Source organism: Mycolicibacterium monacense (assembly GCF_010731575.1).
Taxonomy (GTDB): domain Bacteria; phylum Actinomycetota; class Actinomycetes; order Mycobacteriales; family Mycobacteriaceae; genus Mycobacterium; species Mycobacterium monacense.
In genome coordinates this window covers 2,863,064-2,918,675 of sequence record NZ_AP022617.1, presented here as the reverse complement: position 1 = coordinate 2,918,675, position 55,612 = coordinate 2,863,064, and the positions used below count along the sequence as shown (strand labels likewise).

At 69.7% G+C, this 55,612-nt stretch carries 56 protein-coding genes and 2 tRNA genes (2 of these 58 cut by a window edge); 32 read left to right on the top strand and 26 right to left on the bottom strand.

Annotation, left to right across the window (positions count from 1 at the left end):
* From G6N49_RS14020 to mnmA, 7 genes are all read left to right on the top strand, one after another.
* Window positions 1–595, top strand: the 3' portion of a protein-coding gene (locus G6N49_RS14020) for an electron transfer flavoprotein subunit beta/FixA family protein (protein ID WP_011559270.1). Its footprint begins 206 nt before the window's first position; the window shows 595 of its 801 coding nt (coding positions 207–801); the start codon falls outside the window, past its left edge; its stop codon occupies window positions 593–595.
* 40 nt (window positions 596–635) lie between these two features.
* A complete protein-coding gene (locus G6N49_RS14015) occupies window positions 636–1,592 on the top strand; it encodes an electron transfer flavoprotein subunit alpha/FixB family protein (RefSeq protein WP_011559271.1) in 957 nt (318 codons plus the stop codon).
* Between the two features lie 156 nt (window positions 1,593–1,748).
* The gene (locus tag G6N49_RS14010) at window positions 1,749–2,570 is read left to right on the top strand and encodes a mycofactocin-coupled SDR family oxidoreductase (RefSeq protein WP_011855274.1); all 822 of its coding nucleotides are present in this window, start codon (window positions 1,749–1,751) and stop codon (window positions 2,568–2,570) included.
* A gap of 98 nt (window positions 2,571–2,668) precedes the next feature.
* Window positions 2,669–3,502 (top strand): GNAT family N-acetyltransferase, encoded by an 834-nt coding sequence (locus G6N49_RS14005; protein ID WP_011559273.1) that lies wholly within the window; start codon window positions 2,669–2,671, stop codon window positions 3,500–3,502.
* On the top strand, window positions 3,499–4,335 hold the full coding sequence (locus G6N49_RS14000) for a lysophospholipid acyltransferase family protein (RefSeq protein ID WP_083045367.1): 837 nt from the start codon (window positions 3,499–3,501) through the stop codon (window positions 4,333–4,335). Before G6N49_RS14005 ends, G6N49_RS14000 begins: the two co-directional genes overlap by 4 nt.
* Window positions 4,336–4,382: 47 nt before the next feature.
* On the top strand, window positions 4,383–5,576 hold the full coding sequence (locus tag G6N49_RS13995; protein WP_011855276.1) for a cysteine desulfurase family protein: 1,194 nt from the start codon (window positions 4,383–4,385) through the stop codon (window positions 5,574–5,576).
* Window positions 5,576–6,655, top strand: coding sequence for a tRNA 2-thiouridine(34) synthase MnmA (gene mnmA / locus G6N49_RS13990; protein WP_011855277.1), 1,080 nt, complete (start codon window positions 5,576–5,578; stop codon window positions 6,653–6,655). Before G6N49_RS13995 ends, mnmA begins: the two co-directional genes overlap by 1 nt.
* A gap of 80 nt (window positions 6,656–6,735) precedes the next feature.
* On the opposite strand, the gene G6N49_RS13985 is transcribed toward mnmA, so the two are convergent.
* The gene (locus tag G6N49_RS13985) at window positions 6,736–7,374 is read right to left on the bottom strand and encodes a sensor domain-containing protein (protein ID WP_011559277.1); all 639 of its coding nucleotides are present in this window, start codon (window positions 7,372–7,374) and stop codon (window positions 6,736–6,738) included.
* A 52-nt stretch (window positions 7,375–7,426) separates the two neighbouring features.
* Here G6N49_RS13985 and G6N49_RS13980 point away from each other — a divergent pair, with 52 nt between their 5' ends.
* Complete coding sequence (locus tag G6N49_RS13980) at window positions 7,427–8,437, top strand: uroporphyrinogen decarboxylase/cobalamine-independent methonine synthase family protein (RefSeq protein WP_011768177.1); 1,011 nt, start codon at window positions 7,427–7,429, stop codon at window positions 8,435–8,437.
* 78 nt (window positions 8,438–8,515) lie between these two features.
* On the opposite strand, the gene G6N49_RS13975 is transcribed toward G6N49_RS13980, so the two are convergent.
* A complete protein-coding gene (locus tag G6N49_RS13975) occupies window positions 8,516–10,123 on the bottom strand; it encodes a 4-coumarate--CoA ligase family protein (RefSeq protein ID WP_083045366.1) in 1,608 nt (535 codons plus the stop codon).
* Between the two features lie 37 nt (window positions 10,124–10,160).
* A complete protein-coding gene (locus G6N49_RS13970; protein ID WP_011559280.1) occupies window positions 10,161–10,541 on the bottom strand; it encodes an MmcQ/YjbR family DNA-binding protein in 381 nt (126 codons plus the stop codon).
* Between the two features lie 61 nt (window positions 10,542–10,602).
* Between G6N49_RS13970 and ligA the strand changes: the two genes are divergently transcribed.
* On the top strand, window positions 10,603–12,708 hold the full coding sequence (ligA, locus tag G6N49_RS13965; RefSeq protein WP_083045365.1) for an NAD-dependent DNA ligase LigA: 2,106 nt from the start codon (window positions 10,603–10,605) through the stop codon (window positions 12,706–12,708).
* On the opposite strand, the gene G6N49_RS13960 is transcribed toward ligA, so the two are convergent.
* From G6N49_RS13960 to G6N49_RS13935, 6 genes are all read right to left on the bottom strand, one after another.
* On the bottom strand, window positions 12,705–14,267 hold the full coding sequence (locus G6N49_RS13960) for a polyamine aminopropyltransferase (protein ID WP_083045364.1): 1,563 nt from the start codon (window positions 14,265–14,267) through the stop codon (window positions 12,705–12,707). The two genes, ligA and G6N49_RS13960, sit on opposite strands and share 4 nt — an antisense overlap.
* Before the next feature lie 13 nt (window positions 14,268–14,280).
* Window positions 14,281–14,736 carry a DUF350 domain-containing protein gene (locus tag G6N49_RS13955; protein ID WP_083045368.1) on the bottom strand — a complete coding sequence of 152 codons (456 nt, stop codon included), beginning with the start codon at window positions 14,734–14,736 and terminating at the stop codon, window positions 14,281–14,283.
* Window positions 14,737–14,758: 22 nt separating this feature from the next.
* Window positions 14,759–15,190 carry a DUF4247 domain-containing protein gene (locus G6N49_RS13950; RefSeq protein ID WP_011559284.1) on the bottom strand — a complete coding sequence of 144 codons (432 nt, stop codon included), beginning with the start codon at window positions 15,188–15,190 and terminating at the stop codon, window positions 14,759–14,761.
* A complete protein-coding gene (locus G6N49_RS13945; RefSeq protein ID WP_011559285.1) occupies window positions 15,187–15,699 on the bottom strand; it encodes a DUF2617 family protein in 513 nt (170 codons plus the stop codon). The genes G6N49_RS13950 and G6N49_RS13945 overlap by 4 nt, the downstream gene beginning before the upstream one ends.
* 8 nt (window positions 15,700–15,707) lie before the next feature.
* A complete protein-coding gene (locus G6N49_RS13940; RefSeq protein ID WP_041309565.1) occupies window positions 15,708–16,316 on the bottom strand; it encodes a DUF4178 domain-containing protein in 609 nt (202 codons plus the stop codon).
* A gap of 92 nt (window positions 16,317–16,408) precedes the next feature.
* Window positions 16,409–16,990 carry a hemerythrin domain-containing protein gene (locus G6N49_RS13935; RefSeq protein WP_011559287.1) on the bottom strand — a complete coding sequence of 194 codons (582 nt, stop codon included), beginning with the start codon at window positions 16,988–16,990 and terminating at the stop codon, window positions 16,409–16,411.
* Window positions 16,991–17,131: 141 nt separating this feature from the next.
* Between G6N49_RS13935 and G6N49_RS13930 the strand changes: the two genes are divergently transcribed.
* Entirely contained in the window at window positions 17,132–17,386 is a 255-nt protein-coding gene (locus G6N49_RS13930) for a metallothionein (RefSeq protein ID WP_011559288.1), read from the top strand.
* A 4-nt stretch (window positions 17,387–17,390) separates the two neighbouring features.
* Here the strand turns inward: G6N49_RS13930 and G6N49_RS13925 are convergent, their stop codons facing one another.
* A complete protein-coding gene (locus G6N49_RS13925; protein WP_064875914.1) occupies window positions 17,391–18,059 on the bottom strand; it encodes an ACT domain-containing protein in 669 nt (222 codons plus the stop codon).
* Between the two features lie 94 nt (window positions 18,060–18,153).
* Here G6N49_RS13925 and gatC point away from each other — a divergent pair, with 94 nt between their 5' ends.
* The 3 genes from gatC (at window position 18,154) to G6N49_RS13910 (ending at window position 21,057) form a co-directional block, all read left to right on the top strand.
* On the top strand, window positions 18,154–18,453 hold the full coding sequence (gene gatC / locus G6N49_RS13920) for an Asp-tRNA(Asn)/Glu-tRNA(Gln) amidotransferase subunit GatC (protein WP_041310100.1): 300 nt from the start codon (window positions 18,154–18,156) through the stop codon (window positions 18,451–18,453).
* A complete protein-coding gene (gene gatA, locus G6N49_RS13915; protein WP_011559291.1) occupies window positions 18,450–19,937 on the top strand; it encodes an Asp-tRNA(Asn)/Glu-tRNA(Gln) amidotransferase subunit GatA in 1,488 nt (495 codons plus the stop codon). Before gatC ends, gatA begins: the two co-directional genes overlap by 4 nt.
* Before the next feature lie 88 nt (window positions 19,938–20,025).
* Window positions 20,026–21,057 carry an ATP-dependent 6-phosphofructokinase gene (locus tag G6N49_RS13910; protein ID WP_011559292.1) on the top strand — a complete coding sequence of 344 codons (1,032 nt, stop codon included), beginning with the start codon at window positions 20,026–20,028 and terminating at the stop codon, window positions 21,055–21,057.
* On the opposite strand, the gene G6N49_RS13905 is transcribed toward G6N49_RS13910, so the two are convergent.
* Window positions 21,027–21,752, bottom strand: a complete 726-nt coding sequence (locus tag G6N49_RS13905) for a cutinase family protein (protein ID WP_011559293.1) — start codon at window positions 21,750–21,752, stop codon at window positions 21,027–21,029. The two genes, G6N49_RS13910 and G6N49_RS13905, sit on opposite strands and share 31 nt — an antisense overlap.
* A 174-nt stretch (window positions 21,753–21,926) precedes the next feature.
* Here G6N49_RS13905 and gatB point away from each other — a divergent pair, with 174 nt between their 5' ends.
* Window positions 21,927–23,432: an Asp-tRNA(Asn)/Glu-tRNA(Gln) amidotransferase subunit GatB gene (gene gatB, locus G6N49_RS13900; protein WP_011559294.1), complete on the top strand. Its 1,506-nt coding sequence runs from the start codon at window positions 21,927–21,929 to the stop codon at window positions 23,430–23,432.
* A gap of 4 nt (window positions 23,433–23,436) precedes the next feature.
* Here the strand turns inward: gatB and G6N49_RS13895 are convergent, their stop codons facing one another.
* Genes G6N49_RS13895 through G6N49_RS13880 form a run of 4 tightly spaced genes read right to left on the bottom strand, consistent with a single transcriptional unit; the run spans window position 23,437 to window position 27,784 of the window.
* Window positions 23,437–24,645 carry a DUF1214 domain-containing protein gene (locus G6N49_RS13895; RefSeq protein ID WP_083045363.1) on the bottom strand — a complete coding sequence of 403 codons (1,209 nt, stop codon included), beginning with the start codon at window positions 24,643–24,645 and terminating at the stop codon, window positions 23,437–23,439.
* The gene (locus tag G6N49_RS13890; protein ID WP_083045362.1) at window positions 24,645–25,439 is read right to left on the bottom strand and encodes a sugar phosphate isomerase/epimerase family protein; all 795 of its coding nucleotides are present in this window, start codon (window positions 25,437–25,439) and stop codon (window positions 24,645–24,647) included. Before G6N49_RS13890 ends, G6N49_RS13895 begins: the two co-directional genes overlap by 1 nt.
* 3 nt (window positions 25,440–25,442) lie before the next feature.
* Window positions 25,443–26,612: a sulfotransferase family protein gene (locus tag G6N49_RS13885; RefSeq protein WP_011855290.1), complete on the bottom strand. Its 1,170-nt coding sequence runs from the start codon at window positions 26,610–26,612 to the stop codon at window positions 25,443–25,445.
* Window positions 26,609–27,784 (bottom strand): LLM class flavin-dependent oxidoreductase, encoded by a 1,176-nt coding sequence (locus G6N49_RS13880; protein ID WP_064875909.1) that lies wholly within the window; start codon window positions 27,782–27,784, stop codon window positions 26,609–26,611. Before G6N49_RS13880 ends, G6N49_RS13885 begins: the two co-directional genes overlap by 4 nt.
* An 88-nt stretch (window positions 27,785–27,872) precedes the next feature.
* Here G6N49_RS13880 and G6N49_RS13875 point away from each other — a divergent pair, with 88 nt between their 5' ends.
* Window positions 27,873–28,652: an enoyl-CoA hydratase/isomerase family protein gene (locus G6N49_RS13875; protein ID WP_083045361.1), complete on the top strand. Its 780-nt coding sequence runs from the start codon at window positions 27,873–27,875 to the stop codon at window positions 28,650–28,652.
* 12 nt (window positions 28,653–28,664) lie between these two features.
* Complete coding sequence (locus tag G6N49_RS13870) at window positions 28,665–29,966, top strand: acyl-CoA dehydrogenase family protein (protein WP_064875905.1); 1,302 nt, start codon at window positions 28,665–28,667, stop codon at window positions 29,964–29,966.
* A 2-nt stretch (window positions 29,967–29,968) separates the two neighbouring features.
* On the opposite strand, the gene G6N49_RS13865 is transcribed toward G6N49_RS13870, so the two are convergent.
* The 3 genes from G6N49_RS13865 to G6N49_RS13855 all read right to left on the bottom strand — a co-directional run bounded on the left by G6N49_RS13865 (window position 29,969) and on the right by G6N49_RS13855 (window position 32,954).
* A complete protein-coding gene (locus G6N49_RS13865; protein WP_083045360.1) occupies window positions 29,969–30,952 on the bottom strand; it encodes a phosphotransferase family protein in 984 nt (327 codons plus the stop codon).
* Complete coding sequence (locus G6N49_RS13860) at window positions 30,945–31,733, bottom strand: SDR family NAD(P)-dependent oxidoreductase (protein ID WP_064875899.1); 789 nt, start codon at window positions 31,731–31,733, stop codon at window positions 30,945–30,947. The genes G6N49_RS13865 and G6N49_RS13860 overlap by 8 nt, the downstream gene beginning before the upstream one ends.
* 99 nt (window positions 31,734–31,832) lie before the next feature.
* Window positions 31,833–32,954: a PQQ-dependent sugar dehydrogenase gene (locus tag G6N49_RS13855; protein ID WP_167535179.1), complete on the bottom strand. Its 1,122-nt coding sequence runs from the start codon at window positions 32,952–32,954 to the stop codon at window positions 31,833–31,835.
* Window positions 32,955–33,092: 138 nt separating this feature from the next.
* On the opposite strand from G6N49_RS13855, the gene G6N49_RS13850 reads away from it, so the two are divergent.
* Entirely contained in the window at window positions 33,093–33,926 is an 834-nt protein-coding gene (locus G6N49_RS13850) for a DoxX family protein (protein WP_011855295.1), read from the top strand.
* Between the two features lie 83 nt (window positions 33,927–34,009).
* Here the strand turns inward: G6N49_RS13850 and G6N49_RS13845 are convergent, their stop codons facing one another.
* A complete protein-coding gene (locus G6N49_RS13845) occupies window positions 34,010–34,408 on the bottom strand; it encodes a PH domain-containing protein (protein ID WP_011855296.1) in 399 nt (132 codons plus the stop codon).
* A 297-nt stretch (window positions 34,409–34,705) separates the two neighbouring features.
* Here G6N49_RS13845 and G6N49_RS13840 point away from each other — a divergent pair, with 297 nt between their 5' ends.
* The 3 genes from G6N49_RS13840 to ilvC are packed head-to-tail and all read left to right on the top strand — an operon-like array spanning window position 34,706 to window position 38,164.
* A complete protein-coding gene (locus G6N49_RS13840) occupies window positions 34,706–36,565 on the top strand; it encodes an acetolactate synthase large subunit (RefSeq protein WP_011559306.1) in 1,860 nt (619 codons plus the stop codon).
* Between the two features lie 31 nt (window positions 36,566–36,596).
* On the top strand, window positions 36,597–37,115 hold the full coding sequence (gene ilvN, locus G6N49_RS13835; protein ID WP_011559307.1) for an acetolactate synthase small subunit: 519 nt from the start codon (window positions 36,597–36,599) through the stop codon (window positions 37,113–37,115).
* A gap of 47 nt (window positions 37,116–37,162) precedes the next feature.
* Window positions 37,163–38,164 (top strand): ketol-acid reductoisomerase, encoded by a 1,002-nt coding sequence (ilvC, locus tag G6N49_RS13830; RefSeq protein WP_179967841.1) that lies wholly within the window; start codon window positions 37,163–37,165, stop codon window positions 38,162–38,164.
* 60 nt (window positions 38,165–38,224) lie between these two features.
* Here the strand turns inward: ilvC and G6N49_RS13825 are convergent, their stop codons facing one another.
* The gene (locus tag G6N49_RS13825; RefSeq protein ID WP_011855297.1) at window positions 38,225–39,655 is read right to left on the bottom strand and encodes a phytoene desaturase family protein; all 1,431 of its coding nucleotides are present in this window, start codon (window positions 39,653–39,655) and stop codon (window positions 38,225–38,227) included.
* A gap of 149 nt (window positions 39,656–39,804) precedes the next feature.
* Between G6N49_RS13825 and serA the strand changes: the two genes are divergently transcribed.
* Genes serA through G6N49_RS13810 form a run of 3 tightly spaced genes read left to right on the top strand, consistent with a single transcriptional unit; the run spans window position 39,805 to window position 43,019 of the window.
* Window positions 39,805–41,391, top strand: coding sequence for a phosphoglycerate dehydrogenase (gene serA / locus G6N49_RS13820; protein WP_011855298.1), 1,587 nt, complete (start codon window positions 39,805–39,807; stop codon window positions 41,389–41,391).
* Between the two features lie 5 nt (window positions 41,392–41,396).
* On the top strand, window positions 41,397–42,407 hold the full coding sequence (locus G6N49_RS13815; protein WP_011559311.1) for a 3-isopropylmalate dehydrogenase: 1,011 nt from the start codon (window positions 41,397–41,399) through the stop codon (window positions 42,405–42,407).
* On the top strand, window positions 42,408–43,019 hold the full coding sequence (locus tag G6N49_RS13810; RefSeq protein ID WP_011559312.1) for a hypothetical protein: 612 nt from the start codon (window positions 42,408–42,410) through the stop codon (window positions 43,017–43,019).
* Here G6N49_RS13810 and G6N49_RS13805 read toward each other — a convergent pair.
* Both G6N49_RS13805 and G6N49_RS13800 read right to left on the bottom strand, forming a co-directional pair.
* Window positions 42,970–44,199, bottom strand: coding sequence for an amidohydrolase family protein (locus G6N49_RS13805; protein WP_011855299.1), 1,230 nt, complete (start codon window positions 44,197–44,199; stop codon window positions 42,970–42,972). The genes G6N49_RS13810 and G6N49_RS13805 overlap by 50 nt on opposite strands.
* 29 nt (window positions 44,200–44,228) lie before the next feature.
* Window positions 44,229–44,558 carry an antibiotic biosynthesis monooxygenase gene (locus tag G6N49_RS13800; RefSeq protein WP_011855300.1) on the bottom strand — a complete coding sequence of 110 codons (330 nt, stop codon included), beginning with the start codon at window positions 44,556–44,558 and terminating at the stop codon, window positions 44,229–44,231.
* Between the two features lie 62 nt (window positions 44,559–44,620).
* Here G6N49_RS13800 and G6N49_RS13795 point away from each other — a divergent pair, with 62 nt between their 5' ends.
* Window positions 44,621–45,052 (top strand): MarR family winged helix-turn-helix transcriptional regulator, encoded by a 432-nt coding sequence (locus G6N49_RS13795; protein WP_011855301.1) that lies wholly within the window; start codon window positions 44,621–44,623, stop codon window positions 45,050–45,052.
* A 1-nt stretch (window position 45,053) separates the two neighbouring features.
* Here the strand turns inward: G6N49_RS13795 and G6N49_RS13790 are convergent, their stop codons facing one another.
* Window positions 45,054–46,244: an MFS transporter gene (locus G6N49_RS13790; RefSeq protein WP_179967757.1), complete on the bottom strand. Its 1,191-nt coding sequence runs from the start codon at window positions 46,242–46,244 to the stop codon at window positions 45,054–45,056.
* Between the two features lie 137 nt (window positions 46,245–46,381).
* On the opposite strand from G6N49_RS13790, the gene G6N49_RS13785 reads away from it, so the two are divergent.
* The 5 genes from G6N49_RS13785 (at window position 46,382) to G6N49_RS13765 (ending at window position 50,157) form a co-directional block, all read left to right on the top strand.
* Entirely contained in the window at window positions 46,382–47,530 is a 1,149-nt protein-coding gene (locus G6N49_RS13785; protein ID WP_011855303.1) for an alpha/beta hydrolase family protein, read from the top strand.
* A 16-nt stretch (window positions 47,531–47,546) separates the two neighbouring features.
* Window positions 47,547–48,329 (top strand): fumarylacetoacetate hydrolase family protein, encoded by a 783-nt coding sequence (locus tag G6N49_RS13780; RefSeq protein ID WP_011855304.1) that lies wholly within the window; start codon window positions 47,547–47,549, stop codon window positions 48,327–48,329.
* A gap of 8 nt (window positions 48,330–48,337) precedes the next feature.
* On the top strand, window positions 48,338–49,801 hold the full coding sequence (gene gltX, locus G6N49_RS13775) for a glutamate--tRNA ligase (RefSeq protein ID WP_041925274.1): 1,464 nt from the start codon (window positions 48,338–48,340) through the stop codon (window positions 49,799–49,801).
* Window positions 49,802–49,950: 149 nt separating this feature from the next.
* Window positions 49,951–50,022 (top strand) — tRNA-Gln (locus G6N49_RS13770).
* Between the two features lie 62 nt (window positions 50,023–50,084).
* Window positions 50,085–50,157: transfer RNA gene (locus G6N49_RS13765), tRNA-Glu, on the top strand.
* 65 nt (window positions 50,158–50,222) lie between these two features.
* Here the strand turns inward: G6N49_RS13765 and G6N49_RS13760 are convergent.
* Entirely contained in the window at window positions 50,223–50,924 is a 702-nt protein-coding gene (locus G6N49_RS13760) for an IclR family transcriptional regulator (RefSeq protein WP_011559320.1), read from the bottom strand.
* Window positions 50,925–51,000: 76 nt separating this feature from the next.
* Between G6N49_RS13760 and leuC the strand changes: the two genes are divergently transcribed.
* The 3 genes from leuC (at window position 51,001) to G6N49_RS13745 (ending at window position 53,934) form a co-directional block, all read left to right on the top strand.
* Complete coding sequence (gene leuC / locus G6N49_RS13755) at window positions 51,001–52,446, top strand: 3-isopropylmalate dehydratase large subunit (protein ID WP_011855306.1); 1,446 nt, start codon at window positions 51,001–51,003, stop codon at window positions 52,444–52,446.
* 13 nt (window positions 52,447–52,459) lie between these two features.
* Complete coding sequence (gene leuD, locus G6N49_RS13750) at window positions 52,460–53,053, top strand: 3-isopropylmalate dehydratase small subunit (protein ID WP_011855307.1); 594 nt, start codon at window positions 52,460–52,462, stop codon at window positions 53,051–53,053.
* A 203-nt stretch (window positions 53,054–53,256) separates the two neighbouring features.
* Complete coding sequence (locus tag G6N49_RS13745) at window positions 53,257–53,934, top strand: HU family DNA-binding protein (protein WP_011559323.1); 678 nt, start codon at window positions 53,257–53,259, stop codon at window positions 53,932–53,934.
* A 57-nt stretch (window positions 53,935–53,991) separates the two neighbouring features.
* Here the strand turns inward: G6N49_RS13745 and mutT1 are convergent, their stop codons facing one another.
* Window positions 53,992–54,927, bottom strand: coding sequence for an 8-oxo-(d)GTP phosphatase MutT1 (gene mutT1 / locus G6N49_RS13740; protein WP_011855308.1), 936 nt, complete (start codon window positions 54,925–54,927; stop codon window positions 53,992–53,994).
* A 56-nt stretch (window positions 54,928–54,983) separates the two neighbouring features.
* Window positions 54,984–55,612, bottom strand: partial view of an RNA degradosome polyphosphate kinase gene (locus G6N49_RS13735; RefSeq protein ID WP_179967756.1) — the final stretch only. Its footprint extends 1,543 nt past the window's final position; only the last 629 of its 2,172 coding nucleotides appear in the window; its start codon lies off the right edge, out of view; the stop codon is at window positions 54,984–54,986.

Below are 55,612 nucleotides of genomic sequence, written 5' to 3'. Positions count from 1 at the left end.
CCCGGAGCGGGCGACCGAGGCGATCCGCAAGGCGCTGTCCATGGGCGCCGACAAGGCCGTGCACCTGGTCGACGAGGGTATGCACGGTTCGGACATGGTGCAGACCGGGTGGGCACTGGCCCGCGCGCTGGGCGCCATCGAGGGCACCGAGCTGGTCATCGCCGGCAACGAGGCGACCGACGGTGCGGGCGGTGCGGTCCCGGCGATCATCGCCGAGTACCTGGGTCTGCCGCAGCTGACCCACATGCGCAAGGTCACCGTCGCCGACGGCAAGGTCACCGGTGAGCGCGAGACCGACGACGGTGTGTTCACCCTCGAGGCGTCGCTGCCCGCGGTGGTCAGCGTGAACGAGAAGATCAACGAGCCGCGCTTCCCGTCCTTCAAGGGCATCATGGCCGCCAAGAAGAAGGAAGTCACGACCCTGACTCTGGCCGAGATCGGTGTCGAGTCCGACGAGGTCGGCGTGGCGAACGCCGGTTCGAAGGTGCTGTCGTCGACGCCGAAGCCGCCGAAGACCGCGGGCGAGAAGGTCACCGACGAAGGCGAAGGCGGCAGCAAGGTCGCCGAGTACCTGGTCGCTCAAAAAATCATCTAGCAGATCATTCTTCAGGACTTGAGAAACGAGAGACAAAGCAATGGCTGAAGTACTCGTGCTCGTGGAGCACGCCGAAGGTGCACTCAAGAAGGTCACCAGCGAGTTGATCACCGCCGCTCGCGCCCTGGGCGAACCCTCCGCCGTCGTGGTGGGCAAGCCGGGCACCGCCGAGCCGCTGGTCGACGGCCTCAAGGCCGCCGGTGCGGCGAAGATCTACGTCGCCGAGTCCGAGGACGCGGAGAACTACCTCGTCACCCCGCAGGTCGACGTGCTCGCCGCGCTGGCCGAGGAGAACAGCCCCGCCGGTGTCCTGCTGGCCGCCTCCGCGGACGGCAAGGAGATCGCCGGTCGGCTCGCGGCCCGCATCGGGTCGGGTGTGCTGACCGACGTCATCGCGGTCGCAGAGGGTGGTAAGGCCACCCACTCGATCTTCGGTGGCGCCTACACCGTCGAGGCCGAGGTCACCGGTGACACCCCGGTGATCACCGTGCGCGCAGGTGCGATCGACGCCGAGCCCGCCGACGGTGCCGGCGAGGTCGTCAACGTCGAGGTGCCGGCACAGGCCGAGACCGCGACGAAGATCACCAAGCGCGAACCCGCCGTCGCCGGCGACCGCCCGGAGCTCACCGAGGCGACCGTCGTCGTGTCCGGTGGCCGCGGTGTCGGCAGTGCCGAGAACTTCGGCATCGTCGAGGAACTCGCCGACGCGCTCGGCGGTGCGGTCGGCGCCTCGCGTGCGGCGGTCGACTCGGGCTACTACCCGGGTCAGTTCCAGGTCGGCCAGACCGGGAAGACCGTTTCGCCGCAGCTGTACATCGCGCTGGGCATCTCCGGTGCGATCCAGCACCGCGCCGGTATGCAGACCAGCAAGACGATCATCGCGGTGAACAAGGACGAGGAAGCGCCGATCTTCGAGATCAGCGACCTCGGCATCGTCGGGGACCTGTTCAAGGTCACCCCGCAGCTCACCGAGAAGGTCAAGGCGCGCAAGGGCTGATCCACTCGGCCTGATCGACTCCGAGAACCCCGGCATCTCACGGTGCCGGGGTTTTCGCATTGCCGGCCAAGGAGTACCGACCTTTCCGGATACGACGGGACTTTGTACGTTTGTATAGTCGAGGGTCCGACAACCCACCGGCAACGAAGGCAGGTCATGGGAGAACTCGACAACACCGTCGCGCTGGTGACCGGCGCCGCCCGCGGTCAGGGCCGTTGCCACGCGGTGGCACTGGCCGCCGAGGGCGCCGACATCATCGCGATCGACCGCTGCGCCGACATCGAGTCCATCCCGTATCCCCTGGCGACCAAGGAAGATCTCGACGAGACCGCCGATCTGGTCCGGGCCGCAGGACGTCAGGTGGTGACCGCGATCGCCGACGTGCGCAGCCTGTCCGACCTGCAGGCCGCGGTGCGCACCGGGACCGCCGAGCTGGGTGAACTGGACATCGTGGTGGCCAACGCCGGCGTCGTGGCGATCGGGCTGACCGACCCCACCGACGAACAGCTCTACCGCGACATCGTCGACACCAACCTCAACGGCGTCTGGCACACCATCGCGGCCACCGCTCCCTCCATCATCAGCAAGGGACGCGGCGGGTCGATGATCCTCACCAGCTCCATGCAGGGTCTGGTCGGCCGCGGCGGCGACGGCAGCGCCGCGATGTTCGCCTACGCGGCGTCCAAACACGGCGTCGTCGGGCTGATGCGCTCGGCGGCCAACGCGTATGCGGCGCACAATATCCGGGTCAACTCGGTGCACCCGACCGGTGTCGGCACCCCGATGATCCTCAACGAACACATGGCCACCGTGTTCGCGGCGAACCCGACCTCCGACGCCATGGCGGGCAACCTGCTGCCCGTCCCGTTCGTCGAACCCGAGGACGTCGCCAACGCCGTCGTGTGGCTGGCCGGCCCGAAGGCGCGCTACATCACCGGAACGGCGCTACCGGTCGACGCGGGCCACGCGGTGATGTAGCCCCCGGGCAGGGGAACGACAAACTCGTCACCGAGCGTGCACGAACACGTCACGCGGTGCTTGCCGCCGCGCTGACCGGCTCGGCGACGGTGCTGGATATGAGCGCTGCATCTGTCCTCATCGCCGCTGATATCGCCGCCGATCACCCGAAGGCCGCGGACACTCCGCGGTATTCGCTGCTGCTGTCCACCGATTCCGACCTGATCGCCGCCGCGCAGCGGCTGCGCCACGACGTGTTCACCTCCGAACCCGGATTCGCCCTCACCGGGGCGCTCGACGGTCGGGACGCCGACCGCTTCGACGAGTACTGCGACCACCTGTTGGTGCGCGAGGAGACCTCCGGTGAGCTGGTCGGCTGCTACCGGATGCTGCCGCCGCCGGGGGCGATCGCCGCGGGTGGCCTCTACACCGCCACCGAGTTCGACGTGCGCGCGCTCGACCCGCTGCGGCCGTCGCTGGTCGAGATGGGCCGAGCCGTCGTCCGCCACGACCACCGCAACGGCGGCGTGGTGCTGCTCATGTGGGCCGGCATCCTGGCCTACCTCGACCGCTGCGGCTACGACTACGTCACCGGCTGCGTATCGGTGCCGATCGCCGGTGCGGACGGCGAACCCGCCGGCACCCAGGTGCGCGGTGTGCGCGACTTCGTGCGGCGCAGGCACGCCGCTCCCGAGCACTACACCGTGTACCCGTACCGTCCGGTGGTCGTGGACGGCCGCGGCCTCGACGACATCCCGCCGCCGGTACGGGCGGGCGTGCCGCCGCTGATGCGCGGGTATCTCCGGCTGGGAGCGCAGGTCTGCGGGGAGCCCGCCCACGATCCGGACTTCGGGGTCGGCGACTTCCCGGCGCTGCTGGACAAGCGTCACGCCGACACCCGTTACCTGCGCCGGCTGCGGTCGGTGTCGGCGGCGACCGGGTCGGCGTCATGACGCTGACGACCGAACACGCCTGGCTGCAGCGCGCCACCTGCGATGCGAGCTGCGTAGCCGCCGGCGCCGACCGGCCCGGGCGACGGTGGTGGGTGGCGGTGCGCACGGGCGTGCGGGTCTGCGCCGCCGTGGCGCTGTTCTCGTCCGTCTGGCTGCTGGCGCTGCCCCTGCCAGGCCGGTGGCACGTGCAGCGGGCGTACTGCCGTCTGATGCTGCGCAGCTTCGGTGTGCGGATCGCCGTGTCGGGTGGTCCCATCCGCAACCTGCGGGGTGTGCTCGTCGTCAGCGGGCACGTGTCCTGGCTGGACATCTTCGCCATCGGCGCGGTGCTGCCCGGATCGTTCGTCGCACGCGCCGACCTCGTCGACTGGCCGGCACTGGGACCCGTGGTCCGGCTGATGAAGGTCATCCCGATCGACCGCGGAAGCCTGCGCCGGCTGCCCGCGGTCGTGGCCGCGGTCACCGACCGGCTGCGGGCGGGCCACACCGTCGTCGCGTTCCCGGAGGGCACCACCTGGTGCGGGCTGGGCTACGGACGTTTCCGCCCCGCGATGTTCCAGGCCGCCGTAGACGCGGGCCGCCCGGTGCAGCCGCTGAGCATGACCTACCGCCACCACGACGGACGGTTGTCCACCGTGCCCGCGTTCGTCGGCGACGACTCGCTGCTGGGTTCGGTGCGGCGTGTGATCACCGCCCGTCGCACGGTCTGCCACGTCGGCGTCGAATCGCTGCAGTTGCCCGGCGACGACCGCCGCGAACTGGCCAGCCGCTGCGAAACGGCCGTGCGGCGCAGCGCGGCGGCGCCCGCGACCGCCCACGCCCTGGCCGCCTGACCCGGCGATCCGGGCGGTGCCCGGTCGGCGGCTATCCTGGACGGGCCATGACCTCGCCGAAGTCGGTCTACCTCGACCACGCCGCGACCACCCCGATGCACCCCGCTGCCATCGAGGCGATGACGGCTGTGCTGACCACTGTCGGCAACGCCTCCTCACTGCACGGCGCGGGTCGGTTGGCCCGCCGCCGGATGGAGGAGGCCCGCGAGACGCTGGCCGGGCTGCTGGGGGCGCGCCCGTCGGAGATCATCTTCTGCGCCGGTGGCACCGAGAGTGACAACCTCGCGGTCAAGGGGATCTTCTGGGCGCGCCGCGACGCCGAACGGAGGCGCAACCGCATCGTCACCACGCCGATCGAGCACCACGCCGTGCTCGATGCGGTGCAGTGGCTGGTCGAGCACGAGGGCGCCGAGGTGACCTGGCTGCCGGTGCAGGCCGACGGATCCGTGACCGCCGCCGCCCTACGCGAGGTGTTGCAGTCGTGCGACGACGTGGCGCTGGTGTCGGTGATGTGGGCGAACAACGAGGTCGGCACCGTCCAGCCGATCGCGGAACTGGCCGCGGTCGCAGCGGAGTTCGGCGTGCCGATGCACAGCGACGCGGTGCAGGCCGTCGGTCAGTTGCCGGTGGACTTCGCGACGAGCGGACTCTCGGCGATGAGCGTGACGGCGCACAAATTCGGTGGCCCCACCGGGATCGGGGCGCTGCTGCTGCGGCGCGACACCGCGTGCGTGCCGCTGCTGCACGGCGGCGGCCAGGAGCGCGACGTGCGTTCCGGCACAGCCGATGTCGCCGGAGCGGTCGCCATGGCGGCGGCGGCGCGGGTCGCAATCGACGGGCTCGACGCACATCGCGCCCGGGTGTCCGCGCTGCGCGACCGCCTGATCGAGGGTGTGCTGGCCACCATCGACGACGTCTCCTTCAACGGCTCGCGGGTGGACCGGTTGCCGGGTAACGCCCACTTCACGTTCCGGGGTTGTGAAGGTGATTCGCTGCTGATGCTGTTGGACGCCAAGGGAATCGAGTGTTCGACCGGCTCGGCGTGTACCGCCGGGGTGGCGCAGCCGTCGCATGTGCTGATCGCGATGGGGGCCGACCCGGCCAGCGCCCGCGGTTCGCTGCGGCTGTCGCTGGGGCATACGAGCACCGACGCCGACGTCGACGCGGCCCTCGAGGTGCTGCCCGCCGCTGTGGACCGGGCCCGGCAGGCGGCGCTGGCCGCATCGGGGGTGACCGACTGATGCGGGTTCTGGTCGCGATGAGCGGCGGCGTCGACTCCTCGGTCGCCGCGGCGCGCATGGTCGACGCCGGCCACGACGTCGTCGGGGTGCACCTGGCGCTGTCGGCGACCCCGGGCACGCTGCGCACCGGGTCGCGGGGGTGCTGTTCGAAGGAGGACGCCGGCGATGCCCGCCGCGTCGCCGACGTGCTCGACATCCCGTTCTACGTCTGGGATTTCGCGGACCGCTTCAAAGAGGACGTGATCGACGACTTCGTCGCCTCCTACGAGCGCGGCGAGACGCCGAATCCGTGTGTGCGGTGCAACGAGAAGATCAAGTTCTCCGCGCTGGCGGGGCGTGCGCTGGCGCTGGGGTTCGACGCGCTGGCCACCGGCCACTACGCGCGGTTGTCCGACGGCCGCCTGCGCCGGGCGGTGGATGCGGACAAGGATCAGTCCTATGTGCTGGCGGTGCTGACCGCACAGCAGTTGCGGCACGCGGTCTTCCCGATCGGTGACACCCCGAAGGCGCAGATCCGCGCCGAAGCCGCGGAGCGCGGACTGGCCGTCGCCGACAAGCCAGACAGCCATGACATCTGTTTCATCCCGTCCGGGGACACCCGGGCGTTCCTCGGTGCGCGCATTGGGGTGCGGCGCGGCGCGGTGGTCGACGCCGGCGGGACGAAACTCGCCGAACACGAAGGCGTACACGGGTTCACGATCGGGCAGCGTAAGGGTCTCGGTATCGCCGGGCCGGGTCCCGACGGGCAGCCGCGGTATGTGACGGGGATCGACGCGGCCACCGGGACGGTGCGCGTCGGCGGCGCCGAGGATCTCGACGTGTCGCGGCTGACCGGTGAGCGGCCGGTGTTCACCTCAGGTGCGGCGTTCGGCGGTCCGGTGGAATGTCAGGTTCAGGTGCGCGCGCACGGCGGGCTGGCGGATGCGGTCGCGTCTCACGACGCCGGCGTCCTGTCGGTCGAGTTGCGGGCGCCGCTGCGTGGCGTCGCGGCAGGGCAGACGATGGTGATCTACCGGCCCGATCCCGAGGGTGACGAGGTGCTGGCCAGCGCGACGATCAGCGGGGCTGCCGGGCGGTAGTCATTCGCGAAACAGCATTCCCTGCTGTCAAAGAGTCGCCTTGACGACAGGGAATGCTATTTCACGCGAGAGCGGCACAACTAACCCGGCACCTTCGCGAGAATGTTCGTCATCACGATGTCGGGCACCGCCTCGGTGAACGCGCAGAACGTCACCTCGACCAGCACCGTCGACTTCAGCCTGTAGTCCCGCCCGCAGTCGCCCGGCCGGGTCTGCACCGCATCCGCCGTGGCGGTCCACTCGCCGATGTACGCGGGACCGTAATTCGTTGTGCCACAGCCGTCGACGAGGGCCACCACACCGTCGAACGCCCGCCGTGCCGTCTCGGGATCGCGGTAGCCGGCCGCGCCTTGGGAGATCAGGCCGCCGTCGGGCGGGTTCTGGAACGTCGTCTTGTGGAACTCCTCGACCTCGTCACCGAACGTCTGCGATTCGGCGAACAGCCACTGGCAGGGCGTCGGCATCTGTTCCATCAGGGGTTCGATGTCGACCGGGATCTTGCCGTCCATGGTCGGGATGATCGTGAGATCCTCGCCCGCCCCGGTGATCGCCTGCATCTGCGCCGTCTCGAGCAGCACGGTGTCGACATCGACGGGGGAGCGGGAGTCGTCGTCGAGGCCCGGCGTCGAGCGGACCGCGGTGCCGCCGACCACCGACACACATCCGGCGGTGAGCACGGCCGCGACCGACACCATCAGCGCAGTGGCCTGTGCGGTCATCGCCGTCCCCTTCCCGAGGACGAGCCTAACCGCGTCGAATACTGTGCACCGGGTGACTGTCTACGCCGCCGCGACCGGCATCGGATCCTGGCCCGGAGCCAACCCGCGGCAGGCCGCCGAGATCGTGGTCGGCGAACTGCACACCCTGCCCCACCTGGTCGAACTCCCGTCGCGCGGGGTGGGCGCCGACATGATCGGCCGGGCCGGAGCGCTGCTGGTCGACATCGGCATCGACATCGTGCCCCGCGGCTACCGCATCGCCCATGGCCGCAGCTCGGCGGTCCGCCGCGCCAGAAGCCTGCTGGAGGAGGACGTCGACGCGCTCGAGGAGGCGTGGGAGAAGTCCGGCCTGCGCGGCTCCGGGCGCACCGTCAAGGTTCAGGCGCCGGGTCCGATCACGCTGGCCGCCGAACTCGAACTGCCCGGCGGGCACCGCGCCCTCACCGACCGCGGCGCCGTGCGCGACCTGGCGGCCTCGCTGGCGGAGGGTATGGCGGTGCACCGCGCCGAGGTCTCCCGCCGGCTCGACACCCCGGTGGTCGTGCAGTTCGACGAACCGCTGCTGCCGGCCGCCCTGGCCGGCCGGCTCACCGGGGTGACGGCCTTCACCCCGGTGCACCCCGTCGACGAGGCGGTCGCCACCCAACTGCTCGACGAGTGCATCGCCCGCGTCGGCGGCGAGGTGGCGCTGCACAGCTGCGCCGTCGGTCTGCCCTGGAAACTGCTGCTGCGCAGCCGATTACAGGCCGTCGCGGTGGATGCCGTGACGCTCACCGCCGAAGACCTCGACGGGATCGGCGAGTTCGTCGAATCCGGGCGTACGGTGCTGCTCGGCGTGGTGCCGGGTGCCGCGCCGGCGGCGAGGCCGTCGGTCGAACAAGTGGCCGCCGCCGCGGTGTCGCTGACCGACCGACTCGGCTTCCCCCGCGCTGTGCTGCGCGAACGCATCGGCGTCACGCCCGCGTGCGGGCTGGCCACCGCCACGCCGGAGTGGGCGCGCCGCGCGGTCGAACTCACCCAGAAGACCGCGGACGCGTTCGCCGACGACCCCGACGCCCTCTGAGCGCCGAAACTGCTCAGAGGTCACGGATTTCGTCGAAACGGTGATCTGGCAGCAGTTTCGGCGGGGCAGGCGGGGGGACTAGTGCCGGAGATCCTTTCGCAGGATCTTGCCCGACGCCGACTTCGGGATCGCGTCGATGAACTCCACCTTGCGCACCTTCTTGTACGGCGCGACCTGACCGGCGACGAACTCCATCACCTCGGCCTCGGTCAGCGACGCGTCGGGCCGGCGCACCACGAACGCCTTGGGCACCTCCTCGCCGGATTCGGTGTCGACGACGCCGACGACCGCGACGTCGGCGATCGCGTCATGGCTCAGCAGCACCGCCTCCAGTTCCGCCGGCGGCACCTGGTAGCCCTTGTACTTGATCAGCTCCTTGAGCCGGTCGACGATGTAGACGCAACCCTGCGCGTCGACCTGGGCGAGATCGCCGGTGTGCAGCCACCCTTCGTCGTCGATGGTCTCGCGGGTGGCCTCGTCGTTGTTGAGGTATCCCGCCATCACGTTGGGGCCGCGGAACCACAGCTCCCCGGTGGCGCTCATCCCGCTGGGCGGGATGTCGATCTCGGCGCCCGTCTCGGGGTCGGTGATCCTGCTCTCGGAGTTGGGCACCGTCCATCCGCTCGACGCCAGCGGCGCCGCGGATCCCACGAGGCCGACGCCGCCGTCGAACGGCGTGACGTGGCTGACCGGGCTGAGCTCGCTCATCCCGTAGCCCTGCACCACCGCGCAGCCCAGGCGCTCGGCGACGGCGTGGCCCAGATCCGCGTCGAGCGGGGCCGCGCCGGACATGATGCCCTGCAGCGACGAGAGGTCGTACTCGTCGATCAGCGGGTGTTTGGCCAGCGCCACGGCCACCGGCGGTGCGATGAACGCATACGTGCACTTGTGGTCGGCGATGTTGGCGAGGAATTCGGTGAGGTCGAACATCGGCATGATCACCAGCGCCGCGCGGGCGTGCAGTGCGGCGTTGAGCAGCACGGTCATCCCGTAGATGTGGAAGAACGGCAGTACGGCCAGGATCCGGTCGTCGGCCGTCATACCCTGCACCGGCCGGATCTGCGCGACGTTGGCCGTCAGGTTGCGGTGGGTGAGCATGACGCCCTTGGGGTTGCCGGTCGTGCCCGAGCTGTAGGGCAGCACCGCCAGATGCGTGGCCGGGTCGAAGCTCACCTCCGGCGGCGCGAAGCCCGGGCCGAGCAGGTCGGCGGCGTTGGGGTGCCCGTCGGCGGCCGCGCCCGGACCGTCGAGCACGATCACGCGGTCGTCGGCGAGTCCGACGGCGGCGGCACCCTCGGCGGCGTGGGCCAGCAGCGGCGTGACGGTGACGAGCATCGTGGCCCGCGAGTCGGCCAGCTGGTTGGCGATGTCCTTTGCGGTGAACAGGGCGTTGACGGTGGTGGCGGTCGCACCGGCGCGCAGGATGCCGTGGAAGGCGATCGCGAACGCCGAACTGTTGGGCGCGAGCAACCCGACCACGTCACCCACCCCGATGCCGCGGTCGGCGAGCGCACCGGCGAAGGCGTCGATGCGGGCGAGCATCTCGCCGTAGGTCATCCGGTTGCCGGACGGCGTGTCGATCAGCGCGACCCGTTGGGCGTCGGTGTCGCTGAGGTCGCTGAACAGGTAGTCGTAGACGCTGGTCGTCGGGATCTGGACGGCGGGGTACGGGCTGGCGAAACTCATGGTGTCCCGATCGAACCACGAGCGGCGCGCCGCGCGGTCAGGGTCCCTCGAGTTGTCTGACCAACCGGCGCGGCGCGACCAACCGGAACGAGGCGTCGACGAGTTCGCCCACCTCGTCCCAGTCCACGTCGGCCCGGTCGAAGTCGAGTCCGAGCCAGCCCGACGGGCCGAGGTAGGCCGGCACGAAGAACCGGTCGTCGGCCCGCAGCGCCTCCCGGTCGGACTCGTCGACCTTGACCAGCACGCAGTGGGGCACGGTGGACATCTGCCCGGTCTCCTTGGTGCTGCCGCCATACATCGCGAACATCTTCGACACGAAGAAGCACGGCCGCCCGTGGGAGATCTTCTCGTGGGCCTCGGGATAGCCCAGCGCGATGGTGCGCACCTGGGCCAGCCCGAAGTCGTCGTCGCGGAACATGATCGGATGCGGCACATCCGCCAGGCTAGGGGTTGTCACAGGGCTTCGATAGCCTTCGGGGGTGAGCGCGAAGTCGACCCCGGATGCCGGGCCGCAGGAGCAGGCCACCGAAGCCGAGGCCGAACTGCGCCACCGTTGGCAGGCGCTCGCCGACGAGGTCCGCGACCACCAGTTCCGGTACTACGTGCGCGACGCCCCGGTCATCTCCGACGCCGACTTCGACAAGCTCTTCCAGCAACTCGAAGCGCTGGAGGCCGAACATCCCGAGCTGCGCGCCCCGGATTCGCCGACCCAACTGGTGGGCGGCGCCGGGTTCGCCACCGACTTCACCCCGGCCGAACATCTGGAGCGGATGCTGAGCCTCGACGACGTCTTCAACGTCGACGAGCTGACCGCCTGGTCGAGCCGGGTGCGCGCCGAGGTCGGCGACGATGCGGCGTATCTGTGTGAGCTCAAGGTCGACGGCCTGGCGCTGGCGCTGGTGTATCGGGACGGACGGCTGGAACGCGCCGCGACGCGCGGTGACGGCCGGGTCGGCGAGGACGTCACGCTCAACGCCCGCACCCTCGACGACGTGCCCGAACGGCTGACCCCGTCCGACGAGTTCCCCCACCCGGCGGTGCTTGAGGTCCGCGGTGAGGTGTTCTTCCGGGTCGCCGACTTCGAGGCGCTCAACGCGGGGCTGGTCGCCGAGGGGAAACCGCCGTTCGCCAACCCGCGGAACAGCGCCGCCGGCTCGTTGCGGCAGAAGAATCCGGCGGTCACGGCGCGCCGCCCGCTGCGGATGGTGTGTCACGGGATCGGCTACACGGAGGGGTTCAGTCCGACCAGCCTGCACGAGGCGTACGGAGCGCTGCGGGCCTGGGGGCTGCCGGTGTCCGACCACACCACCCGGGTGCAGGGTATGGACGCGGTGCGGGAGCGCATCGCGTACTGGGGCGAGCACCGTCATGACATCGAACACGAGATCGACGGTGTGGTCGTCAAACTCGACCAGATCGCTTTGCAGCGCCGGCTCGGGGCGACCTCGCGCGCGCCACGGTGGGCGGTGGCCTACAAGTATCCGCCCGAGGAGGCGCAGACCAAGCTGCTCGACATCCGGGTCAACGTCGGCCGCACCGGCCGCGTGACGCCGTTCGCCTACATGGAACCGGTGAAGGTGGCCGGCTCCACCGTGGGCCTGGCGACGCTGCACAACGCCTCGGAGGTCAAACGCAAGGGTGTGCTCATCGGCGACACCGTGGTGATCCGCAAGGCCGGTGACGTCATCCCCGAGGTGCTGGGGCCCGTCGTCGATCTGCGCGACGGCACCGAACGCGAGTTCGTGATGCCGACGCACTGCCCCGAATGCGGCACCGAACTCGCCCCGGCCAAGGAGGGCGACGCCGACATCCGCTGCCCGAACTCGCGCACGTGTCCGGCGCAGTTGCGGGAGCGGGTGTTCCACGTCGCCGGGCGCGGCGCCTTCGACATCGAGGGTCTCGGGTACGAGGCGGCCATCGCGCTGCTGCAGGCCGGTGTCATCACCGACGAGGGCGACCTGTTCACGCTGACCGAGGACGACCTGCTGCGCACCGAGCTGTTCACCACGAAGGGTGGCGCCGTATCCGCCAACGGCCGCCGGCTGCTGGCCAACCTCGGCAAGGCCAAGGCGCAGCCGCTGTGGCGGGTGCTGGTCGCGTTGTCCATCCGCCATGTCGGGCCGACGGCGGCGCGGGCGCTGGCCACCGAGTTCGGCAGTCTCGACGCGATCATCGAGGCCTCCGAGGACCAGCTCGCCGCGGTGGAGGGTGTGGGGCCGACGATCGCCGCCGCGGTCAAGGAGTGGTTCACGGTCGACTGGCACTGCGCGATCGTCGAGAAGTGGCGCGCCGCGGGGGTGCGGATGGCCGACGAACGCGACGCCAGCATCGCCCGCACGCTGGAGGGGTTGTCGATCGTCGTCACAGGGTCGCTGGCCGGGTTCTCCCGCGACGAGGCGAAGGAGGCGATCATCGCCCGCGGGGGCAAGGCGGCCGGTTCGGTGTCGAAGAAGACCGCGTACGTGGTCGCGGGCGACTCACCGGGTTCCAAGTACGACAAGGCGATCGAACTGGGTGTGCCGGTGCTCGACGAGGACGGATTCCGGAACCTGCTGGAGAACGGGCCGCAGCCGCCGGAGGGCTAGCGGTAGCCCTTGCGGATGTCGTCGACGATGCGGGGATGGTCCAGCGTCGACGGTTCCAAACGCTGCCGGGCCACGTCCGCGGAGAACACCGTCGCGGCGTCGAGCACCTCCTGATTGAGGAACCGCAGCGGCCCAACGCCTTCGGGGACCGTGGGCGCCGGCGGTGTCGGACCGCGACGGGCCAGCGCGAAACCCCAGTCGCCGAAGGTCGGCACGTGGACGTGATACGGGGTGACCGCGAAACTCGCGGACTCGATCGTCGACACCGTGCGCCAGAACGCAGTCGGCGTCGAGTAGGGGCTGCCGGCCTGCACCACCATCAGCCCGTCCGGCGCCAGCGCGCGGGTGACCAGCGCGTAGAACTCCGTGGAGTACAGGCGGCCCAGCACCGGGGTGTCGGGGTCGGGCAGGTCGACGATCACCGCGTCGAAGGTCCGGTCGACGCTGCGCAGCCACGTCATCGCATCGTCGACCACGACGGTGACGCGCGGGTCGTCGAGGGCGCCGCGGTTGGCCTCCCGCAGCGTCGTGCGGGCCAGGTCGATCACCGCCGGGTCCAGCTCCACCTGGGTGATGTCGCGAATCTGGTTCTGGCGTAACAACTCCCGAGCGGCCAGCCCGTCGCCGCCGCCGAGAACGAGGACCGATCGCGCACCCTGCCCGAGTGCGGGGTACACCAGGCTCTCGGTGTACCGGAACTCGTCTCGGGTCGAGAACTGCAGCCCGCCGTCGAGGTAGAGGCGCAGATCGTCACCCCGTCTGGTGACGACGATCTCCTGGTACGGCGAGCGGGCGAACGCCACGATCGGGTCGTTGTAAAGCCGTTGGCGCGTGGTGGTCTCGATCCCGTCGGCGCGGATCAGCAGCGTCACCAACAGCACCAGCGCGGCGCTCAACGCACCCAGCGCGACGGCCAGTTGCCGGCCCGAGACGATGTGGCGCAGCAGAAACACCGCGACCACCGCGGCCGCGACCAGGTTGATCACCCCGGTGGCGGCGGCGCCGCGGATCATCCCGAGGTGCGGCAGGAGCAGGAACGGCCAGAGCAGCCCGCCGACGAGTGCACCGAAATAGTCGGCGGCGTTGAGGTTGGCCAGCACCCGCCCGCTGTCGGCGGCCCCGGCGGTGCGACCGCGCTGCAGCAGCGTCATCAGCAGCGGCACCTCGGCGCCGACGAGGCCGCCGATCAGCGCCGTGCCGACCACCAGCACCCAGGTCGAACCGCCGATGAACGCGAACGTGACGTACAGCGCGGCGGCGGAGAGGCCGCCGATGACCCCGAGCAGCGTCTCCACGGCGACGAACGTGATCGCGGCGTGCCCCAGCAGGGGTTTGACCGCGAGCGCACCCGCCCCGAGTGCCGCCACGTAGCCTGCGACGATCAGCGACGTCGCGACGATGCCGCCGCCGTGGATGCTCGACGACAGGGTCAGCAGCGCCAGTTCGTACACCAGACCGCAGGCGGCGCAGGCGGCGACGGCGGCCAGCAGCAGCGCCCGCCAGCGGGGCGAGGGACGGCCGGTGGCCGACTCCGGCGGCGCGGGTTCGGTCGTCGTCATGAGTCTGTCGTCGTCATGAGAGTGCGGCGGCGTTCAGCCCTCCCACCGCCAGCAGCACGACCGCGGTCGCGATCGCCGACGGGTGCAGCCGGTCGGCCTCGATCAGATCGCGGAAGCGCCCCGGCACGGCCACTTCGAGCACCACCAGCGCCACCCCCTGCAGCAACACCCCGACGATGCCGTAGACGGCGGCGTCGAGGAGACCCTGACCGAGTTCGGCCGAGCTGGCGATGATCGCGGACACCACCACGATGGCCAGCGCCGAGTACATACCGCACGCGACCGCCACGGCGTTGGGCCGGTACTCGACGAACACCAGGTGGCGCAGGCTGCCGGGCGTCAGCAGGTCCATCAGCCCGAACCCGGCCGCCAGCACCAGCGCGCCGATCACGAAGTAGAGGATCGCCGCCACCACGTTCTGGGCCAGGCTCTCACCGCTGATGGTGCCGAATTCGACCGCCAGGTACATCGGATGCTCCTTCATGGGGGTGTCACTTCGAACCGTCCGGACCGCCCGGGCTGCCACCCGACCCACCGGACGGTGAACCGGGGAAGAATCCGGGCCCGAGGAAGATGAATCCGCCCGAGCTGTAGCGGGCGCCGAGCTCTTCGACGCGGATGGTGCAGGGGCGGGTCCCGTCCGGGCCGACGATGACGATCTCGTCGTCGTAGCGCAGGTACGTCGTTCCCCGGTCGGTCGTACGTGCTTCGGGCCGAACCTGGGCGGCCAGGTCGTCGGCCACCGCGCTCGGCGATCCACTGCACGTGTAGTCGGTGCCGTCGGTGTCGCCGGCGTACCGGGAGTAGTTCGCGGCGACATGATCGCGGATGTTGCCGCCCATCAACGACATCCCCAGCAGCAGGCAGACCACACCGCCGACGGCGAGCGCGCCGGACAGGGTGAACAAGCCGGTGCGGGTCACGGGTGCCACCGGCTGGTCGTGTGGACGGCGGTACCGCCAGGGACGCGGGGGCCGCCGGGGTAGAGATGCCAGGTCTGCCACCACCACCCGGGGCCGTCGGGGCGTGCCTGCAGGACGGTCAGCGCGGCGTCGTCGCCGGGGAAGCGGCCGCCGAGGCTGTTGCGGTCGGTCAGGCAGCGCTCGTGCAACCGCTGCGCCAGGGTCTCGAATTCCGTTGCGGCACAGACGGTTGTCTCCGACTCGAAGCGGTAGCCCGGGCCCTCGAACCGGCCGGGCAGCGTGCGGCCGTACGCATGGGCCGAACACGACACCTCTTCGCTGAACCCCCCGGCGGGGTGCTCGATGGTGACGACGTGCGAGGCGCCGAGCACGCCGAGGACGAGCGCGCCGCCGCGGCGGTGCGACAGCCGGATGCCGGCCAGCGGGACCGGGGCGGGTGCGTTGAGGGCCAGGCCGAGCGCGGCCCCGTCGACGTCGGCGGGTGCCACGGCGAGTTGGTGAAACGGCAAGGCGCGCCCTAGGAACCGGCCGGGGGAGCCGGATAGACGGTGAGCTCGACGGGACGCACCGTCCGCCCGATCGAGATCTCCCACGGCATCTCGGGCGCCCAGCGTTCGAAGCCCAGGAAGGTGTCGCCGGTGTTGTCGGCGTAGTCGACGAACTCCATGTCGCCGCCCGCCGGCAGCCCGGTGGTGCCTTCGGTGGTGTAGGACGCGCGGCCGCGTTCGGTCTCGACGAATCCGATGCCGTCGACGACGTGCGAGCCGCCCGGCTCCAGTCGCAGATCAGGGCGACGGGTCCACATGGCCAGTTCGAGGCGGCCCTCGTCCTCCTCGACGCTGAACCAGACCGGCTCGTCGCCGCCCTCGAGCAGGTGCTCCCACCACACGAACGGACCCTGGCGCAGGGTGACCGACCCCCGCACGATGAGGTCGACCCCGCCGTAGCTGACGATCGCTCCGGGCCCCAGCTGGCGTGGCCCGAACTCCTGCGGCGTCGAGAACCGCAGCGGATCAGTGCGCTGCGGTTCCGTTTTCGGCTTCTTCGACCGCTTGAAGCCCAGCACCAGGGCGATGACGGCACCGGCGAACAGCGCGATCGCCAGCACGATCAGGAACGTTCCCACGCGGCAGCCTTCCAGACGGCGGAGTCGTCGGTCTCAGTCGACCGTAACAGCCGCCGGCCGCAACGCTGGGCGCGTTTGTCGGGTGGGGTGGGTCAGGCGGCGCCGCGCAGCGCGTCGCGCGCCCGGTCGATCAGCGAGGCGAACGGGCCGAGCGCGAAGTTCGCCGTTGCCGATTCGACGCCGGCGTGCGGGTGGGTCGGCGCGATGCGCTCGGCGACCTGGACCGCGACCGCGAGGCGTTCGAGCTCCTCGGCCTCGAGATGCTCTGTGAGAAGCGGGAACTCCTCGGCCTCCTCCTTCTCGGCGTGCTCGAGGACGGCCGCCTGGAGGTGGATGAGCCCCTTGGTGAAGTCCGCGGTGTCGATGTCGAGCTTCTCGAGTTCGCTCAAAGCGATCTTCGAGTCGTGTTCTTCGGCGAGGCGTGCGTCGACGACCGCGCCCGCCCCCTCGATCTTGCGGCGCACTCTCGGGTGCACCATCATCTCCTCGGCCGTCTCGTGGACCGCCAGCATGGTGCGCAACCGGGTGAACTTCTCGCGCTTGGTTTCGGCGTCGGCCGCGTCGAGGGTTTCGACGAACAACTGCCGGATGGCTTCGTGTTGCGCCTCGAGGTAGTCGACGACGTCCTGACCGGTGGTGATGGGCTTCTGAGCCACGCGAGGAAACCTCCGCATGTCGGTGGAAAAGGGTCGGCGCAGTGGGCTGGGCGCCGACCGGTCCAGTACCCGTCGCGGGCAGGGGCGAAACGGCACAGCGGGTTTGGCGGTCGACGGCACGGGAACCCAAGGGGTCACGAAGACAACCGGGAGGACTACATGGCGACCTGCGACACCTGCGGCAACCACTACGACAAGGCGTTCACCGTGACGTGGGCCGACGGACGCAGCGCGACGTTCGACAGCATCGAATGCGCAGCGGTCCAGCTGGCACCGGAATGCGCGCACTGCGGATGCCGGATCCTCGGGCACGGCGTCGAGACCGACGAGGCGATCTTCTGTTGCGCCCACTGCGCGCGCAAGGACACCAACGCCGACGTCAACGACCGCTACCCCGTCCCCGCCGGCGGCTAGGGCATCACCGCAGGATCGTATTGACGATGCCGGCGAGGTAGCCCAGGCGCGCGACTTCCGACGGCCGGAAGGCCGGCCCACCCGGGCGACCGAGCACCACGGCGGTGCCGGCGTCGCCGAGCGGGGCCGCGGCGAGCGTGGTGTCCATATCGCGCCACAGCTGCGGCACCCAATCCGCGGAGGCGTCGAGCGCCTCGGCGTGGGCCAGCGGCAGCCACGGCGCGCTCTGGGCCTGCGTCTCCGGGGCGCCGTGACTGCCGACGACGCGTTGCAGCCCGGATCCGTCGTCGCGCACCACGGTGCACCAACCCACCCGCAGCACGCGCGGCGCCTCGTCGACGAGGGTCTGCAGCTTCGCCGCCTTACCCTTCGCCGCGGCGATGTGGTCGATCAACTCCAGTTCGCGGTGCGCCTCCAGCAACCCGGTGTGCGGGCGGATGGTGTCGACGTAGACGCCGGTGAGGCTTTCGGCGGCGGTGATCAACCGGTCGGGCATCGTCCCGGCGGGCAGGTCGACCACCAGATCGTCGATCGCGTAACCGGCGACGCGTTCGACGACGTCGAGCGACAGGATGTCGGCGCCCACCGAACCGAGAGCCACGGCGAGCGCGCCGAGCCGGCCGGGCCGGTCCTCGACTTGAACCCGCAGCAGATACGAAGGCACGGCGACCACTTTCGCACGGACGGCCCCGCGAAGCGACTCGCGAAACCGCGGTGCTCAGCGCCGCCGACCACCCGCCGCGGGCTCCCGACTAGGCTTCGTGGTCGTGTCACAGATCTCCCGAGACGAGGTGGCCCACCTGGCCCGACTGGCCCGCCTGGCGCTGAGCGATGATGAACTCGACAGCTTCGCCGGCCAGTTGGACGCCATCCTGGGCCATGTCAGCACGATCCAGTCCGTCGACGTCACCGGTGTGCGGCCGACCGGCAACCCCCTGACCGACGTCAACGTCATGCGCCCCGATGCCGTGGTGCCCGGCCTCAGTCAGGACCAGGCGCTCGACGCCGCACCCAAGGCCGTCGACGGCCGGTTCGCCGTCCCGCGGATTCTGGGGGAGCCCGAATGAGCAGCACCGAGCTGATCCGCGAAGACGCCGCCACCCTGGCCGGCCGGATCGCCGCCAAGGAGATCTCGTCCACCGAACTCACCCAGGCGTGCCTGGACCAGATCGCCGCCACCGACGATCGCTATCACGCGTTCCTGCACGTGGCGGGCAACCGGGCACTGGCCGCCGCCGCCCGTGTCGACGCCGCGGTGGCCGAGGGCGAGCGCCTGCCGTCACCGTTGGCGGGTGTCCCGGTGGCCCTCAAGGACGTGTTCACCACCACCGACATGCCGACCACCTGCGGATCGAAGATCCTCGAGGGCTGGCGTTCGCCGTACGACGCGACGGTCACCTTCCGGCTCCGCGCGGCGGGACTGCCGATCCTCGGCAAGACCAACATGGACGAATTCGCCATGGGCAGTTCCACCGAGAACTCCGCCTACGGACCGACCCGGAATCCGTGGGACGTCGATCGGGTGCCCGGCGGGTCCGGCGGCGGCAGCGCCGCGGCGCTCGCGGCGTTCCAGGCGCCGTTGGCCATCGGCACCGACACCGGCGGCTCGATCCGCCAGCCGGCGGCGCTGACCGCGACCGTCGGGGTGAAACCCACCTACGGCACGGTGTCGCGGTACGGGCTGATCGCCTGTGCGTCGTCGCTGGATCAGGGCGGGCCGTGTGCGCGCACGGTGCTCGACACCGCGCTGCTGCACCAGGTGATCGCCGGCCACGACCCCAGGGACTCCACGTCGGTGCCCGCCGAGGTGCCCGACGTGGTCGCCGCGGCCCGTGCGGGTGCGTCCGGTGATCTGAACGGGGTGCGGGTCGGGGTGGTCAAGCAGCTGCGCGGCGAGGGCTACCAACCCGGTGTGCTGGCGTCGTTCACAGCCGCGGTCGAACAACTCACCGCGCTCGGCGCCGACGTCGTCGAGGTGGACTGCCCGAACTTCGACCATTCGCTGGCCGCCTACTACCTGATCCTGCCCTCGGAGGTGTCGTCGAACCTCGCCCGCTTCGATGCCATGCGGTTCGGCATGCGCGTCGGCGACGACGGCACCCACAGCGCCGAAGAGGTGATGGCGATGACCCGGGCGGCCGGCTTCGGGCCAGAAGTCAAGCGCCGCATCATGATCGGCACCTATGCGCTGTCGGCCGGCTATTACGACGCGTACTACAACCAGGCGCAGAAAGTCCGCACCCTCATCGCCGGTGACCTCGACGCGGCGTACGAGAAGGTCGACGTCCTGGTCACCCCGGCCACTCCGTCCACGGCGTTCCGCCTGGGGGAGAAGGTCGACGATCCGCTGGCGATGTACCTGTTCGACCTGTGCACGCTGCCGCTGAACCTGGCCGGGCACTGCGGGATGTCGGTGCCCTCGGGCCTGTCCCCGGACGACAACCTGCCGGTGGGCCTGCAGATCATGGCGCCCGCACTGGCCGACGACCGCCTCTACCGGGTGGGCGCGGCCTACGAGGCGGCCCGCGGTCCGCTGCCCACCGCGTTATAGGCGCCGACTGCACGGGCGGTGTACGCATCGATCGAGTGCAGCGGCCAACAACCGTGCGCTCGGCGTGAGCCACAGGGAGAATGGACCCATGCGCATAGGAGTTCTCACCGGCGGCGGCGACTGTCCCGGCCTGAACGCGGTGATCCGGGCCGTGGTCCGCACCTGCGACGTCCGCTACGGCTCCTCGGTGGTGGGTTTCCAGGACGGCTGGCGCGGATTGCTGGAGAACCGGCGCATCCAGTTGCGCAACGACGCCCGCAACGACCGGCTACTCGCCAAGGGCGGCACCATCCTCGGCACCGCACGGGTGCATCCGGAGAAGCTGCGCGCCGGGCTCGACCAGATCAAGCAGACCCTCGACGACAACGGCATCGACGTGCTGATCCCGATCGGCGGGGAGGGCACGCTGACCGCCGCGCACTGGCTGTCCGAGGAGAACGTGCCGGTCGTCGGTGTGCCGAAGACCATCGACAACGACATCGATTGCACCGACGTCACTTTCGGCCACGACACCGCGCTCACGGTCGCCAGCGAGGCGATCGACCGACTGCACTCGACCGCGGAATCGCATCAGCGGGTGATGCTCGTCGAGGTGATGGGCCGCCACGCCGGCTGGATCGCGCTCAACGCCGGCCTGGCCTCCGGTGCGCACATGACGCTGATCCCCGAACAACCCTTCGACGTCGAAGAGGTGTGCCGGCTGGTCAAACAGCGGTTCGTCCGCGGCGATTCGCATTTCATCTGCGTGGTGGCCGAGGGGGCCAAACCCGCCGAGGGCACCATGCAGCTACGGCAGGGCGGGATGGACGAGTTCGGCCACGAGAAGTTCACCGGCGTGGCCCAGCAGTTGGCGATCGAGGTGGAGAAGCGGGTCAACCGCGACGTGCGGGTGACGGTGCTCGGCCACGTACAGCGCGGCGGTACGCCCACCCCCTACGACCGGGTGCTGGCGACGCGGTTCGGCGTGAACGCCGCCGACGCCGCACACGCCGGTGAGTACGGGATGATGGTGTCGGCGCGCGGGCAGGAGATCGGCCGGGTGTCGTTGGCCGACGCGACCCGCAGGCTCAAACTGGTGCCGCAGAGCCGCTACGACGACGCCGCGGAGTTCTTCGGCTGAGCTTCGACGTCGCCGAGTCGGTCGACGGCGAACGTGGCGGCCTGGTCGATCATGCCGTTGGCGCCATACTGACTGTGCGCGAACAGGTTTGCGCCGTCCGCGGTGCAGACCGGATCGTCGGGAATGCACTGGCTCAGCGTCTTGTCCGCATACAGCGAACCGATCGTGATGGGCGGTGCGCTGATCGCGTCGAGGAACCGGGTCGACGGCTTCCCGAACAGTACGACGGCGGCGACGTGGTCGGCGATCTCCGGGGCCATCGGCCCGGTGATGCCGGCCGGGGGGATGTAACCGGGCGGAATCTGGTCGGCCGTCACGTAACCCATGACCGCCGCGCCCTGGGAGTAGCCGCCGAGGACCATCTTCGTATCGGGGCAGGTGGCCACGACCTCGCGGACCCGGTTGCTGGTGTCGATGACCCCGTCGGCGGCACGCGGCCAGTCGGGGCTCGCCGGGTAGGCCACCGGGTGGACCTGCACCGACCGGCCACCCATCTGGGACTGCAACGCGTCGACGAACTCCTGGCCGGCCCAGCCCACGCCGGGCGCCTCGGTGGTGCCGCGCGCGAAGATGACCTCCACGTCGGGACACGGTTCGGCCGCCGCGGACGGGGCGCTCAGTACGCCGCCGGCCGCCACACCCGATCCGACCGCCGCGGCCGCGATCGCGATATTCCAGACCCGACTGATCTTCATCCCCTGACCCCGATCCGTTGATCTTGAACGACACTTTAGCTCCCCTTATTAACTGGCGCGACTGGCCGTCATGGCGACTTCGTGCGGGCTTGGTCACGTCCGGCGGGCCACTGTTGGCTCGATCGCCTTCCGGGGATGGTCGGGGCGCGGAAGGCCACAACTAGGATCGAGGTCATGACGGCGACATCGGCGGCAGAACTGCTCGACTACGACGACGTGGTGGCCCGCTTCGAACCGGTGATGGGCATGGAGGTGCACGTCGAGCTCTCCACCGCGACCAAGATGTTCTGCGGGTGCGCCAACGCGTTCGGCGCCGAGCCCAACACCCAGGTGTGCCCGGTCTGCCTCGGCCTGCCCGGTTCGCTACCCGTGCTCAACCAGCAGGCCGTCGAATCGGCGATCCGCATCGGGCTGGCCCTGAACTGCGAGATCGTCCCGTGGTGCCGGTTCGCCCGCAAGAACTACTTCTATCCCGACCAGCCGAAGAACTACCAGATCTCGCAGTACGACGAGCCGATCGCGATCAACGGGTACCTCGACGTCCCGCTCGACGACGGCAGCACGTGGCGCGTGGAGATCGAACGTGCGCACATGGAAGAGGACACCGGCAAGCTGACCCACCTGGGCAGCGACACCGGCCGCATCGCGGGGGCGACGAACTCGCTGGCCGACTACAACCGCGCCGGTGTACCGCTGATCGAGATCGTCACCCGGCCGATCGAAGGCGCGGGCGTCAAGGCCCCGGAGATCGCCCGTGCCTACGTCACCGCACTGCGCGATCTGCTGCGCGCGCTCGGGGTCTCCGACGTGCGCATGGACCAGGGGTCGATGCGCTGCGATGCGAACCTGTCGCTCAAACCGATCGGTCAGGCCGAGTTCGGCACCCGGACCGAGACCAAGAACGTCAACTCGCTCAAGAGCGTCGAGGTCGCGGTGCGCTACGAGATGCGCCGTCAGGCGGCGGTGCTGACCTCGGGCGGTCAGGTGCACCAGGAGACCCGGCACTTCCACGAGGACGGGTACACCTCGCCGGGGCGCAGCAAGGAGACCGCCGAGGACTACCGCTACTTCCCCGAGCCGGATCTCGAACCGGTCGCCCCGGACGCCGAGTTCGTCGAACACCTGCGCCAGAGTCTGCCGGAGCTTCCGTGGTTGCGCCGCAACCGGATCCAGCAGGAGTGGGGCATCTCCGACGAGGTGATGCGCGATCTGGTCAACAACGGCGCGATCGACCTCGTCGCGGCGACCGTCGAACAGGGGGCCTCCAGTGAGGCCGCGCGCGCCTGGTGGGGAAACTTCCTGGTGCAGAAGGCCAATGAAAGTGGAGTCGAACTCGACGCGCTGCCGATCACCCCGGCGCAGGTCGCCGCGGTGGTGAAACTCGTCGACGACGGCAAGCTGTCCAACAAGCTGGCCCGCCAGGTCGTCGAGGGGGTGCTCGCCGGTGAGGGTGAGCCCGCCCAGGTGATGGCCGACCGCGGACTCGAAGTGGTGCGCGACGATTCGGCGCTGCAGGCCGCGGTCGACGAGGCGCTGGCCGCCAACCCGGGCATCGTGGAGAAGATCCGCGGCGGCAAGGTGCAGGCCGCAGGCGCGATCGTCGGTGCGGTGATGAAGGCGACCAAGGGTCAGGCCGACGCGGCGCGGGTGCGCGAACTGGTGCTCGCCGCCTGCAGTTGACGGCTCACATCCGGTGGCGTCGTCGGATCCCGTTGAACCGGGCCCACATCTGGGCGACGCGTTGCTCGCCGGTGACGGTGGCGGTGTCCGGCGGTAGCGCGTCGGCGAGGTCGGACCGGGCCACCAGCCTGGTGTGCAGCACGGCGGGCTTTCCGGCCAGCATGTGCCGGTAGGTGACGTTGCCGCGGCTGAATCCCTGGGTGTCGAGCCAGTTGTGACAGCCCGGATCGTCGTGGGCCAGCACGATGCGGATCCGCCCGTCACCGTCGGTCACCGTGCGGCTCGGGGTGTAGGAGACGGGCCGGTACAGGTAGTCCATGCTGTTGAAGAACACGCCCATGTTGGTGAGCATCCACAGGCCCTCGTGCGCGTCGAACTCGATGATCAGCGCTTCGTCGGCGCCGAGTTCCCAGAACATGTTCGCCGCCGCGCGGCCCCTCTTGTCGTCACCGGTGTCGGAGTCGACGGCGGGAAACCGGTTGGGGTGCGCGGCGTCGACGCCGCCGTAGGTGAACGGGTAGTCCGGCCAGTCGCGCATCACCCCTTCGACGAAGTCACCGGCCCAACCGATGGCGGCCACCATCTCGGCGGGTGTGGGCAGTGGCCGCGGGGCCGCCATGCCGACGCGTTCGATGCGCAGTTCGGCCGGCCGGTCGTCCCACCGGTCGAAACCCTGACGGATGAACAGTTTTCGCGAACCCGGTGTCGTCGGCAGCCAGTTCGGTCCGCGCTCGGGTCCACCGATGTAGAGCTCGAAGTCGCCGCCGGCGGCCGTCGCCAGCTGGGAGCCGGACAGGTTGACCTCCGGGACGTCACCGAACGGCTCGTGCAGGACGCCGGGACCCGAACCCCGCGGACCCTGCACGGTGATGTTGAAAAACGGTGCGCCGCCCCGGTTCCCGGTGAGGCGGTAGGTGTGTGCCCCGTCGATCCAGGCCTGGTGGTAGGTGAAGTCCGCACTGTCACCGCCCAGTTTGCGCAGCGGGGTGCAGAAGGCGTGCACGATCGGATACCGGGTGTCGGCGGTTTCGAGCGCCAGGTCGAAGGCCTGACCCAGGTTCTGGGTGAGGAAACGCAACGCGTCGACCCGCTGTGCGCCCGAGGTGGCGTTGTGATCCTTGAACGCCTGCGCGCCCGCGGCTTTCAACCGGTCGCAGAACGCCGCCCACGCCGCATCGAGCGCCGTGTCGTCGGGACCGTCGCCGAACACCATCACCGCACCAGCCGGTCGAGCATCGCGCTGACGGTCTCGCACGCCCGTCGCGCCGCGACCGCGCGGCCCTCGGCCTCGATCCGCGGCCCGATCAGCTCGAGGTCGAATCCGTGCGTGTAGCCACCGGCGAGGATCTGGGCCACGCACGGCTCGAGCGGTATCACCCCGTCCCCGGGAACCGCGCGCGCGGGCAGCGACCGGTCACCCAGAACGTAGTCGCTCACTTGGACGAGTTCGGTACGCGGAAGGGCACGGTCGAGCAGTTCGGGGAGTTCGGCCTCGGCCCAACAGTGGAACAGGTCGACACAGATTCCGAGGTCGGCCATCTCGGCGAGCGCGATGGTGTCGCGCAGCGAGTGGGCGATGTGCATGTCGGCGTAGAGGCTCGACGCGTTCTCGATCGCCAACGCCACCCCGCGCCTGCGCGCGTGAGCGAGGCAGGGGGCCACCTCCTCGCAGAACGCATCGGCGGCCTGCCGCCACGACAGCGATCCGCGTCCGCCGGTGAGCAGGTAGATCATGCGGGCGCCCGCATCGGCCGCCGCGTCGATCACATTCGTCAACGCGTCCCTGGCGGCGGTGCGGTCGGACTGGAGCCGCCCGCCGGCGAACAGGTGGTAGACGGCGTCGACCCGGTATCCGTGTGCGGCGAGCAGCGGCGCCAGCGCGGGGTCCGACAGCTGCGAGTCGAGGATGCTCAACCGCGTCAGACCCAGTGCGTGCCACTGGTGGTGCAACTCGGCGAGCGGATCCCCGAAGAACGTCACACTGTGCACCGAGAGCCGCTCGTGCATGACTCAGTCCCGCTTCTCGATCGCCACGCCGAATCGCTCGCGGAACGGCCGGAACTCCTCGTTGAGCGCGTCGATGTCCTCACCGATGTCGGTCAGCAGCGACGTCGAGTACCGGAACTTGCCGTACCGGTCGCCGCGGTTGTGCGCGAGGTAGTCACGCATCGCGGACTCCGCCGCTTCCGTCAGCGCGTGTCCGCAGAACGCGTGGTAGGCGCGCACGGTACCGACGGGATCGGCGACGAAGTCGGTGTAGCGGACATGCTGGATCCGGGGATCGTCGACCAGGGGATGGCTCATGGTGTTGGCGATGCTCGCCCGGGTGAGGTCGAGATGCATCTTCGCCGCGGCCTTCAGATCGATCGGCCCGACGATGCCGTCGAGGATGTCGGCCATCATCATCGTCCGCGACGCCGCCACCTGGACGGGGTCGCGGTGCAGCCAGATGAGCGACGCGTCGGGGTACCCGGCGAAGAACTCGGTCAACCGGAACCCGTGGAAACCCTTGAGCACCCAGCGCTTTCGTGGGCGGCGATACTGGCACTGTTGCAGCATCGCCTGGTGGATCCGGTACTGCGCGGCCGGATCGGTCGGCAGGCCGCCGACCACCGTCTGCATCGGGACCCGCCACCACGCCGTCGGGGTCATCACCCGGAAGTCGAACGCCCAGGTCCGCTCGTCCTCGGGCAGCCCGTCGCCGAGCATGTCGTTGTAGGGGTGGCTGTGCAGCCACTTCGGCATCTTGGCATTGATCTCCCGCCAGTCCGCATTCGCGCGGGTACGGCGGGTGTCGTCCGGTCCGGCGAGGCCGGGCGGCGGTGACGGATACATCACCTCCCAGAACCGCAGGGCGCGCGCATCGGGGTCCACCGACATCAGCGCGTGCATCAGCGTTGTGCCGGAACGGGGTTCACCGGTGACGAACATCGGCCGCTCGATGACCTCGTCGCCGATCGGGTAGCGGTCCCGGTCGGCGAAGAACTCCAGCCGCGACGTCAGCAGCCAGTGGCACACCTGTGCCGCGCGTTGCACGCCCTCGGCGTCCATGCCCTGGCCGTTGAGGTGGTCGACGGCGATGCCGAACCGTGCGGGCAGCGTCGGATCGCCGTAGTCGTACAGTCCGGTGGCCGCTTCCGCGCGGGCCAACAGGTCCTGGGCGTGCAGGCGTTCGCTCATATCGGTACCCCGCACAGTCTCATCAGTTCGTCCTCGGCCTCGCGCACGTTGTCGGCGGATGCGGCCGCGAACCGCAGTCCGGCCATGGCGCCGTAGTCCATGATCTTGGGCACCCGCAGCCCGGCCTCGACGTAGTCCTTGACGGTGCGGGCGACCTGAGCGGGTGTGCCGTGCGGCAGGACGGCGAGGATCGCCTCGGGCCGCACCCGGGCGAGGAAGTCGACGATGCGTTCGCGGGTCAGCGTCGCCGGGTCGATGTCGTGGAACCCCCGCCAGTCGTTGCCCATCGGATGCTCGTGACCGAACGCGCGCAGGGTCTGCGCGGACACCTGCAGCAGGAACGCCTTGACCAGCGGTGCGTCCAGGATCTCAGCCAGGGCGGCATCGTCTTTGGCGATCAGGCACACCTGGATGAAGCACGGGGTGATCGCCATCGGATCGCGCCCGGCCCGTTCGGCCGAGCTCCGGACCGCGCCGAGCATGTCGGCGTAGTGCTGCGGCGTCCACGCCCCGGCCGGCCACCATCCGTCGGCGTGGCGACCGACGATGTCGAGCATCCGCGGTCCGCTGGCTCCGATCCAGATCGGCGGGACGCGGCCGCCGAACGGTTCGGTGTCCAGGCGCGCCCCGCGCAGTCGGTGGAACCGTCCGGTGAAGTCGACGGGTCCGTCGGAGTCCCACAACAACCGGATGACGTGCAGCGCCTCCTCGAACCGGCTCACGGGCCGGTCGAAGTCGAATCCGTAGGGGACGATGTTCTCGGCCTCGCCGCTGCCGAGTCCCAGGATGAAGCGGCCGCCGGACAGGTGATCGATGGTCAGCGCGCTCTGGGCCAGCGAGGCGGGGTGGCGCCGGACGGTGTCGACGACCGCGGTCGCCAGTGGGGTGGACTCGGTCAATACGGCAGCGGCGGCGGCCACCGCCATCCCGTCGAGGTGGCGGTGCGGTGAGGGGGAGGTGTCGGCGAGGTCGGTGAACTCCGGTGTCCAGATCGAGTCCGGCCAGAAACTGACCATGTGGTCGGGGAGCCAGATCGAGTGGTAGCGGCCGCTGTCGAGGGCCGCCAGCCCGGTCAGGTCCAGCGGCAGGGTCGTGCGCAGGAACGCAGCGGGCTGAACCGTCGGCGCCGACGAATCGCTGGGCACTCGCTCAGCATAGGGGCGCGCCGTGATTGCCCCGCGCCTTTTCGGAGAATAGCCTTCTCGTCACACGCAAGGGCGTTTCCGCTCTGCCGCCGGCGTGCGACGAGGGGAGCTGCCGATGACGGACACCGTCACCGCGACGACGCCGAGCCCGGGCGTCGTCCTGCTGCACCTCAACCGCCCCGACCGGCTCAACGCGATCAACTCCGCGATGGTCGCCGACCTCGCCGCCACGCTCGCCGCCATCCGCGCCGACACGGCGACGCGTTCGGTCGTGCTCACCGGGACCGGTCGCGGCTTCTGTTCTGGACTCGACGTGCGCGACTTCGGGGACGGGATGCTCGAGGCGGACGCCCCCGCCCTGGACCGGATGCGGTTCCAGGAGGCGATGGCGGCGTTACCGCAGGCGTTGCGGGCGCTGCCGCAACCCGTGGTGGCGGCCGTCAACGGTCCGTGCGTCGGCGCCGGAATGGCGCTGTGCCTGGCCGCCGACATTCGGATCTGTTCGAGCGCAGCAACATTCGGCAACGCGGCGATCCTGCTCGGGCTGTCTGGCGCCGAGATGGGCATGAGCTACCACCTGCCGCGCATCGTCGGCACGAGTGTCGCGGCCGACTGGATGCTGACCGGCCGCACGGTGTCGGCCGGGGAAGCCGACCGGCGAGGGCTGGTCAGCGAACTGGTCGACCCCGAGGTTCTCGTCGATCGGGCGGTCGAACTGGCTGCGCTGTTGGCCGGGCTCTCGCCGTTCGGTGTGCAGTTGACCAAGCGCGCGCTGCAGGTCAACACCGACGCCCCCGACCTCGCCGCGGCACTGGAGCTGGAGAACCGCAACCAGGTTCTGGCCCACGCGACCGACGAGGCGGCCGCCCGGCGGCAGCCGTGGACCGCGAAATAGAGGAGAGCGTCGATGGCCTGGGATTTTTCGACCGACCCCGAGTGGGCCGAGCAGTTGGCGTGGGTCGAGGATTTCGTCCGCGCCGAATGCGAGCCCATCGACCTGATCGTCAAGGAATCCCACGACCTGAACGATCCGGTGCGACAGGCGCTGATCCCGCCGCTGCAGCAGATCGTCAAGGAGCGCGGACTGTGGGCCACCCATCTGGGCCCGCACCTCGGCGGCCCCGGCTACGGTCAGGTCAAGCTGGCCCTGCTCAACGAGATCCTGGGTCGCTCGGAGTGCGCGCCGATCGTGTTCGGCTCCCAGGCCCCCGACTCCGGCAACAGTGAGATCCTCGCCCACTACGGCACTCTGGAACTCAAGCAGCGCTACCTCGAGCCGCTGCTGGACAACCGGATCATCTCCTGTTTCTCCATGACCGAACCGCACGGCGGGGCGGATCCGAAGGTGTTCACCACCACCGCCGTTCAGGACGGCGACCACTGGGTGATCAACGGCGAGAAGTGGTATTCGTCGTTCGCGTCGATGGCCTCGTTCATCATCGTGATGGCGATGACGGACCCGGATGCTCCTCCGTATCAACGTTATTCGATGTTCGTCGTGCCCGGGGGCACACCCGGTGTCAACGTCCTGCGCGATGTCGGGCTCGGCTACCAGCCACTCGGGGGTGGTGGTCGAGAGGGATATGTGCACTACGAGAACGTGCGGGTGCCCGCCGACCACATGCTCGGACCGCGCGGTGGCGCGTTCGTGGTGGCGCAGACCCGCCTCGGTGGTGGTCGCATCCACCACGCGATGCGCACCGTCGGGCTGGTGCGGCGGATCTTCGACATGATCCGGGAGCGGGCGGTGTCGCGGTACACGCAGGGCGGCATGCTCTCCGAGAAGCAGATGGTCCAGGAGATGGTCGCCGACTCGTGGATGGAGATCGAGGCGTTCCGTCTGCTGACCCTGCAGACCGCGTGGAAGATCGACCAGTACAACGATTACCGGGCCGTGCGCGCCGACATCTCGGCGGTCAAGGCGATGATGCAGAAGGTGCTGCACGACGTCTCGGCCCGGGCACTGCAGATCCACGGTTCGCTGGGTACGTCCCACGAGATGCCGTTCGTGCAGTACCTCACCGAATCGTTCGTGCTGGGGTTGGCCGACGGACCCACCGAGGTGCACAAGGTCACGTTGGCCCGGCTGCTGCTCGCCGACGTCGAACCCGCCCCCGACACCTTCCCGTCACAGCATCTGCTGCGCCTGCGTGCGCAGGCGGAGGAGAAGTTCGCCGACAAGCTCGCCGGGATCCCGCGCAGCGGGTGAGTTCAGCCCAGCAACGTCGTCGCCCGCTCCAGCAGATGCGGCAGGGTGGGCGCCATCGCCTCGAGTTCCGCACGGGGCGTGGACTTCCGGCGATTGTGCTTGACGATCAGTGACCAGGTCGCCGCCGACTTGAAACATGCCAGCGCCGTGAACCACGGCAGCTCCGGCATCGGGGCGCCGACCGCGTCGGTGTAGCACGACGCCAACTCGGCGACCGCCGGTACGGCGTCGACGTAGGGCGTCGGCCGGCGATAGGTGTCGGGGTCGGCGTTGACGAGGAACCATCCGAGGTCGATGCGCGGGTCGCCGACCGACCAGATCTCCCAGTCGATCACCGCGGTGATCGCCGTTCCGCAGGCGACCAGGTTTCCGAGCCGGTAATCCCCGTGCACCACACCCGGCCGCACCGGCGCAGGCGCAGTGGCCACGAGTGCTTCGCGCACTGCCGTCCACCCCGGTACCAACGCGGGGTCGACGGTCCGCAGGGTGGCCGACCAGCGGTCGACCTCCGCGACCGCATCGCCGACCGGCTCACCGGTCAACCCGAGGCCGGCGGGCGGTATCCGGTGCAGCGCCGCGAGCACCCGTGCGGCGCTCCGAAAGCGTTCGGGCACAGTGTCTTTCCGAGCGCCATCGGTGTCTTCCCGAGCAGCGTCGGTGTCGAACAGCGGCTCGAACGACTCACCCTCGACCAGTGACATCACGAACAGCGGGGGAATTTCCGGTGGTGCGCCGGGGTCAGTGCACAACACCTCTGGCACCGGCACGTCCGTCGCCGCGAGCGCCTCGATGATCCGCGCCTGCCGGAGCACATCGCGGTGGCCGACGGGGGCGTGCCCGGGTGGCGCGACCTTCACCACGACCGGCCGATCGCCGCGGGTGGCGCGGAAGGTCAGGCTCGACGCCCCGCCGGTGAGCGGACGAACATCGCAGACGCCGGCCGCCGCCAGCCGCGTCCGCAGCGATTCGAGCTCGAGTTCACTCACGCAGCCAACCGATCTCGCCGAGGAACGACTGGGTGTGGGCGATCCGTCCGGTCAGCGTCGCCGGATCACCGGTGCACAGCGTCAGCGCCGTCTCGGCGATGAGGCTGATGTCCTCGGTGTCGGTCTTGGCCAGGTCGAGCGTGCCGGCGCCGGGCGTGGCGACCGGGTTCGTCGGCGCCGCCGCGTTGACCGCGATCCCGTCGTCGAACAGTTCTGCGGCAAGGCTTTTCGTCAATCGGTTCAGCGCGGCCTTCGCCGTGCCGTAGACGCCGAACCCGGCGGTGCGGTCGAACTCGGAGAACGGGGGGCCGGGCGGCAGGTCGCCGGCGACCGACGTCACGTTGAGGATCCAGCCGCGGCCGCGTTCGCGCATCGCGGGGATCGCCAACTGGCTCAGGTGCAGTGGTGCGAGCAGGTGCATCTCCAGCATCAAGCGCACCCGCTTGTCGGGAAAACCGTCGAGCGGTCGCAGGAACGTCACCGCCGCGTTGTTGACGAGGATGTCCGGTGCGCCGAGTTCCTTCGTCGCCTCCGCGAACAGCCGCTCGCGCTCCTCGGGCCGGGACAGGTCCGCGGCGACGGCGACCGCGGTGCCGCCCGCGGTGAGGATCGCGTCGCGCGTCTCCTGCAGCGACCCCCGGTATCTCGGATCCGGTTCCAGGGTCCGCGCCGTGAGCACCACCGCCGCCCCCTCGGCGGCCAGCCGTGTCGCGATCGCCGCACCCAGGCCCCGGCTGCTCCCGGTCACCAGCGCCACCTTGCCCGTGCAACGTCCCGTCACCGACCACCTCCCGGCAATGTGCTTCTCGTGAGACGAGAAGCACGTTACGGGCGTGGGGTTTCCGCCGAGGGTGACTTGGCCAGATGTGTGGTCGAGGCCCTACGTGTTGTCGGCGTTGCTGCGCGGGAAGCCGCCGCCCTGCGGGAAGAGCGGGAAGACCACGTCGTCGAGGCGTTCGGCGTCACCGGCGGTCTTGTTCACCGTCGCCCCCCACACGTTGCCGTCCGCGGACAGCGCCAGCGCCCACGCGTGGCCACGGGTGTCCTGACGGATCACCTCGGGCTGGCCGGTCACCGCGCCGGTGTCGGGGGCCTGGCGCACCGCGACGGTCTGTTTGGTGTTGACGAGGTTGACCAGCACGGTGCCGTCCAGCGCCGCGCACCCCGCGACGCCCGGCCGGTCCGGCCACGTCCACACCGTCGAGATCTTCGAGTCCTTGGTCATCTTCTGCAACCGGTCGCCGGTGGGCGTGCGGTCGGTGACGTAGAGCGCCCCGTCGGACGGGTCGATGCACATAGCACCGCCCGAACCCATCCCGCTCATGGCCGTGGTGGTCGGCGCCTGGTTGACGGTGGTGGGCTGTTCGATGCGCAGCACCTTGCCCGCCTGCGACGCGGGATCGGCGGCCGCACCGGGGTTCCCGGCGTCGCCGGTCTGAACCAGCAGCGTGGTCGGACTGGTGAAGATCAACGAACCGGTGTTGCCGGTCGCGCCCTTGGGGATCCCGGTCAGGATCGGCTTGGGCACGTCGCCGTCGGCGATGCGCACCACCCGGTTGTCGGTGGGTGTGCTGACGTAGGCGTACATCAGCCGGTCCTGGCTGTAAGTGGGGGACAGCACGATGTCCATCAACCCGCCGTCGCCGGACGGGTCGACGGGGATCGTCGTCTTCACCTTCGGTTCGGCTCGGACCGACACCTCTTTGACCGCACCCGTGGTGCGCTCCGCGACGAGCGCTGACTGGCTGTCGGGCAGCATGATCAGCCCGCTGGTGCTCTCCAGGCAGCCCTGCATCACGCCGGGCGCCGGACAGGCCTTCGGGAACGGTTTGGCCGGCAGCGGCGGGGGCGGCGGCTCGGACGACGTCGGCCCCGGCCGGAGTTCGGGTTCGGTGGTGAACGGCTGCGACTGCGCCCCGTCGAAGCGTGCGCACCCGGAACCGAACAACGCCGTGGCGCACAGCAGTGCTGCCACCCCGAGGAGCGGCCGGCGCGTTCTCATGCTGGCCAGGTTACGGATTCTCCGCCGGAGTGCGCCACGCCGGTCTCCGGGCAACCGGTGGCAACCCGCCCAAGACGTGGGCAGCAGCGCCGAGGTAAATACACGATTCCGCGATGATCAGCACTTACCCTGACAGTCGTGACCAGTCACCCCCAGGACGCGCGCACCTGGCAACGGCCCGACGATCCGGCCCGGCCGACCTCGGCAAGCCTGGTCGACCCCGAAGACGATCTGCCGTCGCCCAACTACGGCGGCGATTTCGAGACCACCGCGATCCCGCGCTACGACGCGGCCAAGGGTGCCCCCGCCCCGCCGGTGTTCAACCTGATGAACGACCCCGAACCGTTGCCCTACGTGCAACCGCACACCGGCCACCCGGTGATGCCGTACGGCGCGGAGCCGACGGAGATCGGCCACGACATCGCCGACGAGCAGGTCAGGGCGGCGCGCAGACGCGGCACCCAGGACCTCGGGCTGATGCTGCTGCGCGTCGGGCTGGGCGTGCTGCTGATCGGCCACGGGCTGCAGAAGGCGTTCGGCTGGTGGGGCGGCCCCGGGCTGGGGGGCTTCCAGGATTCGCTCGCCGAAGTCGGCTACCAGCACGCCAACATCCTCACCTATGTCGGCGCCGCCGCTCAGATCGGCGCGGGCCTGCTGCTCGTGCTCGGCCTGTTCACCCCGGTGGCGGCCGCGGTCGCGCTGGCCTACCTCATCAACGCGCTGCTGGCCGGCGTCGCCGGTCAGTCCGACAGCGGCTTCCCCTTCTTCCTGCCCGGCGGCTTCGAATTCCAAGTGACGCTCATCGTGATCGCCGCCGCGTTGATCCTCACCGGCCCCGGGCGCTACGGATTCGATGCGGGCCGGGGCTGGGCACGACGGCCATTCGTCGGATCGGTGGTCGCGCTGCTGTTCGGTATCGGGCTGGGGGTCGCGATGTGGGTCCTGCTCAACGGCGCCAATCCCTTGGCGTGACGGCCTGAGCCAATCCCTTGGCGTGACGGCCTGAGCCAATCCCTTGGCGTGATGGCCTGAGCCAACCCCTTGGCGTGACGGCCTCACCGGTACGGGTTGGGCACCCGACCGCCGCTGGCCGCGGTCAACTGCGGCAGGCTGGAGAACGTCACCGCGGGTAGCCGCATCTCGCTGCCGTCCTTGCGTGTCGCGCGGGCCCAGTTGGCCTTGCTGAACCGCAGTCCCTCGATCTCGTCCCAGGCCACGGTCTGACTGCCCAGCAGATTGCGGGCGGTGACCGTGTCCCGGTCGGCGACGGTGCGCAGGCGCATGATGTACACCGAGGCCACCACCGGGATGACCAGCAGCACCGCGAACCAACGTGGGTTGGCCAGCACGATGGACAACAACCCCAGCGTGAAGAAGCCGACCGCGAGGTGGGCGGTGCGCGGAATCCGGATGACGACCGGAGCGGTGGTGGCCGAGGGATCAGAAGAGCTCACGCCACCGATTCTGGCACCGCCTCCGACGGGGGATCCCGCCCCCGACCGCAATTTGACCAGTGACCAGTGCGGAGGCTACCGTCAGGTGTTATGCAGACCCCGGGGATGCTCGACGGAGGCGCTTCGGCGCCGACATCGCTCGTAGTAATTGGTTGGCGCGTAGATGCCGCGCTGGCCCTCTGCCGGGCATAGCCACCAGCATCGACGCGCCACCCTCGAACAGCGGCCCGCTGTCGGGGGTTTTTTCTTGCCCGAGAACGCGTCCATCCCACCAGGAAGAAACGACAAGAGGACATCGTGAGCGCACCGACCACGCGACCACCGCACGCGACACCGCCTGACACCGCGCAGGCCGTGTCGGCCGTCCAGTCCACCAGCCCGAAGACGGTGCGGCCCCGCACCCTGGCTCCCGAACAGATGACGGGTGCCCAGGCGGTGATCCGTTCGCTCGAGGAACTGGACGTCGACACCATCTTCGGTATCCCGGGCGGTGCCGTGCTGCCGGTCTACGACCCGCTGTTCGACTCCCAGAAGCTGCGCCACGTGCTGGTGCGCCACGAACAGGGTGCCGGCCACGCCGCCAGCGGCTACGCCCACGCCACCGGCAAGGTCGGCGTGATGATGGCCACCTCGGGTCCCGGCGCGACCAACCTGGTGACCCCGCTGGCGGATGCGCAGATGGACTCGATCCCCGTGGTGGCCATCACGGGACAGGTCGGCCGCGGGCTGATCGGCACCGACGCCTTCCAGGAAGCCGACATCTCCGGCATCACGATGCCGATCACCAAGCACAACTTCCTGGTCCGCAACGGTGACGACATCCCGCGCGCGCTCGCCGAGGCGTTCCACATCGCCAAGACCGGACGCCCGGGCGCCGTGCTCGTCGACATCCCGAAGGACATCCTGCAGGGGCAGTGCCGGTTCAGCTGGCCGCCGCAGATCGACCTGCCCGGCTACAAGCCGAACACCAAACCGCACAACCGCCAGATCCGGGAGGCCGCCAAGCTGATCGCCGCTTCCCGCAAGCCGGTGCTCTACGTCGGCGGCGGCATCATCCGCGGCGAGGCCAGCGAGCAGTTGCTCGATCTGGCCGAGCTCACCGGCATCCCCGTGGTGACCACGCTGATGGCCCGCGGCGCATTCCCGGACAGCCATCCGCAGAACCTCGGCATGCCCGGTATGCACGGCACCGTCTCCGCGGTGGCCGCACTGCAGAAGAGCGACCTGCTCATCGCGCTCGGCACCCGCTTCGACGACCGGGTCACCGGTCAGCTCGACTCGTTCGCGCCGGACGCCAAGGTGATCCACGCCGACATCGACCCCGCCGAGATCGGCAAGAACCGCCACGCCGACGTGCCGATCGTCGGTGACGTCAAGGCCGTCATCACCGAACTGATCGAGGTGCTGCGCAAAGACGGTGTGAGCTTGTCGCTCGACAACTGGTGGTCGTATCTGCGTGAGGTGCAGTCGACCTATCCGCTGAGCTACGGCCCGCAGAGCGACGGCAGCCTCTCGCCGGAGTACGTCATCGAACAGCTGGGCAAGCTGGCCGGTCCGGACGCGATCTACGTGGCCGGCGTCGGACAGCACCAGATGTGGGCGGCGCAGTTCATCTCCTACGAGAAGCCCAAGACGTGGCTGAACTCGGGCGGCCTGGGCACCATGGGCTTCGCGGTGCCCGCCGCGATGGGCGCCAAGATGGGCCGTCCGGACACCGAGGTGTGGGCGATCGACGGCGACGGCTGCTTCCAGATGACCAACCAGGAGTTGGCGACCTGCGCGATCGAGGGCATCCCGATCAAGGTGGCCGTCATCAACAACGGCAACCTCGGCATGGTCCGGCAGTGGCAGACGCTGTTCTACGAAGAGCGGTACAGCCAAACCGATCTGGCCACGCACTCGCGCCGCATCCCCGACTTCGTCAAGCTGGCCGAGGCACTGGGCTGCGTCGGATTGCGTTGTGAGCGTGAGGAAGACGTCGTCGAGGTGATCAGGCAGGCGCAGGCCATCAACGACCGGCCGGTGGTCATCGACTTCACCGTCGGCGCCGACGCGCAGGTGTGGCCGATGGTCGCCGCGGGCACCAGCAACGACGAGATCATGGCCGCCCGCGACATCCGTCCACTGTTCGACGACAACGACGAGGGGCATGCCTGATGAGCGCGTGCGCGAAGAAGCGAGGACACTGATGGCTACGACAGGAAACGTCCGTACCCACACCTTGTCGGTGCTCGTCGAGGACAAACCCGGTGTGCTCGCCCGCGTCGCGTCGCTGTTCTCCCGGCGCGGCTTCAACATCCAGTCCCTGGCGGTCGGCGCGACCGAGCAGAAGAACATGTCGCGGATGACGATTGTCGTCAGCGTCGAAGAAGCGCCGCTGGAGCAGATCACCAAACAGCTCAACAAGCTGATCAACGTGATCAAGATCGTCGAACAGGACGAGGACAACTCCGTCGCCCGCGAACTCGCGCTGATCAAGGTGCGCGCGGACGCCACCACCCGCGGTCAGGTCATCGAAGCGGTGAACCTGTTCCGCGCCAAGGTCGTCGACGTGTCGACCGAATCGCTGACCGTCGAGGCCACCGGCACCCAGGAGAAGCTCGACGCGCTGCTGCGGGTGCTCGAGCCGTACGGCGTCCGTGAGCTCGTGCAGTCCGGTGTGGTGTCGCTGTCGCGCGGTCCGCGCGGCATCGGCACCGTGAAATAGATCCCAAACCGCAAGTCAGAGAAGGAAAATTACCAGTGGCAGTTGAGATGTTCTACGACGATGATGCCGATCTGTCCATCATCCAGGGACGCAAGGTCGCCGTCATCGGCTATGGCAGCCAGGGGCACGCGCATTCGCTGAGCCTGCGCGACTCCGGCGTGCAGGTGAAGGTCGGCCTCAAGGAGGGCTCGAAGTCCCGCGAGAAGGTCACCGAGCAGGGCCTCGAGGTCGACACCCCGGCCGAGGTGGCCAAGTGGGCCGACGTGATCATGCTGCTGGCGCCCGACACCGCGCAGGCCGAGATCTTCACGAACGACATCGAACCCAATCTGGAGGACGGCAACGCGCTGTTCTTCGGTCACGGCCTCAACATCCACTTCGGTCTGATCAAGCCGCCGGCCAACGTCACCGTCGGCATGGTCGCCCCCAAGGGGCCCGGCCACCTGGTGCGCCGTCAGTTCGTCGACGGCAAGGGCGTGCCCTGCCTGATCGCGATCGACCAGGACCCCAAGGGTGAGGGCCAGGCGCTGGCACTGTCGTACGCCGCCGCGATCGGCGGCGCCCGCGCCGGCGTCATCAAGACCACCTTCAAGGAAGAGACCGAGACCGACCTGTTCGGTGAGCAGGCCGTGCTGTGCGGTGGCACCGAGGAACTGGTCAAGACCGGCTTCGAGGTGATGGTCGAGGCGGGTTACGCGCCCGAGATGGCCTATTTCGAGGTGCTGCACGAGCTCAAGCTCATCGTCGACCTGATGTACGAGGGTGGCATCGCGCGGATGAACTACTCGGTGTCCGACACCGCCGAATTCGGTGGCTACCTGTCGGGTCCGCGGGTGATCGACGCCGACACCAAGGAGCGGATGCGCGCCATCCTCAAGGACATTCAGGACGGGACGTTCGTCAAGCGCCTGGTGGCCAACGTCGAGGGCGGCAACAAGGAACTCGAGGACCTGCGCAAGAAGAACGCCGAGCACCCGATCGAGGTCACCGGCAAGAAGCTGCGCGACCTGATGAGCTGGGTCGACCGGCCGATCACCGAAACCGCTTAGTTCCAGTGATTTCGGCGTGGCTGGTCGCGGTGAGCGCGACCGGCCACGCCGAAATCGCCTTCAGGGGACCAGGCTCGGCAGCTTTTCGATGCCGAATTCGCGGCGCAGCATCGTGCGCGCCGCGTAGTAGCCGGCCATCCCGTGCACACCGGTGCCGGGCGGGGTGGCCGACGAGCACAGGTACGCCCCGGGGATCGGGGTGGTCCACGGGTCGAGCCGCAACGTCGGTCCGACCATCGCGGCGAACAGCGTCGCCCCGCCGACGATGATGTCGCCGCCGACGTAATTCGCGTTGTGCAGCGACATCTGCGCCGCCGGTACGCACCGGGCGCCGACGACCAGATCGCGGAAACCCGGCGCCGCGCGTTCGAACATGGCGGTCACCGTCTCGGTGAGGTCGGCGTCCGAGCCCGACGGCACGTGCGCGTAGGTCCACAGCGGGCGGCGCCCCTGGGCGTCGATGCGTGACGGATCCGCCAGGTGGGGGAGCGACGCCAGCACCATCGGCCACTCGGCGTGCCGGCCCGCGGCGACGTCGCGTTCGGCGAGCGCCATCTGCGCGCGGCTGCCGCCCATGTGCACGGTGACCGCATCGCGGACCCGCGGGTCGCGCCACGGGATCTCACCGGACAGGACGAAGTCGACCTTGCAGACCCCGGGGCCGTACCGGTAGTGGCGCAGGGCCCGTGCGTAGCGCGGCGGTACCGCGTCGCCGTAGATCGCCAGTAGTGCGGTGGGCGCGGTGTCGTAGAGGGTCACCCCGGCCGGGGGTGCGGTGACGGGTTCGCCGAGCACCAGTTCGCCGCCGTGCGCCTGGAGATCGGCGATCAGCGCATCGGAGATCCGTTGCGTGCCCCCGACGGGGACCGGCCACCCCGCGGTGTGCGCGACCGTGCCGAGCATCAGGCCCGCACCGCTGTTCACCGGGGAGGGAATGGCCTTGATGGCGTGTACGCCGACACCGGTGAACAGCGCCCTGGCGTCCTCACCCCGCAGCGACCCCCACAACGGGCTGCCCTGGGCCAGCACCCGCAGGCCGGTGCGCACCGTCGTCGGGAGATCCGGCGGCAGCGACCGTTTGTCGCCGAGGAAGAAGCCGAGCACACCGTCGACGTGCTCGACCAACGGCCCGAACAACCGCCGCCACGACTCACCGTGGTCGAGTTCGGCGCACGTCCGGTCCAGCGACCGGTACGCGACGGCCGCCGGCCGGCCGGGCAGCGGGTTGGCGTAGGACACCTCCGGTGAGATCAGGTCCACGCCGCGCGCCGCGAGATCGAACTCCGCGAAAAACGGCGACGCCACGGACAGCGGATGCACCGCCGAGCACACGTCGTGCAGAACGTCCGGGAACTCGGGGTCGGCAGCGCTGCGCGCACCGCCGCCCGGCGTGGGCTGACCCTCGATCACCCGCACCGACAGACCCGCACGGGCGCAGATGACCGCGGCGGCCAGGCCGTTGGGGCCGCTGCCGACGACAGTGACGTCCACTCCGTTGACCTCCCCGTGTCGCGGTTACAGACCGTATCCTGCCCGCTCCGATCATCCCCCGGTCGCTGCGCTCCTGCCCGCCCCGATCATCCCCCGGTCGCTGCGCTCCTGCCCGCCGGTCCGAAATTACCGACCTTTAGGCTGACCGGGTGAGTCTCCCCGTTGTACTGATTGCCGACAAGCTTGCCGCAAGCACCGTCGCCGCCCTCGGTGACCAGGTCGAAATCCGCTGGGTCGACGGTCCCGACCGCGAGAAACTGCTGGCCGCCGTACCCGAAGCCGACGCCCTGCTCGTCCGCTCGGCCACGACCGTGGACGCCGAAGTCCTCGCCGCCGCCCCCAAACTCAAGATCGTCGCCCGCGCGGGTGTCGGACTCGACAACGTCGACGTCGACGCCGCCACCGCGCGCGGGGTGCTGGTCGTCAACGCGCCGACGTCGAACATCCACAGCGCCGCCGAACACGCGCTGGCGCTGCTGCTGTCCGCCGCGCGGCAGATCCCGGCCGCCGACTCGACGCTGCGCGAGCGCACCTGGAAGCGGTCGTCGTTCAACGGCACCGAGATCTACGGCAAGACCGCCGGCGTCGTGGGGCTGGGCCGCATCGGTCAGCTGGTGGCCGCGAGGCTGGCGGCGTTCGGCACCCACGTGGTGGCCTACGACCCGTACGTCTCACATGCCCGCGCCGCGCAACTCGGTATCGAACTGCTGTCCCTCGAGGATCTGCTGGCCCGTTCCGACTTCATCTCGGTGCACCTGCCCAAGACGCCGGAGACCGCGGGTCTGATCGGCAGGGAGGCGCTGGCCAAGACCAAGAAGGGCGTGATCATCGTCAACGCCGCGCGCGGCGGGCTGATCGACGAGCAGGCCCTGGCCGACGCCGTCACCGGCGGCCACGTCCGGGCGGCCGGACTCGACGTGTTCGCGACCGAACCCTGCACCGACAGCCCGCTGTTCGAGCTGCCGCAGGTGGTCGTCACGCCGCACCTCGGCGCCTCGACCGCCGAAGCGCAGGACCGGGCCGGCACCGACGTGGCGGCAAGCGTGCGCCTGGCGCTGGCCGGGGAATTCGTCCCCGACGCGGTCAACGTCGGCGGCGGGGTCGTCGGCGAGGAGGTCGCGCCGTGGCTGGACCTGGTGCGCAAGCTCGGGCTGCTGGCCGGAACGCTGGCGACCGAGCCGACGACCACCCTGTCGGTGCGGGTGTGCGGTGAACTGGCCGCCGAAGAGGTCGAGGTGCTCCGGCTGTCGGCGCTCCGCGGGCTGTTCTCGACGGTGACCGACCAGCAGGTCACGTTCGTCAACGCGCCGGCACTGGCCGCCGAACGCGGTGTGCAGTCCGAACTGACCACCGCCTCGGAGAGCCCCAACCACCGCAGCGTGGTCGACGTGCGGGCGGTTGGCTCCGACGGATCGGTGACCAACGTCGCAGGCACCCTGTCCGGGCCCCAGCAGGTGGAGAAGATCGTCCAGATCAACGGGCGCAACTTCGATCTGCGCGCCGAGGGCGTCAACCTGATCGTGAACTACATCGACCAGCCGGGCGCACTCGGCAAGATCGGGACGCTGCTCGGCACGGCGGAGGTCAACATCCACGCCGCCCAACTCAGCGAGGACGCCGAGGGGCCGGGGGCGACGATCCTGCTCCGCCTCGACCGCGACGTGCCCGCCGAACTGCGATCGGCGCTCGCCGAGGCCGTCGACGCCAAGACACTGGAAGTGGTGGACCTGTCGTGACGGGGATGAACCTGGCGATCATCGCCGGAGACGGTATCGGCCCCGAGGTGATCGGCGAAGCCGTCAAGGTGCTGGACGCCGTCCTGCCCGAGGTCGAGAAGACGACCTACGACCTGGGGGCGCGGCGTTACCACGCCACGGGCGAGATCCTGCCCGACTCGGTGCTCGAGGAACTCAAGGTCCACGACGCGATCCTGCTCGGCGCGATCGGCGACCCGTCGGTGCCCAGCGGCGTGCTGGAACGCGGTCTGCTGCTGCGCATCCGGTTCGCCCTTGACCACCACATCAACCTGCGGCCGGCCAAGTTGTACTCCGGGGTGACCGGCCCGCTGGCCGGTAACCCCGAGATCGACTTCGTCGTGGTGCGGGAGGGGACCGAAGGGCCCTACACCGGCACCGGCGGCGCGATCCGCGTCGGCACGCCCCACGAGGTGGCCACCGAGGTGAGCCTCAACACCGCCTTCGGTGTGCGCCGCGTGGTCGAGGATGCGTTCCGGCGCGCCCAGCAGCGGCGCAAGCATCTGACGTTGGTGCACAAGAACAACGTGCTGACCTTCGCCGGCGCGCTGTGGTGGCGCACCGTCCAGGAGGTGGGCGCCGAGTACCCCGACGTCGAGATCGCTTATCAGCACGTCGACTCCGCGATGATCCACATCGTCACCGACCCCGGCCGGTTCGACGTGATCGTCACCGACAACCTGTTCGGCGACATCGTCACCGATCTGGCCGCCGCCGTGTGCGGCGGAATCGGGTTGGCGGCCAGCGGCAACATCGACGCGACGCGCACCAATCCCTCGATGTTCGAACCGGTGCACGGCAGCGCCCCCGACATCGCGGGTCAGGGCATCGCCGATCCGACCGCGGCGATCATGTCGGTGGCGCTGCTGCTGGCGCACGTCGGCGAGACCGATGCGGCCGCCCGCGTCGACAAGGCGGTCGAGGCGCACCTGTCCAGCCGTGGCGATCAGGAACTGGGCACCGCCGCCGTGGGTGACCGGATCGTCGGTTTGCTGTAGGTGACGCTGGCACGGCAGTGCCTGCTGTTCGCGATCGGCTCGACGCTGTTCGCGCTCGCCACGGTGCCGGGGTTCGCCGCAGCGGCCGGCGCCGGCGCGGCCAACGGGCTCTGCTTCGCCGGTTCCTTCTTCTTCACCAGCGCGGCGTGGGTGCAACTCGTCCGCTCCAGGAGCGGTTCGCGTGCCGAATGGCTCTCGGCGGCAACGCAGTTCATGGGCACGCTGTTGTTCAACGTCAGTACCGGCGCCGCGGTGTGGGCGCACGCGGTGACCGAGCAGCGCCACCTGGTGTGGGCTCCGGACGCCACCGGATCCGTGGCGTTCCTCGTCAGCGGTGCTCTCGGGATCGCCGCCGTCACCGCCACCGCGGGCCGTTTCGCGCCACGGTCGCGGGAATGGCAGGCGCAGTGGGTGAACATGGTCGGCTGCGTGGCGTTCGGCGCGTCCGCGCTCGGGGCGTTCGTCACCCCCGCCGGGGTCACCGAGGACGCCCTGCTGGCCAACACCGGCACCTTCCTCGGGGCGCTGTGCTTCCTGGCGGCGGCGCTGCTCGTGCTGCCGCCTAAGCGGTCAGAAAACCCGCGCGGTCGATCGCCGCGCGGCCCTCTTTGAGCACCAGCAGGATGTTGTCGGGCTCACCCACGGAGTCGATGTCGGCCAGCGGGTCGCCCCGCACGATCACCAGGTCGGCCAGCTTGCCTGCCTCGACGGTGCCCAATTGCTCAGCCAGACCGCACAATTCGGCAGAGGTGGAGGTGGCGGCGACGATCGCCTGCATCGGGGTGAGGCCGCCGAAGCGCACCAGCAGCCCGAGCTCCTTGAGGTTCGTCCCGTGCGCCGGGCTGAGCCCCGCGTCGGTGCCGACGGCGATCTTCACCCCGGCCGCAGCCGACGCGCCGATCGACTCCTGTGCCACGGCGTGCCAGTGGGCGCTCTTGGCCTGGCCGGCCGGTGAGGAGGTGACGTCGGCCATCGTCTCCAGCAGGGTCGGCACCAGGAAGATGCCCGCCTCGACCATCTTGTGCCGCAGCCCCTCGTCGAGTTGATAGCCGTGTTCGACGCTGGAGACACCGGCCTCGACGGCCGCTTCGATGCCGGCGCGGCCGATCGCGTGGGCGGCCACCCGCTTGTGGCCGTAGGCCGCGGCCTCCTCCACCACAGCCGCGATGAGTTCGCGGCGCATGCCCAGCCATTCGGGTTGGTCGCTGGGGGAGGACACCCCGCCGCTGGACGCCACCTTGATGACGTCGGCCCCCGCGGCGATGAGCTCACGGGTGCGCCGCCGCGCCTCGTCGACGGTGTCGACCAGCGAGCCGCCGACCATCGGCGTCAGGTCGATCCCGGACGGCAGATGAAAGTCGGCGTGGCCGCAGGTCTGGCTCATCATGTTGATCGCCACGAGCAACCGGGGCCCGTCGACCAGACCGTGTGCCACCGCATCACGGACTCCGGCATCGATGCCCATCAGGTCGCGGGCGGTGGTGACACCGTTGTGCAGTGTGACGCGCAGCCGGTCGATCAACTGGAAATAGTGGTACGAGGGCGGATTCAGCGCCCGGTCGATGGGCGTGGCGCCGGCGCCGGGCAGGCTGAAGTGGACGTGGCAGTCGAAGAATCCCGGGCAGATGGTGTTGCCGCCGAGATCGACCCGGGTGGCGTCATCGGTGGGGGCGTCGGAAGCCGCTCCGGCCCAACGGATCCGGTCGTTCTCGACCAGGACCGCCGCATCCGGCAGCGGTGCGGCGCCCGTCCCGTCGATGAGCGTGGCGTGGTGGAGCAGCAGCGGTTTCACGCCGCCAACCTAACGCACCCGCCACGCCGCTAGGCCTTCTCATGCACCGATTCGACCGTGTACAGGTTCGGGTCGAAGCTGATCGCCATGTCGGCCGCCCGGCCCATGTGCTCGCGGGCCACCGGATCGGCGAGCATCCGCCGGTATGCGTCGGGGGTGTCCCACTGCGCGTAGTTCACCACGCGCGTGCGGTCGGAGGACAGGTGGATGCTGGCCGACCGGAAGCCGGTCTGGTGGCGCATCACGGTGTCGGTCGCCGCGGACAGGAGCTCGGCCAGCGCCTCCGCCCGAGCCGGATCGACGGTGAACACGTTGACGAGTGTGGCGTGGGCGCTGTGCTGCTCGATGGTGACGGCCATCTCGGCCTCCAATGTCAGGTTCCTTACATTGATGGACGCTAGCACAATGTAAGGTTCCTGACATGGCCGCTGCGGTGGAGGACGGTGTCGGGTATCTGGTCAAGCGCGTGCAGCAGTCGTTGCGCCGGCGGTGCGATGCGGCGCTGCGGGAAACCGGATTGTCGATGTCGCAGTACGCGGTGCTGCGGGCGCTCGCCGATCACCCGCAGGCCTCTGCCGCCGAGCTGGCACGGCTGTGCTTCGTGACGCGGCAATCCCTGCAGGACGTGTCGACCGGGTTGCGCTCGGCCGGATTGATCGACCACGCCCAGGTTCCGGCGCGCGGTCGGGCACGCGCGCTGACGCTCACCGCCACCGGCCGCCGCCGCCTGGCCGCGGCGCACAGCGCGGTCACCGCGGTCGAGGAGCAGATGCTGACCGGGCTGAGCGGCGCCGAATGTCGCAGGCTGAGTGGCCTGCTCGCGGCGTGCGCCGCAAACCTCGAGGGCGAGTGAATCAGTGCCGCCCGGCCCGGGCGTGCACCGGAACCAGGGGTAGCGCCAGCAGCGGCAGCACCGCCAGGACCGCGAACGCCGCGGGGTATCCGAACACCCCGATCAGCCCGCCGAAGACCGGCGCCGAAGCCGCCGAGGCGAGGTGTTGGCTGGTGTTCTGCGCGCCCAGGGCCCGTCCGCTCCAGAACGGCCCCGCGATCTCGGCGATGGCGGTGAACGCCAAACCGTTGTCGGAGACCGTGATCACCGATGCCGCCACCATCAGCGCGACACTCAGCGGGGAGTCCAGCGCGTCGGTGAGCGCGACCAGGGCCAGGACCGCGGCCGCGGCCGAGGCGATCCACCGGATGGGCCGCAACCGGTCACCGACGCGGTCGGACAGGTAGCCGGCGCCGATCCGGCCGCCCGCGCCGAGCACCTGGGCGAGCGTCACCAGCGCGCCCGCGGACGCCGCCGACCATCCCCGTTCGGACATCAACCACACGAGCGTGAACGTCCACACCACCGCCTGCGGCACGACGAGCAGGACGGACAGGGCATGGATGCGCCACAGCACCGCATCGCCCCGGTACGGGTTGGCCAGCACCTCCGCGGCGGCCTCCGCACGCGGTGGGCGCGGCGGATCGAGCACACCCACCAAGCAGAGGACCGCGGCCGCCGCGCACACGGCTGCCGGGAACAACAGGGCCGCCGCGACGCCCTGGCTCTGGGCGACCCGGGGGATCACCAAGGCCCCCAGTCCGACTCCGAGCGGAACCGACGCCTGCCGGATCCCCATCACCAGACCGCGCTGGTGTGGTGCGAACCATCCGACGACCAGGCGCCCGCTCGCGGAATTGCTGCCCGCGGCGGCCATTCCGCCGAGAAACAGCAGGGCACCCACGGCCGGAAGGGAATCCACCGCCGCGGCCGCGAAGGCGGCCGCCGCGGTGAGCGCTGAACCGACCGTCAGCACGAAACGCTCGCCGACCCGGTCGACGACGTAGCCCCACGCGATCAGCGTGACCACCATGCCGAAGCTCGGCATCGACGCCATCAGGCCGGCCAGTGCGAGATCGAGACCGCGCTCGGTGTGCAGGGTCGGGATGAGGAACGCCGCACCGTAGATGAAGACGTTCGCGCACATCGTGGACATCACGCCCAGCACCAGCATCGACCAACGGCGCACGGTGCCGATCGACGGAGCGGTCATGGCTCCATGGTGACACGGATGTCTCATATGTTTGAACCATCGTCTCATGATGTGGACAACGGCGATTCGGTGCGTACCGTGTCGGCGTGACGTTGAGAACTGTTGGCGCAGTGGCACTGCTGGTGGGCGCTCTGACCATGCCGGCGCCGATGGCGCAGGCGTCGTCCCCGGTGCCGGACTGGTCCGGGCTCGACGCGCGCATCTACACCGAAGACATTCCGGCGCCGGGAACCCTCATCCGCGACGTCGCACTGGCGCCGCAGCTGTCGGTGCGCGGAGCCGGTGCGGCCTACCGCATCCTGTATGCGACGCGCGATCAGCACGACGCGCCGGCCGTCAGCACTGCCGCGGTGTTCCTGCCGCACGGCGAACCGCCGAACGGCGGTTGGCCGACCGTCGCCTGGGCGCACGGCACCGTCGGACTCGGTGACGACTGCACCCCGTCGGCGCTCCCGCGTAGCGACCGCGACAACGAGTACCTCACCCATTGGCTCGACCAGGGCTACGCCGTCGCGGCCACCGACTACACCGGGCTGGGCACGCCCGGACTGATGAGCTACCTCAACAGCGTGTCCACCGCCCGCGCCGTCGTCGACTCCGTAGTGGCCGCCCACGGTTTCGGCCTGCCGCTGTCGCCCGCATGGGCCATCGTCGGACAATCCCAGGGCGGGGCGGCCGCGGTCAGCAGTGCCCGCTGGGCAACGGAGTTCAGCTCCGGCACGGGACTGGACTACCGCGGCGTGGTGGCCACCGGAACGCCGGCCGGCATCGAACAGGTCGTCAAGCGCGCGGCGCCCGACATGGCGCTGCCACCCGAGCTGGGACCCGCCGCCAACAGTTACGCCGCCTACATCCTGGCCGCATTCCGCGAAGCGCGACCCGACCTCGACGTCGACAGCGTGCTGAGCCCACAGGGTCTCGAAGCCGCCACGCTGGCCGAGACACTGTGCAAACCCGCGCTCGACGAAGCGCTCGCCGGTCAGACCCCGTCTGAGTTCTTCCGCGCCCCGCTGGTGTCGCTGCCGGGGGCCGCCCAGGCGCTCGAGGCGTACATGGGCACGCCGGTCAGCGGATACGACCGCCCGATCTTCCTCGGCGTCGGCCTGCTCGACCGCGATGTGCCGCCGAGTTCCACGCTGAGCCTGTACGACCAACTCGGTGCCAACGGTCAGGACGTGACGCTGCGGGTCTACCCGGACCAGGACCACAGCGGGACGGTGCTGGCGTCGCTGCCGGACTCCACCCCGTTCCTGCGGACGGCGCTTGCCGGGGGCGCGGACGGCTGACACTAGGCTGGCGGGCATGCGTCTCGGTCGAATCGCCAGCCCCGACGGGGTCGCCTTCGTCAGCGTCGAGGGCGCCCCCGATGATCCCGCCGCGGTCGTCAGGGAGATCGCCGAACACCCCTTCGGCACGCCCACCTTCACCGGTCGGTCGTGGCCGCTGGCCGACGTCCGGCTGCTGGCGCCCATCCTGGCCAGCAAGGTGGTGTGCATCGGGAAGAACTACGCCGCGCACATCGAGGAGATGGGCGGCGGCCACTTCCCCGATCCGGTGATCTTCCTCAAGCCGAATACGTCCATCATCGGTCCCAACATCCCGATCCAGTTGCCCGCCAACGCCAACCCGGTGCACTTCGAAGGGGAGCTGGCCATCGTCATCGGGCGTCCGTGCAAGGACGTGCCCGCCGCGAGGGCGGCCGAGAACATCCTGGGCTACACGATCGCCAACGACGTGTCCGCGCGCGATCAGCAGCAGCAGGACGGGCAGTGGACGCGCGCCAAGGGCCACGACACGTTCTGTCCGGTGGGGCCGTGGATCGTCACCGACGTCGACCCCTCGGACCTCGAACTGCGCACCGAGGTCAACGGTGAGACCCGCCAGCACAGCCGGACGTCGCTGATGATGCACGACGTCGGGACGATCGTCGAGTGGATCTCGGCCGTGATGACCCTGCTGCCCGGCGATCTCATCCTCACCGGAACCCCGGAGGGCGTATCCCCGATCGAGGACGGCGACACCGTCTCGGTCACCGTCGAGAACATCGGGACCCTCACCAATCCCGTTGTGCGAAAGAAGAAGTGATGAACAATATGGCAGTCCGCGTCCGGTTCTGTCCGTCGCCGACGGGCACCCCGCACGTCGGTCTGATCCGCACCGCGCTGTTCAACTGGGCCTATGCGCGCCACACCGGCGGGACGTTCGTGTTCCGCATCGAGGACACCGATTCGGCGCGCGACAGCGAGGAGAGCTATCAGGCGATCCTCGACGCGCTGAACTGGCTCGGGCTGGACTATGACGAAGGACCCGAGATCGGCGGGCCCTACGCGCCGTACCGCCAGTCGCAGCGGCGCGACCTCTACCGCGACGTGATCGACCGGCTGATCGCCGCAGGGGAGGCCTACGAGGCGTACTCGACCGCCGAGGAGGTCGAGGCGCGCCACCTCGCCGCGGGCCGCAATCCGAAGCTGGGCTACGACAATTTCGATCGCGACCTCACCGACGAGCAGCGGGCCGCCCACCGCGCCGAGGGCCGCAATCCGGTGATCCGCCTGCGGATGCCCGAGCGCGACATCACCTGGCGGGATCTGGTGCGGGGGGAGACCACCTTCGGTGCGGGGACGATGCCCGACTTCGCGCTCACCCGTGGCAACGGCGAACCGCTCTACACGTTGGTCAACCCGGTCGACGATGCGCTGATGAAGATCACCCACGTGCTGCGGGGTGAGGATCTCCTACCGTCCACGCCCCGTCAGATCGCGTTGTACGAGGCGCTGATCCGCATCGGGGTGGCCGACGGGGTGCCGGAGTTCGCCCACCTGCCGAGCGTGCTCGGTGACGGCAACAAGAAGCTGTCCAAACGGGATCCGCAGTCGAATCTGTTCCTGCACCGCGACCGGGGATTCATCCCGGAGGGTCTGCTCAACTACCTGGCGCTGCTCGGGTGGGGTATCGCCGACGACCGCGACGTCTTCGGTCTCGACGAGATGGTCGCCGCGTTCGACGTCGTCGACGTGAACTCCAACCCCGCCCGATTCGACCAGAAGAAGGCCGATGCCCTCAATGCCGAGCACATCCGGCTGCTCTCCGAGGACGAGTTCACCGCCCGCCTGAAGGCGTATTTCGCCGCGCACGGCCACGACACCGGCCTCGACGACGCGCAGTTCGCCGAGGCCGCCCGGCTGGTGCAGACCCGCATCGTCGTCCTCGGCGACGCGTGGGGACTGCTGAAGTTCCTCGACGAGGGTGCCTTCGTCCTCGACGAGAGAGCGGCGGCCAAGGAACTCAAGGCCGATGCGGTCCCGGTGCTCGACGCCGCGCTCGCGGGTCTCGAGGGTGTCGGGCAGTGGACGACCGGCGCGATCGAGGAGGCGCTGAAGAAGGCGCTGCTGGAGGATCTCGAGCTCAAGCCGCGCAAGGCCTTCGGGCCGATCCGCGTCGCGGCCACCGGCGCCTCGGTCAGCCCGCCGCTGTTCGAGTCGCTGGAGTTGCTCGGGCGCGATCGCAGCCTGGCCCGGTTGCGGGCCGGCCGCGACCATGCGGCCGCCGCTGCCTAGGTCCTCGGGGTGCGGCTGAGGGGGAGCGTGGCGAAAGCACCCTGAAATCTTTGGTAGTGTGCACGTCGGCGCCGGAACGATGCGCGGGGGCGATCCTCACCGCGCAAGCGCTCCGGAAAAGCCCGTGACCAGCGGTTATGGGCGGCCAATGGGGTATGGTGTAATTGGCAACACAGCTGATTCTGGTTCAGCCATTCTAGGTTCGAGTCCTGGTACCCCAGCTGGATCAAGCGATTAGGTCAGCGTTGTTCAGCTGAGCTATGCTGTCCAACCGGAAGTTCTAGCCCCCGTCGTCTAGCGGCCTAGGACGCCGCCCTCTCACGGCGGTAGCGTGGGTTCGAATCCCATCGGGGGTACATCTCAGCGGCGCCCGGCTCTTCGGAGTCGGGCGCCGCTTTTTTCGGCAGGTCGACCCGAGCGGTTACAGCCGGCGGGCGAGTGCGTCGGCGGCGGCCAGCAGATCGGCGGCCCACCGCGCGCCCGGGCGGCGGCCCATCCGGTCGATCGGGCCGGACACCGAGATCGCCGCCACCACGCCCCCTCGGCCGTCGCGCACCGGCGCGGAGACGCTGGCCACCCCGGGCTCGCGTTCGGCCGCGCTCTGGGCCCACCCGCGCCTGCGCACCTCTGCCAGCGTGCGTTCGGTGAACATCGCGTCGGGCAGCACGGCCTGCTGGGTGGCGGGGTCGGCGTAGGCGAGCAGCACCTTCGCACCCGATCCCGCCGTCATCGGCAGCCGGGTGCCGACCGGCACCGTATCCCGCAGTCCCGCGGGCGGTTCGAGGGCGGCGATGCAGATCCGCGCGGTGCCCTCCCGCCGGTAGAGCTGCACGCTCTCGCCGGTGATCTCGCGCAACCGGGGCAGGATGACCGCTCCGGCCGTCAGCAGCGGATCGTTGACCTGGCCGGCCAGTTCGGTCAGCGCCGGGCCGAGCCGCCACCGGCCGTCGGCGTCGCGGGCCAGCAGCCGGTGGGTTTCCAGGCCCGCCGCCAACCGGTGCGCCGTCGCCCGGGGGAGTCCCGTGCGCTCGCACAGTTCCGCCAGGGCGCAGGGGGACTCCGCCACGGTATGGAGTACGCCCACCGCTTTGTCCAGCACGCCGATGCCGCTATCCTGTCTCACAGGGAGATACTATCCTCCCGCAATGTGAGATTGCCAGCGCAACGTCGCAGGCCGCGTATCGAGAATCGAGAAGGTAATGGCACAGCCCGCCACACCGCGCACCATGGCCGAGAAGGTGTGGGCCGACCACGTCGTCGCCCACGGCACCGGGGAGGGTGCCGCGCGTGAACCGGATCTGATCTACATCGACCTGCACCTCGTGCACGAGGTGACCAGTCCGCAGGCGTTCGACGGTCTGCGGCTGGCGAACCGGCCGGTGCGACGGCCGGATCTCACCATCGCGACCGAAGACCACAACGTGCCGACGGTCGACATCGACAAGCCGATCGCCGACCCGGTGTCGCGCACCCAGGTGGAGACGTTGCGGCGCAACTGCGCCGAGTTCGGGATCCGGCTGCACCCGATGGGCGACGCCGAACAGGGCATCGTGCACATCATCGGTCCGCAGCTCGGGCTCACCCAGCCGGGAATGACCGTCGTGTGCGGTGACAGCCACACCTCCACCCACGGCGCGTTCGGCGCCCTGGCGATGGGTATCGGCACCTCCGAGGTGGAACACGTGCTGGCGACGCAGACGCTGCCGCTGCGGCCGTTTCGCACGATGGCGGTCAACGTCGACGGGGAACTCCCGCCGGGCGTGAGCGCCAAGGACATCATCCTGGCGGTCATCGCCAAGATCGGCACCGGCGGCGGACAGGGCCACGTCATCGAATACCGCGGCAGCGCCATCGAATCCCTGTCGATGGAGGGCCGGATGACGATCTGCAACATGAGCATCGAGGCCGGCGCGCGGGCCGGCATGGTGGCCCCCGACGACACCACATTCGAGTTCCTGCGCGGCCGCCCGCACGCACCCACCGGCGCCGACTGGGATGCGGCGGTGGAGGCGTGGCGGCAGCTGCGCACCGATCCGGGCGCCGAATTCGACACCGAGGTCCATCTCGACGCGGCCGAGCTGAGCCCGTTCGTCACCTGGGGCACCAACCCCGGGCAGGGGGTGCCGCTGTCCGGCGCGGTGCCCGACCCCGAGCTGATCGTCGACGAGGGTGAGCGACAGGCGGCCGAAAAGGCGTTGACCTACATGGGTCTTCAGGCCGGTACGGCGATGCGTGACGTCGCCGTCGACACCGTGTTCGTCGGATCGTGCACCAACGGCCGCATCGAGGATCTGCGCGTGGTGGCCGACGTCCTGCGTGGCCGCAGGGTCGCCGATGGGATCCGCATGCTCGTGGTGCCCGGCTCGATGCGCGTGCGTGCGCAGGCCGAATCCGAAGGGCTCGACCGGATCTTCATCGACGCCGGTGCCGAATGGCGGCAGGCGGGCTGCTCGATGTGCCTGGGGATGAACCCCGATCAGCTGTCGCCCGGGCAGCGGTGCGCATCCACGTCCAACCGCAACTTCGAGGGGCGCCAGGGCAAAGGCGGGCGGACACATCTGGTCTCACCCGCCGTGGCCGCCGCCACCGCCGTCCGCGGCACGCTGTCCTCACCCGCCGACCTGTCCGCCGTCCCCGCTCGCTGAAGGAGAATTCGCGATGGAAGCCTTTCGCACCCACACCGGGATCGGCGTACCCCTGCGTCGGTCCAACGTCGACACCGACCAGATCATCCCCGCGGTGTACCTGAAGCGGGTCACCAGAACCGGTTTCGAGGACGGCCTGTTCGCCGCGTGGCGCAACGACCCCTCCTTCGTGCTCAACCTGCCGCCTTTCGACCGCGGTTCGGTTCTGGTCGCCGGACCGGATTTCGGCACGGGGTCCTCCCGCGAGCACGCGGTCTGGGCGCTGATGGACTACGGCTTCCGGGTCGTCATCTCGTCCCGGTTCGCCGATATCTTCCGCGGGAATGCGGGTAAGGCGGGCCTGTTGGCCGCCGAGGTGAATCAAAATGATGTTGAACTTATCTGGAAGCTCATCGAGCAGAATCCGGGCTTGGAAATCACTGTCAATCTTCAAGATCGGAACATCATCGCGGGAACGGTCATGGTGCCGTTCACTATTGACGATTACACCGCGTGGCGACTGCTCGAGGGGCTCGACGATATAGGCCTTACGCTGCGGAAACAGTCCGAGATCGAGGATTACGAGCGGCGCAGGCCGAGCTGGAAACCGCGCACCCTGCCGGTCTGATCCGGGGCTTCGGCCGACCCGAAATCGCCGCCTCTGCACCCCTTTCCCGGCGTCCCGGCAGGACGTCAAGGGGGCCAACCGGATTGCCGAAAAGTTCGCCAAGAGCCGCCGAAACTGCGCGTGGCTCTTGGAAATCAGTGGTCAGTGGGTTTACCGTGTCCACTAGTCGGTCCAAGTAGGGCCACTGGTCTCGGAGGTTTTGCATGAACAAAGCGGAGCTTATCGACGCATTGACAACCAAGATGGGGACCGACCGTCGGCAAGCCACCGAAGCGGTCGAGAACGTCGTCGACACCATCGTGCGCGCCGTGCACAAGGGCGACAGCGTGACCATCACCGGTTTCGGCGTCTTCGAACAACGACGGCGCGCAGCACGCGTCGCGCGTAACCCTCGCACCGGTGAGACGGTGAAGGTCAAGCCGACCTCGGTGCCCGCGTTCCGGCCGGGTGCGCAGTTCAAGGCGATCGTCTCGGGCGCACAGAAGCTCGCGTCCGAAGGTCCCGCCGTCAAGCGCGGGGTGGCTGCCGGACCGGCCAAGCGTGCCGCGAAGAAGGCCCCCGCCAAGAAGACCGCCGCGAAGAAGACCACCGCCGCCGCCAAGAAGACGGCGCCGGCGAAGAAGTCGACTGCTGCGGCGAAGAAGACGGCACCGGCCAAGAAGACGGCCGCGAAGAAGACCACTGCCGCCGCCAAGAAGACGGCGCCGGCGAAGAAGTCGACTGCTGCGGCGAAGAAGACGGCACCGGCCAAGAAGGCTGCGACCAAGGCGCCGGCCAAGAAGGCCGCCGCCAAGGCCCCCGCCAAGAAGGCCACCGCCGCCAAGAAGACGGCCAGCAAGGCTCCGGCCCGCAAGGCGCCGGCCAAGAAGGGCCGCAAGTAATCCTTCGAGAAACGCCGAACCGCCGCGGATCATGACGATCCGCGGCGGTTCTGGCGTCTATCTCAGGGCCAGTGGACTGCCGATGTGGTCGGCGGCGACCAGGCGCCCCCCGGCCAGCGACAGCACCCACGTACTGCCCTTGCGGTTACGGGACTTGTCGGGCCGGACCCCGTCGCGCTCACACCACCACTCGATCAGGTCGGGAATCACCCTGCCCTGCGAGCAGATCACCGGTGTGTGTTCCGCGGCGCCGGCCTCGGCGGCGATCTCCAGCACGCGCAGGCGCGCCGGTTTCTTGTCCTCGGCGTAGGCCTCTTCGGTCAGCGTCGGTTCCGGGTGCACCGGCTGACCGAGTTCTTCGGCCAACGGCGCGATCGTCTGCTCACAGCGGGTCCGGTCGGCCGCATAGAGGCGGTCGGCCCCGAACGCCAGCAGTTGGCCGACCAACGACTCCGCCTGTGCGCGACCGTGCTTGTCCAACGGCCGCATGCGGTCGTCGCCGCGGTAGCGCGACTTGCTGCCCGCCGTCGCATGCCGCACGACGAGCACCGTCTGGGTGTCGGGCGGCAGCTTCGTGAACCGACGGAGCACTTTCCGATCATGGGGATAGCCCAGCCGGGCCATCGCCTCGCGCACCGGCAGCCAGATCAACTCGTCGACTTCGTCGTTGGGGGAGAAGGTGCCGTCGACGGCGCGGGCGACCCAGTAGCGGACCTTCTTGACGCCCTGCTCGACGGGATAACTCACCGACGCCAGGCGGCGGCCGAGGACGCACGAGTAGCCGGTCTCCTCGAGCACCTCACGCACGGCGGTGACCGGTTCGGTCTCCCCGGGGTCGACCTTGCCCTTGGGCAGTGACCAGTCGTCGTAGCGCGGGCGGTGGATGACGGCGACCTCGGGTGCCGACCCACCCGGCCGCCACAACACCGCACCGGCGGCGGGCACGGATTTGGCAGGCGATGCAACGGCATTCACCGTCTTCGTCTTCGACAACTCAACTCCAGCGGGTCAGCGCGGGCCCGCGGGGTGGCCCGGTGTCAAGCGACAGGTCACGGCTGCCGATGACGGTGCATCATCGACACCTGATGGTCGCGAACGGTCTCACCCTCGCGTGGCGACGCCGACCAGTGCCCGTCGGGACCGAGCTCCCAGCAGCGCGTCGCCGGATCCATCGCCGACTCGAACACGTCGTTGAGCTGTGTGGTCAGCCGGGGATCCTTCACCTGGGCCATCACCTCGACGCGGCGGTCGAGGTTGCGGTGCATCATGTCCGCGCTGCCGATCCAGTATTCGTCGATGGCCCGGAAGTGGATCACCCGCGAGTGCTCCAGGAACCGCCCCAGGATGGACCGCACCACGATGTTGTCCGAGAAGCCGGGGGCACCCGGCCGCAGCGCACAGATACCGCGCACCACCACCTCGACCCGGACACCGGCCTGCGATGCGCGGTAGAGCGCGTCGATGACCTGTTCGTCGACCAAGGCGTTGGCCTTCAGGCGGATCCGGCCCTCGGCGCCGTCGCGGGCGGCCGCCACCTCCCGTTCGATCCGCTCGATGATGCCCCGGCGAACCCCGTACGGGGCCACCAGCAGGTTGCGGTAGGCGACCTTTCGCGAGTACCCGGTCAGCGAGTTGAACAGGTCGGTCAGGTCGGCGCCGATGTCCGGTGCCGCGGTGA

What these genes read in the sequence shown, in the direction of transcription:
- G6N49_RS14015 (WP_011559271.1), top strand. Translation starts at nt 636, where the DNA reads ATGGCTGAAGTACTCGTGCTCGTGGAGCACGCCGAAGGTGCACTCAAG.
- G6N49_RS14010 (WP_011855274.1), top strand. Translation starts at nt 1,749, where the DNA reads ATGGGAGAACTCGACAACACCGTCGCGCTGGTGACCGGCGCCGCCCGC.
- G6N49_RS14005 (WP_011559273.1), top strand. Translation starts at nt 2,669, where the DNA reads ATGAGCGCTGCATCTGTCCTCATCGCCGCTGATATCGCCGCCGATCAC.
- G6N49_RS14000 (WP_083045367.1), top strand. Translation starts at nt 3,499, where the DNA reads ATGACGCTGACGACCGAACACGCCTGGCTGCAGCGCGCCACCTGCGAT.
- G6N49_RS13995 (WP_011855276.1), top strand. Translation starts at nt 4,383, where the DNA reads ATGACCTCGCCGAAGTCGGTCTACCTCGACCACGCCGCGACCACCCCG.
- mnmA (WP_011855277.1), top strand. Translation starts at nt 5,576, where the DNA reads ATGCGGGTTCTGGTCGCGATGAGCGGCGGCGTCGACTCCTCGGTCGCC.
- G6N49_RS13985 (WP_011559277.1), bottom strand. Translation starts at nt 7,374, where the DNA reads ATGACCGCACAGGCCACTGCGCTGATGGTGTCGGTCGCGGCCGTGCTC.
- G6N49_RS13975 (WP_083045366.1), bottom strand. Translation starts at nt 10,123, where the DNA reads ATGAGTTTCGCCAGCCCGTACCCCGCCGTCCAGATCCCGACGACCAGC.
- G6N49_RS13970 (WP_011559280.1), bottom strand. Translation starts at nt 10,541, where the DNA reads ATGTTCCGCGACGACGACTTCGGGCTGGCCCAGGTGCGCACCATCGCG.
- G6N49_RS13960 (WP_083045364.1), bottom strand. Translation starts at nt 14,267, where the DNA reads ATGACGACGACCGAACCCGCGCCGCCGGAGTCGGCCACCGGCCGTCCC.
- G6N49_RS13955 (WP_083045368.1), bottom strand. Translation starts at nt 14,736, where the DNA reads ATGTACCTGGCGGTCGAATTCGGCACCATCAGCGGTGAGAGCCTGGCC.
- G6N49_RS13935 (WP_011559287.1), bottom strand. Translation starts at nt 16,990, where the DNA reads ATGCGGAGGTTTCCTCGCGTGGCTCAGAAGCCCATCACCACCGGTCAG.
- G6N49_RS13930 (WP_011559288.1), top strand. Translation starts at nt 17,132, where the DNA reads ATGGCGACCTGCGACACCTGCGGCAACCACTACGACAAGGCGTTCACC.
- gatA (WP_011559291.1), top strand. Translation starts at nt 18,450, where the DNA reads ATGAGCAGCACCGAGCTGATCCGCGAAGACGCCGCCACCCTGGCCGGC.
- G6N49_RS13910 (WP_011559292.1), top strand. Translation starts at nt 20,026, where the DNA reads ATGCGCATAGGAGTTCTCACCGGCGGCGGCGACTGTCCCGGCCTGAAC.
- G6N49_RS13905 (WP_011559293.1), bottom strand. Translation starts at nt 21,752, where the DNA reads ATGAAGATCAGTCGGGTCTGGAATATCGCGATCGCGGCCGCGGCGGTC.
- gatB (WP_011559294.1), top strand. Translation starts at nt 21,927, where the DNA reads ATGACGGCGACATCGGCGGCAGAACTGCTCGACTACGACGACGTGGTG.
- G6N49_RS13895 (WP_083045363.1), bottom strand. Translation starts at nt 24,645, where the DNA reads ATGGTGTTCGGCGACGGTCCCGACGACACGGCGCTCGATGCGGCGTGG.
- G6N49_RS13890 (WP_083045362.1), bottom strand. Translation starts at nt 25,439, where the DNA reads ATGCACGAGCGGCTCTCGGTGCACAGTGTGACGTTCTTCGGGGATCCG.
- G6N49_RS13885 (WP_011855290.1), bottom strand. Translation starts at nt 26,612, where the DNA reads ATGAGCGAACGCCTGCACGCCCAGGACCTGTTGGCCCGCGCGGAAGCG.
- G6N49_RS13875 (WP_083045361.1), top strand. Translation starts at nt 27,873, where the DNA reads ATGACGGACACCGTCACCGCGACGACGCCGAGCCCGGGCGTCGTCCTG.
- G6N49_RS13870 (WP_064875905.1), top strand. Translation starts at nt 28,665, where the DNA reads ATGGCCTGGGATTTTTCGACCGACCCCGAGTGGGCCGAGCAGTTGGCG.
- G6N49_RS13855 (WP_167535179.1), bottom strand. Translation starts at nt 32,954, where the DNA reads ATGAGAACGCGCCGGCCGCTCCTCGGGGTGGCAGCACTGCTGTGCGCC.
- ilvN (WP_011559307.1), top strand. Translation starts at nt 36,597, where the DNA reads ATGGCTACGACAGGAAACGTCCGTACCCACACCTTGTCGGTGCTCGTC.
- ilvC (WP_179967841.1), top strand. Translation starts at nt 37,163, where the DNA reads ATGTTCTACGACGATGATGCCGATCTGTCCATCATCCAGGGACGCAAG.
- G6N49_RS13815 (WP_011559311.1), top strand. Translation starts at nt 41,397, where the DNA reads ATGAACCTGGCGATCATCGCCGGAGACGGTATCGGCCCCGAGGTGATC.
- G6N49_RS13800 (WP_011855300.1), bottom strand. Translation starts at nt 44,558, where the DNA reads ATGGCCGTCACCATCGAGCAGCACAGCGCCCACGCCACACTCGTCAAC.
- G6N49_RS13795 (WP_011855301.1), top strand. Translation starts at nt 44,621, where the DNA reads ATGGCCGCTGCGGTGGAGGACGGTGTCGGGTATCTGGTCAAGCGCGTG.
- G6N49_RS13790 (WP_179967757.1), bottom strand. Translation starts at nt 46,244, where the DNA reads ATGACCGCTCCGTCGATCGGCACCGTGCGCCGTTGGTCGATGCTGGTG.
- G6N49_RS13785 (WP_011855303.1), top strand. Translation starts at nt 46,382, where the DNA reads ATGCCGGCGCCGATGGCGCAGGCGTCGTCCCCGGTGCCGGACTGGTCC.
- G6N49_RS13780 (WP_011855304.1), top strand. Translation starts at nt 47,547, where the DNA reads ATGCGTCTCGGTCGAATCGCCAGCCCCGACGGGGTCGCCTTCGTCAGC.
- gltX (WP_041925274.1), top strand. Translation starts at nt 48,338, where the DNA reads ATGGCAGTCCGCGTCCGGTTCTGTCCGTCGCCGACGGGCACCCCGCAC.
- leuC (WP_011855306.1), top strand. Translation starts at nt 51,001, where the DNA reads ATGGCACAGCCCGCCACACCGCGCACCATGGCCGAGAAGGTGTGGGCC.
- leuD (WP_011855307.1), top strand. Translation starts at nt 52,460, where the DNA reads ATGGAAGCCTTTCGCACCCACACCGGGATCGGCGTACCCCTGCGTCGG.
- G6N49_RS13745 (WP_011559323.1), top strand. Translation starts at nt 53,257, where the DNA reads ATGAACAAAGCGGAGCTTATCGACGCATTGACAACCAAGATGGGGACC.